At 36.3% G+C, this 57,671-nt stretch carries 56 protein-coding genes, 3 tRNA genes and 1 other annotated feature (1 of these 60 running past the window's edge); of the genes, 54 read left to right on the top strand and 5 right to left on the bottom strand.

Features of this window, described 5'->3' with window-relative positions:
• From BM305_RS00295 to BM305_RS00190, 22 genes are all read left to right on the top strand, one after another.
• Positions 1–164, top strand: the end of a protein-coding gene (locus tag BM305_RS00295; protein ID WP_092558696.1) for an ABC transporter ATP-binding protein. It extends 547 nt beyond the left edge of the window; 164 of the gene's 711 nt are visible here — the last part of the coding sequence; the start codon falls outside the window, past its left edge; it ends in the stop codon at positions 162–164.
• Between the two features lie 168 nt (positions 165–332).
• Positions 333–1,520 (top strand): pyridoxal phosphate-dependent aminotransferase, encoded by a 1,188-nt coding sequence (locus BM305_RS00290; RefSeq protein WP_092558695.1) that lies wholly within the window; start codon positions 333–335, stop codon positions 1,518–1,520.
• A 59-nt stretch (positions 1,521–1,579) separates the two neighbouring features.
• Positions 1,580–2,632, top strand: coding sequence for a histidinol-phosphate transaminase (gene hisC, locus BM305_RS00285; RefSeq protein ID WP_092558694.1), 1,053 nt, complete (start codon positions 1,580–1,582; stop codon positions 2,630–2,632).
• Positions 2,633–2,649: 17 nt separating this feature from the next.
• Positions 2,650–3,690 carry a [FeFe] hydrogenase H-cluster radical SAM maturase HydE gene (hydE, locus tag BM305_RS00280; protein ID WP_092558693.1) on the top strand — a complete coding sequence of 347 codons (1,041 nt, stop codon included), beginning with the start codon at positions 2,650–2,652 and terminating at the stop codon, positions 3,688–3,690.
• A gap of 39 nt (positions 3,691–3,729) precedes the next feature.
• Positions 3,730–4,584: a DUF368 domain-containing protein gene (locus BM305_RS00275; protein WP_092558692.1), complete on the top strand. Its 855-nt coding sequence runs from the start codon at positions 3,730–3,732 to the stop codon at positions 4,582–4,584.
• A 55-nt stretch (positions 4,585–4,639) separates the two neighbouring features.
• Positions 4,640–5,761 carry a sporulation integral membrane protein YtvI gene (gene ytvI, locus BM305_RS00270; RefSeq protein ID WP_092558691.1) on the top strand — a complete coding sequence of 374 codons (1,122 nt, stop codon included), beginning with the start codon at positions 4,640–4,642 and terminating at the stop codon, positions 5,759–5,761.
• 119 nt (positions 5,762–5,880) lie between these two features.
• Positions 5,881–5,953 (top strand) — tRNA-Val (locus tag BM305_RS00265).
• Positions 5,954–5,997: 44 nt separating this feature from the next.
• Positions 5,998–6,071, top strand: a tRNA-Met gene (locus BM305_RS00260).
• Between the two features lie 377 nt (positions 6,072–6,448).
• Positions 6,449–7,003 carry a 2-C-methyl-D-erythritol 2,4-cyclodiphosphate synthase gene (gene ispF / locus BM305_RS00255; RefSeq protein ID WP_092558690.1) on the top strand — a complete coding sequence of 185 codons (555 nt, stop codon included), beginning with the start codon at positions 6,449–6,451 and terminating at the stop codon, positions 7,001–7,003.
• A 54-nt stretch (positions 7,004–7,057) separates the two neighbouring features.
• On the top strand, positions 7,058–7,579 hold the full coding sequence (locus tag BM305_RS00250) for a hypothetical protein (protein WP_092558689.1): 522 nt from the start codon (positions 7,058–7,060) through the stop codon (positions 7,577–7,579).
• Positions 7,580–7,632: 53 nt separating this feature from the next.
• Positions 7,633–7,906: a binding site (T-box leader), on the top strand.
• Between the two features lie 96 nt (positions 7,907–8,002).
• Entirely contained in the window at positions 8,003–8,677 is a 675-nt protein-coding gene (gene epsC, locus BM305_RS00245) for a serine O-acetyltransferase EpsC (RefSeq protein ID WP_092558688.1), read from the top strand.
• A gap of 17 nt (positions 8,678–8,694) precedes the next feature.
• Positions 8,695–10,092, top strand: coding sequence for a cysteine--tRNA ligase (cysS, locus tag BM305_RS00240; protein ID WP_092558687.1), 1,398 nt, complete (start codon positions 8,695–8,697; stop codon positions 10,090–10,092).
• Positions 10,093–10,112: 20 nt separating this feature from the next.
• Positions 10,113–10,586, top strand: a complete 474-nt coding sequence (locus BM305_RS00235; RefSeq protein ID WP_092559027.1) for a Mini-ribonuclease 3 — start codon at positions 10,113–10,115, stop codon at positions 10,584–10,586.
• 8 nt (positions 10,587–10,594) lie between these two features.
• Positions 10,595–11,335, top strand: a complete 741-nt coding sequence (gene rlmB / locus BM305_RS00230) for a 23S rRNA (guanosine(2251)-2'-O)-methyltransferase RlmB (RefSeq protein WP_092558686.1) — start codon at positions 10,595–10,597, stop codon at positions 11,333–11,335.
• Between the two features lie 2 nt (positions 11,336–11,337).
• Positions 11,338–11,856 carry an NYN domain-containing protein gene (locus BM305_RS00225; protein ID WP_092558685.1) on the top strand — a complete coding sequence of 173 codons (519 nt, stop codon included), beginning with the start codon at positions 11,338–11,340 and terminating at the stop codon, positions 11,854–11,856.
• 25 nt (positions 11,857–11,881) lie between these two features.
• Complete coding sequence (sigH, locus tag BM305_RS00220; RefSeq protein WP_092558684.1) at positions 11,882–12,511, top strand: RNA polymerase sporulation sigma factor SigH; 630 nt, start codon at positions 11,882–11,884, stop codon at positions 12,509–12,511.
• Between the two features lie 5 nt (positions 12,512–12,516).
• Positions 12,517–12,589, top strand: a tRNA-Thr gene (locus BM305_RS00215).
• Between the two features lie 412 nt (positions 12,590–13,001).
• The gene (locus tag BM305_RS00210; RefSeq protein WP_092558683.1) at positions 13,002–15,326 is read left to right on the top strand and encodes an ABC transporter substrate-binding protein; all 2,325 of its coding nucleotides are present in this window, start codon (positions 13,002–13,004) and stop codon (positions 15,324–15,326) included.
• Between the two features lie 125 nt (positions 15,327–15,451).
• The gene (locus tag BM305_RS00205) at positions 15,452–16,126 is read left to right on the top strand and encodes a hypothetical protein (RefSeq protein WP_092558682.1); all 675 of its coding nucleotides are present in this window, start codon (positions 15,452–15,454) and stop codon (positions 16,124–16,126) included.
• Between the two features lie 102 nt (positions 16,127–16,228).
• Positions 16,229–16,387 carry a DUF1540 domain-containing protein gene (locus BM305_RS00200; RefSeq protein ID WP_092558681.1) on the top strand — a complete coding sequence of 53 codons (159 nt, stop codon included), beginning with the start codon at positions 16,229–16,231 and terminating at the stop codon, positions 16,385–16,387.
• 174 nt (positions 16,388–16,561) lie between these two features.
• Entirely contained in the window at positions 16,562–17,437 is an 876-nt protein-coding gene (locus tag BM305_RS00195; RefSeq protein ID WP_092558680.1) for an MBL fold metallo-hydrolase, read from the top strand.
• Positions 17,438–17,503: 66 nt separating this feature from the next.
• On the top strand, positions 17,504–18,433 hold the full coding sequence (locus BM305_RS00190) for an AraC family transcriptional regulator (RefSeq protein WP_092558679.1): 930 nt from the start codon (positions 17,504–17,506) through the stop codon (positions 18,431–18,433).
• A 34-nt stretch (positions 18,434–18,467) separates the two neighbouring features.
• Here the strand turns inward: BM305_RS00190 and BM305_RS00185 are convergent, their stop codons facing one another.
• The 3 genes from BM305_RS00185 to BM305_RS00175 are packed head-to-tail and all read right to left on the bottom strand — an operon-like array spanning position 18,468 to position 22,926.
• A complete protein-coding gene (locus BM305_RS00185) occupies positions 18,468–20,924 on the bottom strand; it encodes a transglutaminase-like domain-containing protein (protein WP_092558678.1) in 2,457 nt (818 codons plus the stop codon).
• Entirely contained in the window at positions 20,911–21,984 is a 1,074-nt protein-coding gene (locus tag BM305_RS00180) for a DUF58 domain-containing protein (RefSeq protein WP_092558677.1), read from the bottom strand. The genes BM305_RS00185 and BM305_RS00180 overlap by 14 nt, the downstream gene beginning before the upstream one ends.
• 15 nt (positions 21,985–21,999) lie before the next feature.
• Positions 22,000–22,926, bottom strand: coding sequence for an AAA family ATPase (locus tag BM305_RS00175; RefSeq protein ID WP_092558676.1), 927 nt, complete (start codon positions 22,924–22,926; stop codon positions 22,000–22,002).
• A gap of 214 nt (positions 22,927–23,140) precedes the next feature.
• Here BM305_RS00175 and BM305_RS00170 point away from each other — a divergent pair, with 214 nt between their 5' ends.
• Both BM305_RS00170 and BM305_RS00165 read left to right on the top strand, forming a co-directional pair.
• Complete coding sequence (locus tag BM305_RS00170; protein ID WP_092558675.1) at positions 23,141–24,562, top strand: alpha/beta fold hydrolase; 1,422 nt, start codon at positions 23,141–23,143, stop codon at positions 24,560–24,562.
• Between the two features lie 98 nt (positions 24,563–24,660).
• A complete protein-coding gene (locus tag BM305_RS00165) occupies positions 24,661–25,764 on the top strand; it encodes a GGDEF domain-containing protein (protein ID WP_092558674.1) in 1,104 nt (367 codons plus the stop codon).
• A gap of 22 nt (positions 25,765–25,786) precedes the next feature.
• Here BM305_RS00165 and BM305_RS00160 read toward each other — a convergent pair whose 3' ends face one another.
• Positions 25,787–26,611 carry a nitroreductase family protein gene (locus tag BM305_RS00160; protein WP_092558673.1) on the bottom strand — a complete coding sequence of 275 codons (825 nt, stop codon included), beginning with the start codon at positions 26,609–26,611 and terminating at the stop codon, positions 25,787–25,789.
• 204 nt (positions 26,612–26,815) lie between these two features.
• Between BM305_RS00160 and BM305_RS00155 the strand changes: the two genes are divergently transcribed.
• From BM305_RS00155 to trxA, 21 genes are all read left to right on the top strand, one after another.
• Positions 26,816–27,094 carry an ArsR/SmtB family transcription factor gene (locus BM305_RS00155; protein WP_092558672.1) on the top strand — a complete coding sequence of 93 codons (279 nt, stop codon included), beginning with the start codon at positions 26,816–26,818 and terminating at the stop codon, positions 27,092–27,094.
• Between the two features lie 15 nt (positions 27,095–27,109).
• The gene (locus BM305_RS00150; RefSeq protein WP_242940416.1) at positions 27,110–27,715 is read left to right on the top strand and encodes a polysaccharide deacetylase family protein; all 606 of its coding nucleotides are present in this window, start codon (positions 27,110–27,112) and stop codon (positions 27,713–27,715) included.
• A 90-nt stretch (positions 27,716–27,805) separates the two neighbouring features.
• On the top strand, positions 27,806–28,429 hold the full coding sequence (locus BM305_RS00145; protein ID WP_092558670.1) for a S8 family serine peptidase: 624 nt from the start codon (positions 27,806–27,808) through the stop codon (positions 28,427–28,429).
• Between the two features lie 77 nt (positions 28,430–28,506).
• Positions 28,507–29,775, top strand: coding sequence for a Y-family DNA polymerase (locus BM305_RS00140; RefSeq protein ID WP_092558669.1), 1,269 nt, complete (start codon positions 28,507–28,509; stop codon positions 29,773–29,775).
• Positions 29,775–30,086, top strand: coding sequence for a hypothetical protein (locus tag BM305_RS00135; RefSeq protein ID WP_092558668.1), 312 nt, complete (start codon positions 29,775–29,777; stop codon positions 30,084–30,086). Before BM305_RS00140 ends, BM305_RS00135 begins: the two co-directional genes overlap by 1 nt.
• A 270-nt stretch (positions 30,087–30,356) precedes the next feature.
• Positions 30,357–31,001, top strand: coding sequence for a CRISPR-associated endoribonuclease Cas6 (gene cas6, locus BM305_RS00130; protein ID WP_177214470.1), 645 nt, complete (start codon positions 30,357–30,359; stop codon positions 30,999–31,001).
• 617 nt (positions 31,002–31,618) lie between these two features.
• Complete coding sequence (locus BM305_RS00125; protein ID WP_092558666.1) at positions 31,619–32,044, top strand: hypothetical protein; 426 nt, start codon at positions 31,619–31,621, stop codon at positions 32,042–32,044.
• A 763-nt stretch (positions 32,045–32,807) separates the two neighbouring features.
• Positions 32,808–34,379, top strand: coding sequence for a recombinase family protein (locus BM305_RS00120; RefSeq protein WP_092558665.1), 1,572 nt, complete (start codon positions 32,808–32,810; stop codon positions 34,377–34,379).
• Between the two features lie 6 nt (positions 34,380–34,385).
• Complete coding sequence (locus BM305_RS00115; protein WP_092558664.1) at positions 34,386–35,435, top strand: S8 family peptidase; 1,050 nt, start codon at positions 34,386–34,388, stop codon at positions 35,433–35,435.
• Between the two features lie 243 nt (positions 35,436–35,678).
• A complete protein-coding gene (locus BM305_RS00110) occupies positions 35,679–38,210 on the top strand; it encodes an ABC transporter permease (RefSeq protein WP_177214469.1) in 2,532 nt (843 codons plus the stop codon).
• Positions 38,211–38,258: 48 nt separating this feature from the next.
• The gene (locus BM305_RS00105; protein WP_092558662.1) at positions 38,259–38,948 is read left to right on the top strand and encodes an ABC transporter ATP-binding protein; all 690 of its coding nucleotides are present in this window, start codon (positions 38,259–38,261) and stop codon (positions 38,946–38,948) included.
• Positions 38,949–39,005: 57 nt separating this feature from the next.
• On the top strand, positions 39,006–40,586 hold the full coding sequence (locus tag BM305_RS00100) for a recombinase family protein (RefSeq protein WP_092558661.1): 1,581 nt from the start codon (positions 39,006–39,008) through the stop codon (positions 40,584–40,586).
• Positions 40,587–40,603: 17 nt separating this feature from the next.
• A complete protein-coding gene (locus BM305_RS00095; RefSeq protein WP_092558660.1) occupies positions 40,604–42,199 on the top strand; it encodes a recombinase family protein in 1,596 nt (531 codons plus the stop codon).
• Positions 42,189–43,136: a recombinase family protein gene (locus BM305_RS00090; RefSeq protein ID WP_177214468.1), complete on the top strand. Its 948-nt coding sequence runs from the start codon at positions 42,189–42,191 to the stop codon at positions 43,134–43,136. Before BM305_RS00095 ends, BM305_RS00090 begins: the two co-directional genes overlap by 11 nt.
• A 130-nt stretch (positions 43,137–43,266) precedes the next feature.
• Complete coding sequence (locus BM305_RS00085) at positions 43,267–44,967, top strand: S8 family peptidase (RefSeq protein ID WP_092558658.1); 1,701 nt, start codon at positions 43,267–43,269, stop codon at positions 44,965–44,967.
• Positions 44,968–45,015: 48 nt separating this feature from the next.
• Positions 45,016–46,719, top strand: a complete 1,704-nt coding sequence (locus BM305_RS00080; protein WP_092558657.1) for a S8 family peptidase — start codon at positions 45,016–45,018, stop codon at positions 46,717–46,719.
• A gap of 92 nt (positions 46,720–46,811) precedes the next feature.
• On the top strand, positions 46,812–47,036 hold the full coding sequence (locus BM305_RS00075; protein ID WP_092558656.1) for a 4Fe-4S dicluster-binding protein: 225 nt from the start codon (positions 46,812–46,814) through the stop codon (positions 47,034–47,036).
• A gap of 1 nt (position 47,037) precedes the next feature.
• Positions 47,038–47,613 (top strand): 4Fe-4S binding protein, encoded by a 576-nt coding sequence (locus BM305_RS00070; protein WP_092558655.1) that lies wholly within the window; start codon positions 47,038–47,040, stop codon positions 47,611–47,613.
• A gap of 17 nt (positions 47,614–47,630) precedes the next feature.
• A complete protein-coding gene (locus BM305_RS00065; RefSeq protein WP_092558654.1) occupies positions 47,631–48,113 on the top strand; it encodes a permease in 483 nt (160 codons plus the stop codon).
• A complete protein-coding gene (locus tag BM305_RS00060) occupies positions 48,113–48,655 on the top strand; it encodes a permease (protein WP_092558653.1) in 543 nt (180 codons plus the stop codon). The genes BM305_RS00065 and BM305_RS00060 overlap by 1 nt, the downstream gene beginning before the upstream one ends.
• 25 nt (positions 48,656–48,680) lie before the next feature.
• A complete protein-coding gene (gene trxA / locus BM305_RS00055; protein ID WP_092558652.1) occupies positions 48,681–48,992 on the top strand; it encodes a thioredoxin in 312 nt (103 codons plus the stop codon).
• A 42-nt stretch (positions 48,993–49,034) separates the two neighbouring features.
• Here the strand turns inward: trxA and BM305_RS00050 are convergent, their stop codons facing one another.
• On the bottom strand, positions 49,035–49,712 hold the full coding sequence (locus BM305_RS00050; protein WP_092558651.1) for a Crp/Fnr family transcriptional regulator: 678 nt from the start codon (positions 49,710–49,712) through the stop codon (positions 49,035–49,037).
• A 114-nt stretch (positions 49,713–49,826) separates the two neighbouring features.
• On the opposite strand from BM305_RS00050, the gene BM305_RS00045 reads away from it, so the two are divergent.
• The 9 genes from BM305_RS00045 to BM305_RS00005 all read left to right on the top strand — a co-directional run.
• Entirely contained in the window at positions 49,827–50,492 is a 666-nt protein-coding gene (locus BM305_RS00045) for a cytochrome c biogenesis CcdA family protein (RefSeq protein ID WP_092558650.1), read from the top strand.
• Positions 50,493–50,501: 9 nt separating this feature from the next.
• Complete coding sequence (locus tag BM305_RS00040; RefSeq protein WP_092558649.1) at positions 50,502–51,107, top strand: TlpA family protein disulfide reductase; 606 nt, start codon at positions 50,502–50,504, stop codon at positions 51,105–51,107.
• 106 nt (positions 51,108–51,213) lie between these two features.
• Positions 51,214–53,385 carry a BTAD domain-containing putative transcriptional regulator gene (locus BM305_RS00035; RefSeq protein ID WP_177214467.1) on the top strand — a complete coding sequence of 724 codons (2,172 nt, stop codon included), beginning with the start codon at positions 51,214–51,216 and terminating at the stop codon, positions 53,383–53,385.
• Positions 53,386–53,505: 120 nt separating this feature from the next.
• Positions 53,506–55,242, top strand: a complete 1,737-nt coding sequence (locus tag BM305_RS00030; protein WP_092558647.1) for a phage tail sheath family protein — start codon at positions 53,506–53,508, stop codon at positions 55,240–55,242.
• 23 nt (positions 55,243–55,265) lie between these two features.
• Positions 55,266–55,688, top strand: a complete 423-nt coding sequence (locus BM305_RS00025; protein WP_092558646.1) for a phage tail protein — start codon at positions 55,266–55,268, stop codon at positions 55,686–55,688.
• 75 nt (positions 55,689–55,763) lie between these two features.
• Entirely contained in the window at positions 55,764–56,135 is a 372-nt protein-coding gene (locus BM305_RS00020) for a hypothetical protein (RefSeq protein ID WP_092558645.1), read from the top strand.
• Positions 56,136–56,188: 53 nt separating this feature from the next.
• Positions 56,189–56,311 carry a DUF6760 family protein gene (locus BM305_RS19585; RefSeq protein ID WP_272481934.1) on the top strand — a complete coding sequence of 41 codons (123 nt, stop codon included), beginning with the start codon at positions 56,189–56,191 and terminating at the stop codon, positions 56,309–56,311.
• A 23-nt stretch (positions 56,312–56,334) separates the two neighbouring features.
• Positions 56,335–56,748 carry a phage tail protein gene (locus tag BM305_RS00010; protein ID WP_092558643.1) on the top strand — a complete coding sequence of 138 codons (414 nt, stop codon included), beginning with the start codon at positions 56,335–56,337 and terminating at the stop codon, positions 56,746–56,748.
• Positions 56,749–56,783: 35 nt separating this feature from the next.
• A partial coding sequence (locus tag BM305_RS00005) for a hypothetical protein (protein WP_143099107.1) occupies positions 56,784–57,671 on the top strand: 888 nt, incomplete at its 3' end.

The following is a 57,671-nucleotide window of genomic DNA, read 5'->3' as shown; positions in this document are numbered from 1 at the left end:
GTTCCAGTGGAACAACGGTGCTGTTAGTAGAGCAGAATGCAAAGAAAGCATTAGGAATTGCAAACAGAGCATATGTTTTAGAAACAGGGAAGATTGTGCTGGAGGGAAATGCAGAAGAGTTATTGAAGGATGATTCAGTTAAAAAAGCATATTTAGGTGAATAAATTTAAATAAGACAGAGAAAGAGGTGTGTCTGAACCAACAGGTGGGCACATTTCTTTTTTTATGCAGACAGCGGATTTTAAAATTAGTATTGTATTTGCTTTAGCTGTATTTTATAATTAAGATTAAGTCAAATATGACAGAATGTAAAAAAGAGAAGGGGGATCATTATGATTTCTGAAAAAATGGTTGACTATGTAAAAGGAAGTTCTGTAATTCGAGCAATGTTTGAAGAGGGGCAGAAGCTGGCTAAAATATATGGGGAGGAAAATGTATATGATTTTAGTTTGGGAAATCCAAGCGTAGAACCTCCAGCAAAAGTAAAAGAAGCAATTGTGGATATCATAACTAATGAAAATGCTAAGCAGATACATGGTTATATGCTGAATGCTGGGTATGAAGATGTAAGAACGGTAATTGCAGATTCTCTAAACAAAAAGCATGGTACAAGCCTGAAGCAGGATAATATTATTATGACGGTAGGTGCAGCAGGTGGACTGAATGTTATACTAAAAACTTTATTGAACCCAGGAGATGAAGTAATTGTATTTGCACCATTCTTTGGTGAGTATAGAAGTTACGTGAAAAATTTTGAAGGTGAGTTAGTTATAATTTCACCAGATACGGATACTTTTTTACCAAATCTAAAAGAATTTTATGATAAAATTACTTCAAAAACCAAAGCTGTTATTGTAAATACTCCTAATAATCCAACTGGTGTGGTGTATTCTGAAAAGGTAATTATGGCTTTGGCAGAAGTGTTGAATAAAAAGCAAGATGAATATGGAACAGCTATTTATTTAATTGCTGACGAGCCGTATAGAGAAATAGTATATTCAAATCAAGAGGTTCCATTTATTCCGAAATATTATGATAATACAATAGTAGGTTATTCCTATAGTAAATCCTTATCATTGCCTGGTGAAAGAATTGGCTATCTTGTAATACCAGCTGAAGTAGATGATTTTGAAAATGTAGTTTCCGCAGCTGGTGTAGCAACTAGAATTCTAGGATTTGTTAATGCACCATCTTTGATGCAGAAGGTAATTGCCAGATGCATTGATGAGGAAGTAGATATTGAAGTGTATAATCGCAATAGAGAACTTTTATATAATACATTAACAGAGTATGGATTTGAATGTGTAAAACCAGATGGTGCATTTTATCTTTGGATGAAGATACTGGGGGATAATGAGGCAGAGTTTGTAAAAAAGGCAAAAGAATTTAATCTGCTTATTGTAGGCGGAAGTGCATTTGGTGGATCTGGTTATGTACGTATGGCATACTGTGTGGACTATGACATGATAGTGCGGGCACTTCCTGCATTTAAAAAGCTGGCAGAGGCGTATCAGGCATAGTTTCCTAGGTTACTAGAAATGAAAGAAATGAAGAAACCAAATAGGAGGGTTGTGTTCAGATGAAACTTTGGGAACAAAATATCCGAAAGGTAAAACCATATGTACCTGGGTTGCAGCCAAAGGAAGATAATATTATAAAACTAAATACTAATGAAAATCCATATCCCCCTGCACCGGGTGTGGAACGGGTTATGGAGCAAATGAAGCTGGATAAGCTTAGGCTATATCCAGATTACGATTCAACAGAATTGGTAAACGAGCTGGCAAAGGAGAAGAGAGTGGACCCTGAACAGATTTTTATTGGGGTTGGTTCGGATGATGTACTTGGAATGGCATTTTTAACTTACTTTAATTCAGATAAACCGGTGCTTTTTCCTGACATTACGTATTCCTTTTATGACGTTTGGTGTGAATTATATAAAATTCCATATGAAAGGCCAATGCTCGATGAAAATTTTCGAATAGTAAAACAGGATTACTACAAAGAGAATGGTGGTGTGGTAATTGCAAATCCCAATGCTCCTACTTCAATATGTGAAAGTACAGAGTTTATTCGGGATATTTTGGAGCACAATCAGGATGTAGTAGTAATCGTGGATGAAGCATATGTGGACTTTGGGGGTGCTTCCAGCATTGATTTGCTGAAGGAATATGATAATTTATTAGTTGTACAGACCTTTTCAAAATCACGTTCACTAGCAGGGTTACGAATTGGATATGCAATAGGAAATAAAGAACTAATCGAAGCATTGAATATTGTGAAATTTTCATACAATTCATATACCATGAATACTGCTTCCATTGTCCTTGGAGCAGAGGCAGTTCGTGATAAGGAATATTTTCAGAATACTGTGAACCAGATTATAGAGCAGAGAGAAAAGACGATTCAGGAACTGGATGAATTAGGATTTACTTGCTTAGATTCAAAAGCAAATTTTGTGTTTGCAACGCATAAATCTGTTCCAGCAGGGAAAATATATGAAGAACTTCAAAAGAAAAAAATATATGTACGGTATTTTAATAAACCGCGAATTAATAACTTCCTTCGCATTACAATTGGAACAGAGGAAGAAATGAATCAATTAATAATTGCATTAGGAGAGATTTTATAAGATTAGAAAGGCAGCAGATGTTAGTAAAAAAATTAATTGACCAGGGGTATTTAAGCAAAGAGGAATATATTTTGTTATTGGAACAATATACGCAGGAAGATAAGGAACAATTGCGAAAAAGGGCTTTGGAACTAAAAGAAAAATATTATGGGAAAAAGGTCTATACAAGAGGGTTGATTGAATTTACCAATTATTGCAAGAATAATTGTTTCTATTGTGGCATACAAGGTAAAAATAAGAATGTAGAACGGTATAGGCTTTCTATGGATGAAATTCTGGAATGCTGTCAAATCGGCTGGAATCTTGGATTTAGGACATTTGTTCTGCAAGGCGGTGAAGATCCGTATTTTACAGATGAACGTATCGTTGAGATAGTCAAAGCGATAAAGGGAACATATGAAAACTGTGCCATTACGTTATCAATTGGAGAGAAAAGTTATGAGGCATATAAGAAATTTCGGGAAGCTGGTGCCGATCGGTATTTGCTGCGACATGAAAGTGCAAATGAAGACCATTATAAGAAACTGCATCCAGAGGAAATGACTTTGCAGAATCGAAAGGAGTGTCTGTATCAGCTGAAGGAACTAGGGTTTGAGACAGGGGCAGGCTTTATGGTGGGTTCACCTTATCAAACCAATGAATGTCTGGCAGATGACCTGATTTTTCTAAAGGAACTGCAGCCTCATATGGTGGGAATAGGGCCGTTTATTCCACATCATGATACCATTTTTGCACAACAGGAAAAAGGGAGTCTGGATAAAACCTTGTTACTGATATCAGTACTTCGTATTATTTTACCAAAGATTAATCTTCCAGCTACAACTGCTCTCGGTACGTTAGATGCAAAAGGGAGAGAGAAAGGAATTCAGGCAGGAGCGAATGTTGTTATGCCTAATCTTTCTCCAACATCTGTCCGAAAAAAATATGAACTTTATGATAATAAAATATGTACTGGTGATGAGGCAGCAGAATGTAGGGGATGCTTACAAAGACGAATAGAATCCATAGGTTGTGAGATGGTTTCAGAACGTGGAGATTCTGCGGTGCTTCGTGAGTAAATTTTGTGATTTTAGAAAAAAGGGAAGGATTGGGTATAAATGAATTTTTTAAAGGATATTCTTCGTGGGGTTCTTATCGGAATTGCCAATGCAATTCCAGGGGTAAGTGGTGGAACTATGATGGTTTCTATGGGGATTTACGACAAAATTATTTCTGCCATCACTACTATTTCAAAACAATTAAAAAAAAGTATCATTACTTTGCTGCCATATGGAGTGGGAATGGTACTGGGAATAGTAGGGTTGTCTTTTGTAATTGAGTATTTGTTTGATCATTTTCCATTGCAGACAGCTTTGCTGTTTATTGGCTTAATATTAGGTGGAATACCCATGCTTTTAGGTCATTTTAAAGGAAAAGTCATATCAGGAACTAATATAATTGTTTTTCTTCTGTTTTTTGTATTTATGATATTTTTACAGTGGCTTGGTGAGGGAAACGGAGAGGAAGCAGTGCTTACGTTATCTTTTATCAGTTTGCTTCAGCTGTTCTTTATTGGAGTAGTTGCCTCTGCAACAATGGTAATTCCAGGTGTGAGTGGTTCTATGATGTTGATGCTGCTAGGATACTATAACCCAATTATTGAAATGATAACCGCTATTATCAGAGCACTGGTGAGTGGTGACTTTTCTACGCTGCTTACAAAAGTTGCAATTATGATTCCTTTTGGAATAGGCGTTATATTAGGCATTTATTTTATAGCAAAATTAATTGAATTGTTGCTGAAAAAGAAAGAAACACTAGCATACAGTGGAATTTTAGGTCTTGTGGCAGCCTCTCCATTTGTAGTGCTTATGCAGTGCGGTGTAAAGGAACTTAATGTAATGATTCTGTTATCAAGTGCTGTTACTTTTTGCATTGGCTTTGTGATTTCATTTTTTTTAGGAAGAGAGTAGAAAGAACTTATTACTTTATTGGTGAAATTATGTGTGAAATAAAGGAAGTGGTTGCTTGAGTAAAAAAACGTTATATTTAAAGATTGTTTTACATTTTGTTATGGCTGTAGCGGTGGCATGCATTTGTATTTTTGTACTTCCACGGATTATTCGCTTTTTTCTTCCATTTGTAATTGGATGGATAATTGCTATGATAGCAAATCCCATTGTGAAATGGATGGAAAAGAGAGTTAAGATTGTGAGAAAGCATAGCTCCGTCATTATAATTATAGCGGGATTGGGAATTGTTGTTGGAATCATTTATTTGGGTATTTCAGCGCTTGGAAGAGAAATCATTTCATTACTGACGGATTTGCCTGATATTTATAATAGCATGGAGCTGAAGCTGGCAGATATCTCGAAAAAAATGAATGGTATTTATAAAGTGATGCCAGAGAATGCGAAGAATGTAATGGATTCTTTTTGGTCTAATGCAAATAAATATGTGACAGACTTTATTTCAAATAATGATGTACCAAGTATTAGTTCGGCTGGAAACATTGCTAAAAATCTTGCTGATGGACTTTTTATGGCAGTAATCTCTCTTTTATCAGCATACTTTTTTATTGCAGAAAGAGAAAAAATGATGATTGTCTATCGAAAAATGACACCAAAGGTAATTACAGAGAAGATAGATATTATAATGGATAATTTTAAAAGGGCTTTTGGTGGATATTTTAAGGCTCAATTCAAAATTATGCTGGTAATTCTGCTTATACTTTTTGTTGGCTTTGAGTTATTAAGAGTTCCATATTCTTTTTTATTGGCATTGGTAGTTGCGATACTAGATCTCCTTCCTTTTTTTGGGACTGGAGCGGTGATATGGCCATGGGCAGTTTTTGAATTAATATCAGGTAATTATGTAAAAGCTATCTGTCTTATGGTCATATATCTAGTCTGTCAGGTTGTGAAGCAGGTGCTCCAGCCCAAAATGGTAGGAGACAGCATAGGACTTAGCCCGTTGGCTACTTTGATATTCATGTTTATAGGATATCGGTTTTCTGGCCTGTTAGGACTGATTATTGGTATTCCCGTTGGAATGATTGTAGTGAATTTCTACCGATCGGGGGTTTTTGATAATATAATACGTGGAGCGAAGATTATTGCACATGATTTGAGTGAATTTATGAAATTTTGAAAAAACTGCTTGACAAAACAGTTTTTATTGAATATAATGTCTATCGTAACGTAGTTACACCAGTTACCTAGTGATAGCAATTCAGTATTGATTTTGTTAAGCATAGGTTACTAATCAATGGGATCTTAGCTCAGCTGGGAGAGCATCTGCCTTACAAGCAGAGGGTCACAGGTTCGAGCCCTGTAGGTCCCATTTTTAAGCATAGAAAGCTTAAAAATGGACATAATAATGTATATGGCGGAATAGCTCAGTTGGCTAGAGCACACGGTTCATACCCGTGGTGTCGGGGGTTCAAATCCCTTTTCCGCTACTGTGATGTTGTATTGATTACAACATCTTTTTTTTATGTGCTAGGAAAATGCTTCGCATTTCCTAGCACATAAAAAAGCACCCTAAAAAACAGGGTTTTTGTTTTCTAAACTTGAAGATGGTGTAGATTCAGCAAAAAGTACTTGAAATGTCGGATGAAATGACTAAATAAAGTACAGACTGATAAGACATATCGAAGTGCTGTAATAGAAGAAATATAGGAAAAATGAGAAGCAGGACCTATTGACTAAACTAAGATGTAATAAAAGTGCGATATGACGTGATAAACGGACGTCTCAGGCATTAGACAATATAAGTTTAGTTTGGTATAATAAAGTCATAGACATAGTTAAAACAACTAGTTGGAAAGGAATTAAAATGAGAGTAGGAATGGGTTATGATGTTCATAAGTTAGTAGCAGACAGGGATTTAGTTATAGGTGGAGTAACAATACCTTATGAATATGGATTGCTAGGTCATTCAGATGCAGACGTATTACTACATGCCATAATGGATTCATTATTAGGCGCAGCCGCTCTTGGAGATATTGGGAGACATTTTCCTGATACAGACGAACGGTATAAAGGTATTTCCAGCATGGAACTTTTGAAGAAGGTAAAAGAAATGCTGGATCACAAATTTTACATTATTGAGAACATTGATGCTACGATTATTGCACAAAAGCCTAAAATGGCTCTATATATTCCGCAGATGATTGAGAATATAGCAAGAGTACTTAAAATAGATATTGAACGAATAAATATTAAAGCAACAACAGAGGAAGGACTGGGTTTTACAGGGAAAGGTGAAGGAATTTCTTCACAGGCAATTTGTTCTTTAACTGAAATTATGAATTATGCATACGATAATCCCAGGAAAGTTATTAATGAAGGATGCAGTGGGTGTAAGGGGTGCTCGAAGCATAATGATTAGTTGCTTTCATTGATTTGTAGCTTTAGTGTGCAGTTGGTTTAAGGGGGAATCTTAGTGGAGACAATTGGCAGAGGAGTATATGATTCAATTGAAGTAGAGAGGAAGATAGTAAGGGAAAGAGATAGGTTAGTACATGAAATTGCAGCAGCAAGAGAATTATTAGAAAATAATTTGAATGAATTGCAAAAAGCAGGTGAGATGATATATGAAAGTTATGCCATGTACCTTTCTGATCTTATCACATGTGTGACCGATGATAACCGAAGAGATTATTTAAGACATAATTACAATATTTTTAATGCCATTTGGATGCATTTTAAAGTAGATGTTCGGAACATGTTGCTTAGAAGTATGCATCATCATGCTGACTACTATACCCAGTTTGTTAAAGGACTGGTATATGTCAATGAACGAGGTGAGCTGACTAAGTTAATAGAGTTAAACTCAGAGCATACAGAAACATTTAGAGCATTGTTTTTTAAAACAATTTATACACAAAGAGTATATGAAGCTAAGATGGATGACTTTTGTGACTTGGATATGAAGATGTTTCGTTTGGTGCAAAGTGCAATTTAACAAAACACAAACTTGACAAACAGGGAATTATTGAATAGAATAACATATATAATTTAAAAGCTGTGAGCGGAAAGAGTAATCAGTTGGGTGATAAAAGAGAGGGGATGTTATAAGCTGAGAGCATTCCTTATACGAGAACTGATGAAGTGCCTCCGTGAGCTGATTAGATGAACTAATAGTAGTTTAATCCGGTAACTGCCGTTATAGGAATAAGATTTTTAATGACCTGTTTGTGAACCAATATTGTAAGTGATAATAGAACTATGTATAATATTGGAGTGTGTCATTTGAAAAATAGAGTGGAACCGCGAAAACTTCGCCTCTAGAGTTAGAGACGAAGTTTTTTTGCGTGCTAAGAACTTTCGATTTATTGTACCTGCAAACTATAGAATGTTGTGCAGAAAGTTAGTCAGGAGTGAGAAAATGGGACTTTTTAAATGGATTCATGAAGAAATCAAAATGATTCGTGACAGAGATCCGGCAATAAAATCAAATTGGGAAGTCTTTTTATACCCTAGTTTTAAAGCAGTTATGCGGTATCGCGTAGCGCATTTCTTATATATTAGAAAACATTATTTTCTTGCCCGCTGGATATCTCAGAAAACAGCTAGAAAAACAGGAATAGAGATTCATCCAGGGGCAACGATAGGAAAAGGACTATTTATTGATCATGGGCATGGAGTGGTCATTGGTGAAACAGCTGAGATTGGGAATAATGTAACGATGTACCAGGGTGTCACTCTTGGAGGAACTGGAAAGGAACATGGGAAAAGACATCCAACAATTGAGGATAATGTTATGATTAGTGCTGGAGCCAAGATACTAGGCTCGTTTCGAGTGGGTGCCAATTCAAAAATTGGTGCAGGCAGCGTGGTGCTTACAGAAGTACCGCCTAACTCAACGGTAGTAGGAGTTCCCGGGAGAGTTGTAAAGAGAGATAATGAAAAAATACCAACGGATGAGCTGGATCAAGTACACTTTCCGGATCCTGTAAGCAACGATATTGAAAATTTAAGAATTGAAAATCAGTCATTAGAAAAGCTATTAACGAAATTATTAAATGAATTAGAGCAGTGTCAGCGAAATCATGGAAAATAGAATTTAGGAGGTCATTTATGAAGCTGTATAATACGTTATCAAAGAAAAAGGAAGAATTTGTGCCAATTGAAGAGGGAAAGGTTCGTATGTACGTTTGTGGTCCTACCGTTTATAATGACATTCATATTGGGAATGCAAGACCTATGATCGTATTCGATATCGTGCGCAGATATTTAGAATACAAAGGGTATGAAGTGAATTATGTGTCGAATTTCACTGATGTAGATGATAAGATTATTAAGAAAGCAAATGAAGAGGGCGTTTCCTGTACTGAAATATCAGAACGCTATATTGCATCTGTAAAAGAGGATATGAAAGCATTAAATATTAAAACGGCAACAACACATCCAAAGGCAACAGAAGAAATTGAAGGTATGGTAGAGCTGATACAGACACTAATGGATAAGGGTTATGCTTATGAAAAAAATGGAACGGTGTATTTTCGAACAAGAAAGTTTGAAAGTTATGGAAAGCTGTCCAAGAGGAATTTGGATGATTTAGAAGCAGGAGCCCGAATTGCAGTCAATGAGGAAAAGGAAGATCCAATGGATTTTGTTTTGTGGAAACCAAAAAAGGAGGGGGAACCTGCTTGGCCATCCCCATGGTCGGAAGGACGTCCAGGCTGGCATATTGAATGTTCTGTAATGAGTAAAAAATATCTGGGCGATCAGATTGATATTCATGCTGGAGGAGAAGATTTGGTATTTCCACATCATGAAAATGAAATTGCCCAGAGTGAGGCAGCAAATGGAAAAGAGTTTTCAAAATACTGGCTGCATAATGCTTTCTTAAATGTTGACAATAAAAAGATGTCTAAATCTGAGGGGAACTTTTTTACCGTAAAAGAAATTGAAGAGAAATATTCTCTTGAGGTATTAAGATTTTTCATGTTAAGTGTACATTACCGTAATCCAATTAACTTTAGCCGTGAACTTGTTGAATCGGCAAAAACAAGTCTGGAACGAATTAAAACAGCTGTATTTAATTTGAAGCATCTTATAGAGGCAGCAGAGGATAAACTAGTATCAGAAGAGGAAAGTGCTGTTTTAGCAGAATTTGAGGAATTGCGAAATAAATATGTAGCAGCTATGGATGATGATTTTAATACGGCAGATGCTATTTCTGTAATATTTGAAATGGTGAAACTGGCTAATACAAAAATTACAAGTGTTAATGGGAAAAGTGTGATTCAAAAAATTATTGATGAAATTACAAGATTATGTGATATACTAGGTATAGTGACGGAGCAGGAAGAACAGCTGTTAGATGATGAAATTGAAAATCTTATAAAAGAACGTCAGGAAGCACGTAAAAACAAAGATTTTAAAAGAGCAGATGAAGTGAGAGATTTATTGACACAAAAAGGAATTATTTTAGAGGATACCAGAGAAGGGGTAAGATGGAAGAGAGCTTAAAAAAGCGGGAAGCAGATGTGATGAAAGCGGCCGAAAACGCCGATTTAGTAGAACAGATAGCACAGAAGTTTTCTTTGCATAATCTGGAGGCTGGTCAGTTTTCACCTTTAACATTAGCATTTATAGGGGATAGTGTATATGATTTTATAATCAGAACTATCGTTGTGGAGCAGGGGAATGCGCCTGTAAACAGACTTCATAAGAGGTGTTCAGCTTTGGTTAAGGCGCCAGCTCAGATGAAAATACTTCATTTAATTGAAAATGAGTTAACAGAGGAAGAGCTGGCTATTTATAAAAGAGGAAGAAATGCAAAATCATATACTTCAGCAAAAAATGCGACTATTTCTGAATATAGGATTGCAACTGGATTAGAAGCATTGATTGGCTATTTGTATTTGAACAAACAATTTGACAGAGTATTAGAGCTTGTCAGACTGGGATTAGAAAGATACATGGACGAAAATGAATTTATGGGCCCGGGAAGTGGCAGATAGGAGTATTTGTGAGATACGAAGAATTTACAATAGAAGGAAGAAATGCAGTGTTAGAAGCATTTCGTTCTGGAAAAACAATTGACCGTTTGTTCATACTGGACGGTTGTCAGGATGGACCAATTCAATCAATTTTGAGGGAAGCAAAAAAGCAGGATTCAATTATCCATTTTGTGAAAAAGGAACGTCTGAGTCAGATGTCAGAAACTGGGAAGCATCAGGGAGTTGTGGCGTATATTGCTGCTTATGAATATAGTGAATTGGAAGATGTTTTTAAGATTGCAGAAGAAAAGGGTGAGGCGCCGTTTATTGTTTTGCTGGATAATATAGAAGATCCGCATAATTTGGGAGCTATTATTCGTACAGCCAATCTTGCGGGAGCTCATGGAGTTATTATCCCAAAGCGAAGGGCAGCAGGTTTGACTGCTACAGTAGTAAAGGCGTCTGCGGGAGCCATTAACTATACACCAGTGGTAAAGGTTACAAATCTGGTAAAAACCATGGAAGAGTTAAAGGAACGTGGAATATGGTTTGTCTGCGCAGATATGTCTGGTGAAGTTATGTACAAAATGGATTTAAAAGGTCCTATCGGAATTGTGATTGGAAACGAGGGAGAAGGAGTTGGCAGATTAGTAAAGGAAAATTGTGATTTTGTGGCTAAAATACCGATGAAAGGTGATATTGATTCTTTAAATGCTTCTGTTGCTATGGGAGTTCTGGCGTATGAAATTGTAAGACAGAGGATGAGTTAGCCTTGTTAAAAGAATATTTATTAGTGGATGGATACAATATTATCTTTTCATGGCCTGAATTACATGAATTAGCAATGGAAAATATGGAAGCAGCACGGTATACTCTGGCAGATCGGTTATGCAATTTTCAGGGATTTAAAAAGAATGAAGTGATTTTAGTTTTTGATGGACATAAGTCTAAGGGGAATATAGGGAGTATCTTGCATTATAATAATATTGATATTGTATTTACGAAGGAAGCAGAAACAGCAGATCAGTTTATTGAAATGGTAACGCAGCAGATTGGAAATAAATATTCCATTCGCGTTGCCACTTCTGATGCAACAGAACAGATTATTATTTTAGGGAGAGGGGCAACACGTTTATCAGCCCGGGAACTAAAAAATGAGCTGGAAATGTCAGAAGAAGCAATTCGTCAGACTTATTTGGAAAAGTGTGCAAAGAAGAGGAATGGCTTATTTGACAGTGTTTCTCCAGAAATGGCTGCTATGCTTGAGAAAATGCGGTTAAAAGAGGATTAGTTTTCTTTCTATTAAGGAGGTTTGTATGCAAGAGAAGAAGTACAAGGGCCTAAAGGATGAAGAGATAATTAAGCTTATTCGTGGACAGGACAATTGTGCCATGGATTATCTTCTGGATAAGTATAAGTATTTAATCCGGCAAAAGGCTACAACGCTTTTTTTAATAGGAGGAGATAAGGATGATTTAATTCAGGAAGGTATGATTGGGCTATATAAGGCTATCCGAGATTTTAATGACACAAAGGATAACAGTTTCTTTTCATTTGCTGAGTTATGTATTTCACGTCAGATGTATACGGCAATTAAGCAGTCAAACCGAAAAAAGAATATGCCTCTTAATACATATGTTTCGTTATATACACCTGCATTTGGAGGTAATTCGGAAGAAGACGAGCATACTTCTCTTTTGGATATTATGTTTTCAAATAATTTAAATCCAGAGGAAATGGTTATTGACAAAGAGAGTACAAGTGTGATAGAATATGAACTCGGAAGACGTTTAAGTGCATTTGAGCAGGAGGTACTTATGTTATACCTTGGTGGGCTGAAATATTTGGACATTGCTGGGAAGCTTGGTAAGGAACCAAAGTCAGTTGATAATGCATTACAGCGGATTAAGAGTAAGTTAAGTCAGATTCTTGATGAACTGAAGTAATATTTGCTGCTATAGCACAGTCGGTAGTGCGCAACATTGGTAGTGTTGAGGTCACCGGTTCGATTCCGGTTAGCAGCTTAAAGGAACCCTTTGAATATTCAAGGGTTTCTTTTTTTGAAAATTTTAAAATTGTCTACTAGGATTAAATTGTCTACTACACATAGGATTTCTCTTATAACATAAAGTGGTTACTTTTTAAAATCTTCTATTTTGGAAATAATCTTATTAGTACATATTCCTAAATAGAAAATAGACAGAATAAAAAGTATCAGTATTTCTTCAAAACCACTTCCACTAAAATGTTTCATTATGCTAGATAATCTGATAAATCAAATATTTGAATAGGAGAAATTAAATGAGAGTACCTCTTTTGGAACTGTTGTGCAAAATCAATGTTTGACAAATATCTGACACATAATTATAATGTTTGAGGAAGCAAAGAATTATCAGCAGGAGATTGTTAGAGGCTGATATCTAGGAGGAATTATTTATGAAAAAAGTACTGGCATTTTTTCTCCTGACAGTGATGTTGATTAGCACATTATCTGGATGCAGGCAAGAAAAAGTGAAAGAAGCGTTGTCTAATGCGGCGAAAGGTTCAGAAGAGGTTAATAGTACTGAAATTGAAGAAAAGGAACAGCTGCCATTAGTGGTGGGATATGGTGAATTTGATGAAAGGTTTCATCCTTTTTTTGCAGAAAGCCAAGAGGACATAGAGGCAGAAGGTTTTACTCAGGAAAAGCTTTTGACGATAGATCGGGCAGGCAGTGTAATCTACCATGGAATTGAAGGAGAAACAAAAAGTTTTTGTGGTAAAGAGTATACATATAAAGGAATTGCAGATTTTGATGTGAATTATGACCAGGCAGCAGATTTTACAACCTATCATATTAAGATAAGAGATGATGTTAAATTTAGTGATGGGAAGCCATTGACAACAGATGATATTATTTTCTCACTTTATGTATTGTCAGATTCTAGTTATGAGGGTGCAAGGGATGTTCAACTGGACGCTGTTGTTGGAATGAAGAATTATCGTTATAACAGTACACTTGCTGAAGAAATTACAGACAAAGAAATTTCAGAATACATTGAGAAGATGAGTCCTGAGTTTGCAGCTGTGATTAGTGAAGAACTAATCGCACCTAAATTGCGGGAGGTGTTTGAATGGTGCGCCAGTCTTTATGAAAAGGTGGAATGGAGTGAATATACGCAGCTTTATCCAGAAACAAAAGATTTATTTGCATACTTTTATTCTATAGATGAAGCTTATGATTCCAAGAATGTGGAGGATGAGGAACAAGTCATTACCGATATCATTAGCATGTATGAAGAAGATTATAAAACACTAGGTACAAAATATGCAGATGATGAAGAGTATTTTAAAGCAGAGGTGAGGGAATTAGCTCAAAACTGTATTTTGCAGGAAAAAAATGCAGAAGGTGTGGGACAAGAGGTTTCTAACATTGAAGGAATCACAAGAATAAGTGATACAGAGCTTGAAGTAAAGACAAGAGGATATGATGACACAACAATCTATCAATTTAATTTTGAAATAGCGCCTCTTCATTACTATGGGAATAAATCGTCATATAATTATGAAAAAAATCAGTTTGGTTTTAAAAGAGGCGATTTGTCAGCTGTGAAAAAGAAAATGAGTCAGCCAATGGGAGCAGGACCATATAAGTTCGTTAAATATGAGAATAATACCGTTTATTTGGAGAGAAATGAAACCTATTACAAGGGGCAGCCGAAAATTAGTAAGGTAGAGCTAAAAGAAACCATAGAGGAAGAAAGAATTGGGAGTGTGGAACAGGGAAGTCTTGATATAGCTAGTATTGATCCAGACAAGGATAAGTTTGAGTGGGTTGAAACAATGGACAAGATTGTTACAGAGAAGGTAGATTGTCTTGGTTATGGATATATCGGCATTAATGCACAGAAGGTTAATGTAGGAAACGATGCAGATTCGGATGCTTCAAAGAATCTACGTAAGGCACTGGCAACTATTTTAAGTGTATACAGAGAAAACGCTGTGGATATGTATTTTGGCGAGGCAGCTAGAATTATACAATATCCTATGCCTTCATGGTCGGTTCCAGAAGAAACAGAAACAGAATATAAAGAAGCTTATGGGATTGATTCAGAGGGAAATGAGATATATTCAAAAAGTATGACTTTGGCAACAAGATATAGAGTGGCGTTAGAGGCGGCGCTAGGATATTTTGAAGCAGCAGGCTATACGGTTCAGGACGGGAAATTACTAGCAGCACCATGGGGTGCCAGCCTTCAATATGAAGTAATGGTTACAGGAAATGGAAAACAGGAGCATCCAGTTTACAATGTTCTTGCAGATGCTGCTAAAGCATTAGAGGAGATAGGATTTTATTTGAAAATTAATGACGTAGAAACGGGAAGCCAGATGTGGAATGCTTTGGAGTTAGGCGAACAGGAGCTGTGGGTGGCAGCATGGGAAACGGAGGCTGTGCCAGAATTGTATAAGGCTTATCACAGTGATAATCTGCCTGGAGAGGGTGGACTGAACACAAATTATTACGGGTTAGAGGATGGGTCACTAGATGAATTAATGATATCAGCTAAGCATACTACTGATGATAGTGAAAGAAAATTGCTTTACCGGCAATGCTATGAGGCTATTTTGGATTGGGCAGTAGAAGTACCTGTGTATCAAAAACAGAAGGAGATTCTGTTCAATGCAACCCATATCAATATAGCAACTTTGTTACCAGATAGTACAATATACTATCCATGGATGAGTGAAATAGAAGCAATGGAATTGAATGAAAGTGTTTGATATATTTTATGGTTTACCTGTATTAAATTTCGTGATAAAATAAAAAGAAAATAGGCTGCTGTTTTATTGAATCGAATGAAAGTTTAGAATGTTGCTTGTATGCACGGTGGAGGAAGTTGGTTCAAATGGAAGAGAATTTTAAAACAGAAATAGAAGATGAAAAGAGATATATTTATATTGTACTTTCATCAACCAATACCAGTATGGGAAAATTAATACGTGGTGTAACCAGATATGAATATAATCATGTATCACTGTCCTTTGAGGAGGATTTGCATAAAATGTTTTCATTTGCAAGATATCATGTGAATTCGCCACTTGTAGGAGGATTTGTTGAAGAATCTGCATTAAGGTATCATTTAAATATGTCACACCCTACTAAAATAAAAGTTTTTAAAATAGTAGTAGAACCAGACAGCTATAACGAACTGAAACAATATATCCGAAAGTTGCAGGAGGAGCGGGAACAGTATATTTACAATACTTTTTCAGCAATGGTTTTTCCAATACACAAAAGTATAAGGATAGAAAGAGCCTATACGTGTGCGGAATTTATTATAACCGTTTTAAAACAGTGCAGGATTATAGACGATACGGATAAAATGTATACACTAAAAGAGTTAGAATTAGAATTGGAAAAATATTACTTTTACGAAGGGGATATGTTTCAGATTGTAAAATTTAAAGGTTGGGAGAATGATCAATATTTATATCGGAAAAGCCATTTAGAAATTATTCTTGATACAATGAATCATTTCCGAAAGCAATTCAGCCGGGTATTAGATGGAATTTTTGGATAATGATATTTTGAATAAAATGTGCTTGTTGAGAAATACTATCATTAGTTACTTTCAAGTCATTAGTGGAGAAAGTACTAATATATCCTATGGAGGAATACGACTATGGAAAAGAATACAAGCATTGAATGTTCAATTAGTAACTGTGCCTATCATGCACAGGCTGTCGATTATTGTACTTTGGACAAAATCAAGGTGGGAACACATGAAAGCAACCCAACTAAGAAGGAATGTACAGATTGTGAATCATTTTCAATGAAATAATGTATAAGCAGTGGTGAGGAGCATTTGTAAAATAGAGCATGACTCTATGGAGCAAAGGCTCCTTACCTTTTTATTCGTTTTTATTAAAGTACAAATTTTATTGCAGATTTTTCATTTCAAGAAAAGCCTATTTCAATTATAGTTAAGATAGGAAAAAAATCAGGAGGGAATACTATGAAGAGAGTAAAATTATTAATTTTGTTAATCAGTGTTTTGATGGTTTCAGGTTGTTCTGGCAAGTCTGAAGGAGCAAAGCAGTCAAATCAGACGTCAGAGCTGGAGCAGATCCAAGAGCCTGTAGCAACTAAAGAGGATGAAAATAATACCGTGGCAGACCAGGAGGAAGCACTTATACTTCCTGAAACAGACAATACAACAGGTAAAGTAATGATTCAGACGGTATCAGACAGCTATGCTTATCCATTAAACTCTTACATAATTACATCTGCTAACGGAGAAGTTGTTATTGTGGATCCGACACAAATGCCTAGTAAGGAAGTAGTTGATTTGAATCCAGCAGCAATTGTTAATACCCATGGTCATGATGATCATGTAGATAAGAAATTTAATGATTCCTATCCAGAAAGCCAGACAATTAAATATGTAAAAGATGATATTAATACAAAGGATTTTCATATCTATACCATTCTATCTTCTCATAGCGGAGACACCATTGAAGAGGCAAATAATAATGTAATCGCAGTGTTTGAGGTAGATGGTCTTCGCATTGTACATATGGGTGATATCGGACAAACAGCATTAACAGAAGAGCAGTTAGAGGCATTAGGGGAAGTTGATGTTGCATTTATGCAGTTTGAAAACTCATATTCAGATATGACACTTAAAAATGAAAAAGGATTTAAAATAATAGAGCAGCTTAATCCAAAAATTGTTATTCCTACTCACTACACAGATAAGGCATTGCCGGTGCTTGAAGAAAAGTATGGGGCAATTCAAGTGTTTGAAAACAAATTAACGATAGCAAAGAATGAGTTACCAGATACTACATTAAATGTATATCAAATACAAAATGAACATAAATACAAGTAGAATACAAGTACATGATTTACAATTGACCTATAATCGATTATAATTAGACAGTATGATTTTAATTAGATGGTAGGTGATTGTTTGGATTTTGTTACAATCGGGAAAAATTATTATTGCGGTTATAGAATGGAATTATGTGTTAGAAATGATGCAGGTGCATTGGCAGAAAAGGCTGCAAATGAATATTTTAAAATCATATATATAGAATCAGAAACACTACATATCGCGCTCAATAAAAATTTCTATATATTAACGGGGGCAAATGTAATCTGTCTAAATGAACAAGATCAGATTTCATTTAAAGAGGAACCAAAAGACAATATTATGATTTTATTTTTTAAACCCTTTGTGATTAATAATAAATTTTGTTCAGAGTCTTTTTATAATCAGGAAAAGCTGTCCCTATCAGAGAGACAGGATTTGGAGTTTTTGAATCAGTTTCAACACAATTGTTCGGATTCTCTTAAAATCAGACAGCTTTATACTTCAATTGCATCTGTAATAAAGCAAAAATTTGAACTATTAAGCCAACAACTAGTATTACAAAATAGTTCGTATTGGCCATGCAGGAGCCGCTCTTATTTGTTAGAACTGCTATTTGTACTAAACCGGTTTGAGGAGGAATCACCTGTTTTAGTTCCACAGCAACAGAAATTGAAATATACAAAGCTTACGGAAGAGTTGATTGATTATCTTCAAACATGCTACAATCAAAAATTTACTATCGAATCGTTGGCTAAGATGTTTCATACAAACAGAACAACACTTTTAAAGGAGTTTAAGCAAAGTACAGGTCAGTCTATTACAAATTATGTTATAGAATTTCGGATATTTGTGGCAGCCTCTTTATTAAGAAACACAGAACTGGCCGTTTCAGAAATCTGTGAGCGTACTGGATTTCATGACATGAGCTATTTTAGCAGAGTATTCAAGAAGAAAATAAAATTAACACCTTCCAAATACCGTAATCTAATCAAAAATAACACCTGCCAATAGTTGACAGGTGTTATTTTGATGATGGGGTCACACCTCAGATTTTAAGGAAAACATAAAAGCGTTTCCAAACAGAAAGCTTTTTATGCAGTCCAGATTGAATGAGGAGGTAGCATTCAGCGCATTTTTCCAGTTCGTCAGAAGTCAGTGGTTCTTGACTAAAGCTTACTTTTTCCACAAGTTGAATCCAATTACCGATGATTTCATATGGAACAGAAAGTTGTTCTTTTAGAAGGATTTCGTTAAAGGAATGAAGGTTAGTAGGTTGTTCTGTAAATTTTGCAAGTTTCAAATAATGGTTAATAAAATCGTACTGATTCATAATACGAGTCCTGTATTCACGTTCAGTCAGTTTTTTTCTCCAATGTAGTTTTTGCAGCATTATTTTAACAAAAAGTACAAGTAATGGAAGAAAGGTAAAACCAATTATCAGGACAATCAAAAATGCTTTTGTGCCTGGCCGCATTGTTGTCAAGGACTGACTGGAGGAATCAAAATCAGAAACCTGACTACTGGAATCATTTCTAAATAGACTGGAAAAGAAACTCCAAAAGCTTCCAGATTCATTGTTAATTCCCTCTCCTGGTGGCGTAAAATCAACAGGAACCCATCCAAAATCTTCTTGAAAAACTTCAACCCATGCATGAGCATAAGAGTCATTTACATCGACCTCCACGACAGCAGTTTTCCCCAGCTCCGTATTGCCGCTAAACCAGTCTTCATATTTTTCTCCTGCAACAAGGTCACTATCTAATACTTTACTGTAGGGAATAGTATAGCCTTCTACGTAGCGTGCTGGAATTCCCATGGCACGTAGTAAAAGGGTGGCACTTGAGGCAAAATGCACGCAAAATCCCTTTCTGCTTTTGGTAAGAAAATAGATAACCGCGTCTGATTTTTGAGGTGTAAGACCAGGGCTCATCGTATATTTGTAATTATCAAGAAAATAATTCTGCATTTGTTGGATTATTTCCTCCTGGGTTCCATGAAATCCAGCCTCAGTGCAGATTGTTCCCAGCACAGAATTTAGTTCATCAGGAACAGAGGTGTATTGCCACAAATTTTCTTCTTCATACATTTTTACGGCAGAGAAAGCTTCTTTTGAGGCATGTACAGGTTGTACATAAGGAAAATAAGTAATCTCATATGGTATGTTGAAAGAAGATTTCCCCACTAAAATATCAGAGGATAATGCCCATTGCTGAAAATCATTTTTTAAGTATGGATAGTAAGGAAGATAGAGATAGATTCCAACTGCCCCCACATTTGTGATTTCCATTTTGCCAGACAATCCATTGCTGCCTTTTTTTTTGTTTTCTTCTAATACCGTTTTTTCCTTATAAAAGAAAGTTTTATCTCTATGAAAATCAGCACTGTCATAATATTTTTGTGCATCTTCGTTGTATTGTTTTTGCACTGACTTTAACGTAGCACCAGTATTTATCCATTGGTTTCTTGTATACTCAATTCCAGTATATGCTTTTAAGTAAAGGGGCTCCGAACTATAGGGGGTAAAGCGGACTTTTAAATCTGTTTCAAAATCAGGGCGTACGGAGCTGATTCCCCCAAGCTGTCCGCCGCTAATTCCCCCAGCACTGTCATATTTATTAAAGAAACTGGAGAAACCAACGATCATATAATTGCGGATGTATTGATCGGTTTTCTGTTTCCAGGTATTCCATGCGTCAGGCGTATGAAAAATGCCCTTAGGCGTAACCAGCATAACTAAAAGGCTTATAACAATAACAAAAGAAGCAGCTATGCCGCTGTTTTGCAAAAGTCCTTTTGCATTCAGTTTTGCAGTTCCTTTTGTCCGGTAGGCATTGCTTTTCTTCAAAACCAATAGAGTAAGCCAGCATACAGCAATAAGAGCAAACCAAATCATTCCGGGAGTCTGGTCAAAATATAGGGGAATTTGAATGAGTGGAAAGGTAATGAAAAAAGCAAAAAGAAAACTCATATACCCTGAAATCATGCAGTTTAGAAGCATGCACAAGAAAGCCCCCAGAAAGCAGGTACATATAGTAATGGCTAAGGTTCTGTCAGGTACATATTCCGCGTAATGACGAATACTTGGCAAAATATATATTTCATCAATTACATCATATGTAATATTTCTGATAGCAGCAAATCCACTGCTGATATAAGTTTTTAAAGCTAAAGCTGGAAACAGAAAAAGCAGCAATAAAATAATATATCCAATATTCATAGTCCACTTATTATAATAGAGCAGACCACAGTATAAAGAAGTCAGAAAAAGCACAATGCCTAATATAAAATAATTACAGGGAATTTGAAAACCAGCCAGATAAAAGCCAACTGTTCCAAAAGCACCTAAAAAAACAAGGAAAGCTCTGACGAGACAAAGTAAAAGTATGGAATGGCTGGTTTCACCTTTCTGGGTTCCCAAAGTAATGCCAGTCTTATAAGAAGAACTGGCATCAAGCTGATTATATGCATTGTCATTTACTTGATTTTTTTTATGAAATTTCAACTATTACCACCCTACTCCTATCATTATAAATTTCTTTATATTTTTGATGACTTGGGGAATGATATCCCGTAATATATAAAGCCTGTCCCATTTTATAGTCCAATTTGAAATAGCTTTCCAATGTTAAATCAGTTATGCAGCTAGTCTGTTCATAAAACAAGTTTTGTATGACCACATCTAGAACGGCTGCATTGTGAATGTGTTCCAGGGTTAACTGAAAATCTTTCTCACTATACCAGCCAATACAAAAGGAAAGCTGTTGTTCCAAAAGCTGTATGGAAAAGGAATAGAGAAGATCCAAAGAAGCATCTAATAGATTTTGTTCATTCTGATAAAGCTCTAGCAGGAGAAGAATGTCATAAGAAGACATACTTTCGAATTCCTTGACTATAAGAGTATCTTGTTTGGCGGATAATTTCCAGTGAATGTGCTGGAGACGATCCCCAGGAATATATTCTCGGAAATCAGAAATCCCGCTGGAAACAGAGCCTTTTACCTCAAAGTTTTCTAGATCTTCTTCACCTATTCCACTATTTGTCTGTATGTCCTGATAAAGTGTTCTTAATTCTGGCATAACAAAATATTCACTTTTATGGCCAATTTTCTTGTTAAGAGTAAAAAAATGAAGTAAATCCGTTGCCCGAAGGCTTTGAATGGTAATAATCAGGCAGCCGCAGTATTTTGAAGTAACAGGCAGCTCCGTTGTATTTGCCTGCAAGGCCAAAGCAGGAAGGTTAAGAGTTATATCCATAGTGTCTGTTAAAAAATGATTTTGAATACTTACCTGCATGGTACAATTTAACAAGGGAAATATAGTGGGGTTTTCTATTAAAAACACCACGGGTACAGTGTTATTCTTACCAACCTTAATAGCTGGAAGTTGGGCGTATACCTTCAGTCGTTTTAAAGTATAAAAAAAGCTGCCAAGTGAAAAAGCTGGAAGTATACATATCAATACCAGAAACAAAAAAATGTAATAATTATGATAAAATACAAGCAGGATTATGGTAAGACAAAGTAGTAAAAAATAACTTACAATACTAAAAATATTTTTTCTCACTTACAATGTTCCTCTCTAAATTCTGGTGACTGGCACTCGAAGTATCAAATTACTAAGTGTCTGTCTTATGGTAAGCCCCTGTGCCCGCGCTTTACCGCTAAGCAGAACCCGGTGGCAGGAAACATCAAAAAACACAGAAATAACGTCGTTTGCTGTAACATAATTGCGAAGATTAAGAAAGGCAGATGCCTTTGCCATTTTCAAAAGTGCAATACTTCCTCTGGGGCTTAAGCCTAAAGAAAATTCCTCAGGGTTCCGTGTTGCTTCTGTCAAAGTTATAATGTATTCATAAATGGAATCATCAACAAATATTTTACCAACGGTATCCTGCAATTCCAAAATGGTGTCTGGATAGCCACAAACAGACAGGGAAGAAAGAGCATCGTAGGCATTTCCTTTCAAGATCTGAATGGCATTCTCGTGATCTGGATAACCCATGGAAAGCCGAATCATAAAACGGTCCAATTGAGATTCCGGAAGCCTCTGGGTACCAGAAGAACCAATGGGATTCTGTGTGGCAATTACAATAAAAGGCTTTGGCAGCTGCTTTGTAATACCATCTACAGAAACGTTGCCCTCTTCCATTACTTCTAAAAGGGCAGACTGGGTCTTGGGAGAGGTACGGTTAATTTCATCTGCTAAAAAAAGGTTGCAGAAAACGGCGCCTGGTTTAAACTCAAATTCTTTTGTAATGCTGTTTGGCATGGAAAAGCCAATTAAATCACTAGGCAGCACATCGGGTGTAAATTGAACACGCTTGTAATTTAAAGCCATTGACTTAGAAATGGCAGTTGCCAGTGTTGTCTTTCCCACTCCGGGAATGTCTTCTAATAAAATGTGACCTCCAGCTAAGATGGCACATATGGTTTTATCAATAATCTCGTCTTTTCCCTTGATTACTTTCTTAATTTCATTTTTCAGGTATGTAACTGTAGAATCCAAAATGTCACCTCTTTATTCTCTAATTGAATAAATGATATCATTTAAACAAGGAAATTACAAGAAATATTCAGCAGTTTATATGAAAACCGTGCAAGATTTTCGCTTAAAAAGTTACTTGATTTGCATATGAAACTAAGGTAAAATAATACATAAAATGGTGGTTTGTATAGTAATTATTTAGTGACAGACTGTCTATGTAAAAGGAGGTTATATTTTGGATAAAATATGTATGAATTTTGGTAAGACGGAAAATGTAAGAGGTATATTGAAAGGAATAGCTGGCTTTGAGCGGGAGGCATTTCACGCAGCACTAAAGGAAGGTCATATAGAAGGAGCAGAGGCTGGAAGTGTTAAGCCAAGTCTATTTGGTATTGAAATTGATTTTTATGATTTTGCAAAAATGGTACATACATTTGCAGTTGGATTGGAAGAGGTAAAGAAGGAATATGGAACCAGTCCAACAGAAGCAGAATTAAAGGATGACTGGATTGCAGATATTCACTTTGAGAAAACCCAGGCAGCTTATGGAGAACGTACCTTGAGTGGATTAGTAATTAATCCTTATCCACAGAAGAAAAAACCACTTTTTCTTTATACACATGCTACCCAGCTAAAAAAGTCACTGGTGCCATCTAGCTTTTTTGATATTATAGTGGAGTTAAAGGAAGATATTGAAAATTTAATAAAAGAACTTATGGAATTTGAGTGGAATATTTTCGAATATATTAAGCATCTGGAGAAGGCATGGAAGAAGTTACAGGAGACACAATTAGCGGATCATCTGGAGGTGATTTTTTTAATATTTTTTGCAATGGAAAAGGGATATAGTGTAGTGATGCCAGATTATCCTGGAATGGGTATGGATTCTAAAGCAGAACATCCTTATGTGGTTGCAGAGAATCTGACGGATACAATATGCAGATTTGCTGAAAGTGTCATTGTGGAGCAAAAGAAGGTGGAAAACTGGAATAATGAGCTGTATGTAGGAGGGTATTCACAAGGTGGATACGTTGCTATGGTTGTCACAGAAGGAATCAGTAAAAGTACATTACTTAAGGACAGTCTAAAAAAGTCCTGGCCAGCAGGAGGACCATACAGTCTTTCGGAAGCAATGAGAAAATTAATGATTGCAGATGCAGATTATTTTTGTCTATTCTTTTTACCTTTGACCATTCGGGCCTTTTATTATTGCTGCGGAGAAAATAAGCTTTTTTCACCAGAGAGTGCATTTGGGGAAAATGGAGAGGCTGTATTTAAATATGTAGATGGAAGCGTAATTGGCAGTGAGGCAGATAAGGGCTTGCTGGCATTTACAGATGGTAAGAAAATTCCAAGTAAACTGCTGACTCCAGAATTAAAAGAACTTTTGAGTGACCCAAATGGTGATAATGATGTAATTCGTGTTTTAATAGAAAATAATGGATTTGCTACGTATCCAAAGGAATTATCAAAGATAACAACATTATTTCATCACCAGAAGGATCCAGTAGTTCCTTATGAAAATGCAGTAATAGCCCAAGAGCACCTGAACGTTAAGATTGAAGGATTGGAGCATTTACTGGAACCAAAGAATATGAATAAACATATTTTGGGCTTTGTGCATTACATGCTGTACATAGCAGCAAAAAAATATTAAGATTATTTAATGGAAATACAGGAAAAAATGTGTTACTATTAATTTAATTTTGACTCTACAAATGTTATACATAAAAACACTTTAATGAGGTGTAGGAAATGGATTCAACAATATGTATTGATATACTGGCAATTGTAGTAACACTATTTACGATGGTATTAGCACATAAAAATGTAGTAATTGATCGGAATAAAACCAAGTATTTTATTCACGCTTCTGTACTTACAGCAGCTATGCTTGTTTTGGAGATTGTTACAATCTGGTGCCAGAGTACATCCAATACGAATATAATTTGGCTGCATATTGCAGCCAATGCGTTAGGGTTTGCTCTGGGGCCAGCGGTAATTATAATGGTTTCTATTTTAGTATGGAACAGGATTGACAGATTTAAATTACCTTTTTTTATTCCCTTTATTTTAAACGGAATTGCTTCGTTGATTAGTATAAAAACAGGATGGATTTTTTATGTATCGCCAGATAATGTTTATAGCAGAGGTGATTTTTTCTTTATTAATACAGTCTGCTGTTCCTTTTATCTGATTATTTTAGTTTATTGCAATCTGATAGAAACAAAAAAATATAATAAAAGTGAACGGCGTTTCTTAATGGCAATTTATCTGATGGTAGTAGCAGGCGGCACGGCACAGGCAGTTAACAGGAAATATCTTTTTATTTGGGGTTGTGTGGCAGTGTCCCTTTTGCTATATTATGTTTTTATACGTGAATTGCAATTTCGATACGATCCTTTAACTAATATTTATAATCGTGCCATGTTTGAAAAAGAGATGGAGCGGCTTAGTGAGGCGGATAAAGTAACGATTATTGCAATGGATTTAAATAATCTGAAGAAAGCCAATGACAGATATGGTCATGTACAGGGGGATCAGATTTTACAGTCGGCAGCTTCTATTATTTACGAAGCGTTTGATGAGTATGGAATGGTTTTTCGGATTGGTGGAGATGAGTTTTGTGTTTTATGCCAGGACCTGGATGGAATCCGTTTAAAACAGGGAATCAGAACAATGGAGGAACTGGAAAAATTACATAATCAAAATAAAAAGAGTGTAATACCTGTTGAAATAGCGTATGGCTGTTATAATTACAGAAAGCAGGTAGATGGAACATTACATGATGCTTATGTGATGGCAGATAAGGAAATGTATAAAAATAAAAAAAAGTTAAAAGAAAGAATAGTTTTTTGACTATTCTTTCTTTTGGAAAAACTTATAACCAGGTAATGTCTGCGGCCTTTCGAGGTACAGTTCTCAGATAATCCACATCTTTATAACCAACCATTAAACAAGTAATAATAAACTTACCAGTTGGAATATTCAGAGTATTCAGCAGTGCAGGGTTTCCTTCAGTTGCAAATACAAAGAATCCATTAAAGAAACCGCCAAGACCACATGCGTGGATCATCAATTCCATGTTAGAGGAAGCTAATGCAGCGTTAACAGGATTGGAAGCAGTCACAATAATAGCGGCAGGCGCATGGTTAAAAAGAGGATCGTTATGCTCAGGATCATTTTTGTATGCCTGATAAAATTTGGAAAGCATATCTGCGTATCTTCTTGCACCATCATTATCCTCGGTAGTAGTTGCATATATGTAATCACTTTTCTGAAGAAGACCAGCATATGCCATATCCTTAATCTCAGCAAGCTTGTCTGTTATAACCGTATAGGAAACGTCCTGACTGTTTGTTCCAGAAGCTGTAAAACGGCCTGCTTCAATAATTTTTTCTAATTTTTCTTTTTCTACAGGCTGATTCTTAAAATGTCTGACACTTCGTCTGGATTTAATAAAATCCAATAAGTGTTCTGGAGAAATAGAAAAGTCCTCCTCATGATAAGTTTTCACTTCATTCATATCATAATCATCTGTTGAGATTGCTTCTGACGGACATACAGCAAGACAATGTCCACATTTCATACAAGTTTCGTTTATAATGGAAGCCTTTTTATTTTCTGCTATTGTAATTAATTGAAGTGGACAGTCACTGACGCACACACCACAGCCTATACATTTTTCCTCGTTTACATAAAACATTGGTAATGCCCTCCTTAATTTTTTGTCTTAAGATTTATTCTTTGTATAAAAGGTCTAGATGTAAATAATAAATTTTATTAAGAGCTAATCTTATTATACTATATCAGAAACAAATAGAAAACAAAAAAATAATAGATTGACAGGTATCAATATAAAATATATAATTAAATGTATAGATAATGTTCAATATAAGGTGGGGGAAATGTGAGTAACGAAGAGAAGGTAAAAATTTTTAAAGCTTTTTGTGATGAAAGAAGAATAGAAATATTAGAGCTGCTGAGGGAGGGAGAAAAGTGTGCATGCAGGCTGCTGGAGGAATTAAATATCAGCCAGCCGACGCTTTCCCATCATATGAAAATTCTTTGTGATTCCAAGATAGTTGTCAGCCGAAAGGAAGGAAAACGGATTTATTACATAATTAATCAGGAAGGCAGCAAAAAAGCAAAGGAGTTAATAGAAGAATTAACGGATAAAAATAAATAAACGGAGGCAATAAAAGTGATTGCATTAACATTTGATGATGGACCTACAGAAATAACACCGCTAGTACTGGATAAACTGGAAAAATATAATGTAACGGCATCGTTTTTTTTAATAGGAGAAAATATTACAGAAGAAACAAAACCTACTCTACAAAGAGAGCTGGATTTGAGATGTGAGATAAACAATCATTCGTGGAGTCATCCTAATATGACTACATTGACCAAAGAAGAAGTTCAAATGGAAATCCAAAAAACAAATGAGAAAATCTATGAAATGACAGGAATTCTCCCAGCGTTTTTCAGACCCCCTTATATCGAGGTCAATGATATGATGTATGAAACCATTGCTTTTCCTTTTATTTGTGGAATTGGATGTCAGGACTGGGATTCTTCCGTTGGTGTACAAAAAAGGGTGGAAACTATTTTAAATACAGTTCAGGACGGAGACATTATTCTGCTTCATGATTGCCGGGAAAATATTTTTACTGTGGAAGCACTGGATATTCTCATTCCAGAACTATTAAAGAGAGGATATACTTTTGCTACAGTAAGCCAGCTTTTTGCAGAAAAGGGAGTCTGTCCGGATGTTACATATAAGTTATGGACAAATGTAGGAAAATAGAATCGTAGTTATTTTTATAGACTCTCAATATGTGGTAGAGAGTCTTTTCTTTTTTCATATATTAATGTAAAAGCATGTGAGGTATTTTTTATGGACAGTGAAAAGCTGGATAACCAATTGAAACTTGCCTTAGACAGTACCAACCGGCAAAGACAAAAAACGTCGGATTTAGAAATTGGATATGATGAGGAAGAAAGTACATGGGAATTAATTATTAAGTATATTGGGGATATTGAAAGAATTCAGGAGGAGCTGGATATGCAGTTGACGGTTTTATTTGCAGGATATGCAGTCATTATTATTAAACAGAGACTGATTTCCAGACTTTCGGAATATGATGAAATTGAATTTATTGAAATGCCAAAAAAGCTGCAATTTGCCGTAAATGATGGGAGGGCAGCATCGTGTATTAACCCTGTCCAAAGAACAGAAACAGGTTTGTTTGGAGAAGGTGTTATTGTAGCAATTATTGATTCTGGCATTGACTATTCACATCCGGATTTCCGTAATCCAGACAATACAACCCGAATTATTGCAATATGGGATCAGACTATTGCACCATCGGGAGACCTGGCTCCACCAGAAGGTTTTTCTACAGGCACTCTTTACACGAGAGAACGAATTAACATGGCACTTCGCAAGCGGACGGTTCCTGAACAATTGGAACTGGTTCCTAGCACAGATTTATCAGGACACGGAACTCATGTTGCGTAATCGAAAAACAACCAGTTTCATCCTCTTTACACAGAACAAACGTTCTGATATAATACTTATTAAGAGAGGTGACAAAATTGAGTACAAGGGTTATTTTTCATATAGATGTGAACAGTGCATTTTTAAGCTGGGAGGCGGTGTACCGCTTGAAACACCTGGGGGGAACGGTAGATTTGAGAGATATTGTTTCGGCTGTTGGCGGGGACATGTCGAAGCGCCATGGTATTATTCTGGCAAAGTCCGTCCCTGCCAAAAAATACAAGATTCAGACGGGAGAATCCATTACAGAGGCATTGAAAAAGTGTCCTAATCTTTTGCTGGTACCCCCGAATTATTCTTTATATGAAAAGAATTCCAAGGCATTTATGGAGATTTTACGAGAGTATTCGCCTCAGGTAGAGCAGTATAGCATAGATGAGGCATTTGTAGATATGACAGGGATGGAGAATTTATTTGGAAAGCCCGTTGTGGCTGCCCATGTAATTAAGGACAGAATTTATAAGGAACTTGGATTTACGGTAAATGTAGGAGTATCCAGTAATAAAATACTTGCCAAGATGGCAGGAGATTTTCAAAAGCCTAATCTGGTGCATACACTTTTTCCAGAAGAAATACAGCAGAAGATGTGGCCGCTTCCAGTAAGAGAACTTTTTTGTGTAGGCAGGGCAACGGAGAAGAGGTTAACCAGCCTGGGAATCAGGACAATTGGAGAACTGGCTAATACCAATATGGAGATAGTAAAGCATCATTTGAAAAAACATGGGGAAGTGATCTGGAATTTTGCCAATGGAAGAGACACTTCTATTGTGGAGTCACAGCCAGCAGCAAATAAGGGGTATGGAAACAGCACTACCATTTCATTTGATGTGTGCGATCCAGCCACAGCTAAGATGGTTTTATTATCTTTGGCAGAAACTATTGGGAAGAGAGTTCGGAAGGATCAGGTGAGGGTTCAAGTGATATCAGTGGGAATTAAAAATTTTGATTTGATATCGGCTTCGCATCAGTGTGTATTGTGTGAGCCGACAGATATAACCAGTGAGATTTATCAGGCAGCAGCTCAGCTATTCGATGAGTTATGGGACGGGACTCCCATCCGGCAGTTAGGAATTCAAACCAGCAGAGTAGTAAATGCAGAGCCAGCCAGGCAGCTTACTTTATTTGATCAGTTTGATTATGAAAAATTGGAAAAACTGGATCGGGTAGTGGACAGCATCCGGGAACGGTATGGGACAGATTCCGTTATGAGAGCGGCGTTTATTCAAAATGACAGAATTGATCATATGAATGGCGGCATATCAAAAGAGAAGAGAACGGTAGATTATAAGAATGAAAAGGTAGAATAATGGGATTTTATCTGGGAGAAATCATTCAGGAAACCAATGCTGGACGGTTAAAAGGCATTCAAAGGGAAGTTGCCTGTTATTGCTGGTTTACAAGTCAGGGGGAAATGACACCGCGTATGATTAAGATTATGGATGAGGAAGGCCGGATTCATACTATACAGGAAATACGAGTATTGTGTTCAGAACCGAAAAATTATTCTGGAATTGCAACAGTGGAGTACATTTGTAAGATACGGTACAGAGGGATGGAAGAAACAGTAAAGTTGGTGTATACGAAGGAAAACTGCAAATGGGCGATTATAAGAGTATGAAGGAAGAAAAACTAGAAATATAAAAAATAATGTTGTAATAAAATGAAATTAATGGTATACTTATACAATAAAATGAATAAATACAGTAAAGTTAAATAGTGACACAAATGAAAAGGCAGAAGCACATAATTATGAAGGAATTTTCATGATGTGTGCTTTTATTGTGCGGTGTCGCTGATGTCACGAAAAAATAAGCTTGAAGGTGGGAGGAAAGACAAAATGGTAGTGTTTCAAATTTCATTGGAAATATATCTTCAGGAGAATTTACCAATGGAAAAGACAATGGAAGTACTCTGTAAGTTTTTAGACAACGTATTGTGCCAGAAGGAAGAACTAATAGGTCTGCACAATGCAAAAAAATATAAGAATTATTGTTTTAACTCATTGTATCCAACCAGCAGTGACAAAGTATATCACAAGAATAAGAGGTATCAGCTTCAAATTCGTACAACAGATAGGGAGCTTGCCCAACATTTTGCCAATCAAGCAGTACGGGTAAAGGACAGAATTATAAAGGTAATAGAGACATCGGTACAGATGCTTCCGAAGCGGACAATTTATAAGTTATATTCCATTTCGCCCTGTATGCTGAAAACGGATTATGGATATTGGAGGAGTTATTTGCCTGAAGCAAATTTTTTGGAAGCAGTTAAAAGCAATCTAATCAAAAAGTATAAGGATTTTACAGGACAGCTGGTAGATGAAGACTTTTCGTTTTTTGAGAGGATAGAGTTCATTAATAGAAAACCAATTCTTTGTGCCTATAAAAATGTTAGTCTGCTCGGAGATAAGCTGGACTTGTATATATCAGAGCATCCCATGGCGCAGGAGCTGGCGTATTTTGCTCTTGGGGTTGGAATACTGGAAGGAAATGCACGGGGATTTGGATTTGTAAATGATAAGTGGAAGAAGTAAAAGTGTGAGTCATTAAAGAGCATTTCTTGCCTAAAAGTATACGAACTAGTCGGAAAACATAGAGCGAATGAGGAAAAGCTTGAATATAATAACATTTTATATGGGATTAATGTAAAATGTAAGAGTTGAGTTGTTGGAATAGAGGTTATGGTGTAATATATAAGCATACCAAGTAGAACCAATCTCACTACAAAAGATAAGGGAATGACTTAAAAATGAGACAGCGTGACGTTTAAGGAATCAGCATAACTGAATTATGAGACAGAGAAAAGCTGACAGACAGAATACTAAGGAGAGACTTGGTTGCAAAAAAAGATATTGGACATAATTTTTGAGACTGGATATGGATATCTTTTTACAGAGGGTGGCTGCCTGCTAGTTTTTGCAGCCACCAGACTATAATGAAAAGATATTGTGATAAAGTGAAAAAAATGCAATAAGGTTAACTGGTCGCACGAAATAGGAAAACTATTGAGTGCGTTTTTTGTGATTATGTGGCAGTTGGTGCTAGAAAGTCCAACTGATTTTATAGATAAGCTTGCAAAATCCAAATTTTTTGAGTATTATGGAAAGAAACGATAAAGAAAGATTTCTTTATTGCAGAAAAGGGGAGAAATATGGATAAGAAAAGAATTATGAACAAGAAAAAGGTATTGGTTGTAATATTTGGTGTGCTGGGGATGGCTATCATTGTTTTAAGCGTCATATTAGCGAGGAAGGACTTTGCTAATATACAAATCGGTTTTTCAGGAAATAATATTGGGAATGAGCTAAGTGCTTCATTCAAATATTTTAGTGGTTCAAAGAAAAAGCAAGTAGTATTTCAGGAAAGTAAAACGGCTATCATTAAATATTCATTAACAGAAGAGTCAGGAAGTCTTATGTTAAAAGTTTTGGATGAAAATGGAAATCTTATTGATAGTAAAGAAGGAACGGTAGATGGAGAAATAAGTTTTGTGGTACCCAAAGACCAAAAATATACAATTCAAATTAATGCAAAGCAGGCAAAAGGTAAATATAAATTGAGTTGGTCAGAGGAATAGCAGAAGTGATGTTTCAAGAATAGAGGGTTTACTGAATTATAAGAGCATACCGAGGAGAACCCCTAGTTTATTGGAAAAGATAAGAGAACGGCTTAAAAATAAGACGGCATGACCTTTGAGTTGATCAGCATAACAGAATTATCAGAAGAGGAAAGCTGACGGACAAAATATTACGAAGAGAATGGGGTAAAAAAATATTGTGATAAAGTAATAAAAATACAATATGATTAGTTGAGTGTACATAAATAGGAAAACTAGTGGGTGTGTTTTTGAGATTAAGTGACAATTGATGCTGAAAAGTCCAACTGATTTTTTTGTCGAAAGTTTGCAAAATCTGAATTTTGTGGTATTATAGAAAAAAAGGATTGGCGTATTTACGTCTGTTGAACCGTAACATGAGATGTATTGAAACTTTTCATAGTGTCATGTACTTCGTAAATTTTGATATTGTATATTGGTGCTTATATGAAAGAAGGATTGTATGGGAAATATAATGATAACAAAAAATTGTAATTTAAATAAATGCCCATGATGATTACGTAACAGCCCAGTCATCCATGGGCCTTTTTCTTTTCCCATAAGCATGAAAAACAGTCAAAAAACATAAAATGAAAGGAAAGAAATAAGGAGCTGGTTGTTATCGACAATCTAATCATACATAATCATTTTAAGGAAAAGGATAAAAAAAAGCGGGAAGAAAAGATAATTCAAATATTGATAAAAATAATAAGCCGGCAGAACAATAAATAGAGAGGGCTGTGTTATGGATAAAGTAGCTATTTATTGCAGACTGTCAAAGGAAGATGAAATCAAAATAAAGCAAGGGGATGACAGCGAAAGCATTCAAAACCAGAAAACGCTTTTAAGAGAGTATGCCATGGAGCATAATATGCAGATTTATAAAATCTATAGCGATGATGACTTCAGCGGAGCAGATAAAAACAGACCAGAATGGAGCAAAATGCTGCACGATGCAGAAAACAGAAGATTTAGTGTGGTTTTATGCAAGACACAGTCCCGATTTACAAGGGAGCTGGAAATCGTAGAAAAGTATATTCATGGTCTCTTCTTAGAGTGGGGAATACGATTTATTGGAGTTGTGGATCACGTAGATACCAACGTAAAAGGAAACAAAAAAGCAAGGCAGATTAGCGGCCTTGTCAATGAGTGGTATTTAGAAGATACTTCAGAAAATATAAAAAGCGTATTTCGCCAGAAGATGAAGGAAGGCAAATTTTTAGGAAGCTTTAGCTGTTACGGCTACAAGCGGCAGGAAAAATATAAGCTGGCAATTGATGAAGAGGCGGCAAAGGTGGTACGCAAAATATTTGACCTCTATCTCCAAGGATACAGCATAAGGCAAATCTCTGGGATTCTCACAGAAGAAAAAATTCTGACACCCACGCAATATAAGCAGTCTATTGGATTAGCCTATCAAAACAGCAATTCAGATTTCTCAACAACTTATGGGATATGGAGTACCAATACAATAAAACGAATATTAAAAAATAAAGTTTACATTGGGTATCTCATTCAGGGACGGGAAAAAAAAATCAGCTACAAAAGCAAAAAAATCGTTCTGGCACCAGAAGAAGAATGGATTGTGATAAAAAACAGCCATGAGCCAATTGTAGAGGAAACGATTTTTTTTCAGGTTCAAAACTTAATGAAGGCAAAAAGAACCGTTTGCTATTACAAAGGTAAGCGGAAGGCACATTGTCTGGCAGGAAAGGTAAAATGCAGGGATTGTGGGGCTGCCATGATAAAAAGCGGAGGAGGAGAAAAGGGATACTTGCGGTGCCAATTGGCAAATAAGACAAGAGGAGCGGAATGTACCACCCATAGCATACGGTTGGATTTGCTAATAGAACAGGTTGGTTTGGAAATAAAGCAGCTTATAGATGACATACCACCCAGGGACTGGCGAACAGAGGTGGTACAGAATGAAAGCATAGAGCTGCAAAGACGAACAACGGGAATAAATCAGAGCAGAAAAAACATAGAAATCCAAATGCAGGATGTAAAGAAGGCAATGTCCACGTTATACATTGATAAAACCAAGGGGCTGTTCAGTGAAGAGGAATTTCTTGACATGAAACAGAGTCTTAAGCAGGAATTGATACAATTAGAAAAGGAATGGAAAGAAACAGAAGAAAAAATTAAAAATTTTTCTTTGGAAGTGAACCAAAAGGGGAATGAAAAAGAAGGAATAGAAACATATATAGATTTTAAGAATCTGTCAAATGAAATAGTGGCAGATTTTATTGATCATATTGAGGTGGGGGAAAAGGACTGCTATGGAAACAGGGAAATCGAGATATACTGGAATATCTAGCAGTTTTTGAAGTACGGGACTCATGTTGCAGGCATTGCAGCAGGAAATGGAAGATCCAGTGACGGGGTATATAGAGGGGTTGCTCCAAAAAGCGATTTGCTTATTGTAAAGTTAGGTTCCTCTATTAGCGGAAGCTTTCCAAAAACAACCCAGCTTATGTCAGCCATTGATTATGCCATACGGACGGCAGCATGGCTGAACCAACCACTGGCAATAAACATCAGCTTTGGAAATAATTACGGTGCCCATGCCAACAATTCATTATTAGAGCAGTACATCAATGATGTGTCAAATATATGGAAAACATCCATATGTATTGGCAGTGGAAATAACGGCTCATTAGGATATCATGCCTCAGGGATTGTAAATAAAAATACAAATACAATAGTAGAATTTTCGGTGTCAGAGGCAGAAGCAAATTTGAATCTGCAAATATGGAAAAATTTCTTTGATGATTTTGACATTATTGTACGTGCCCCAGGACTGACACGCTCTGGCACTATTACTAAAGTGGCAGGAAAACAACAATTTATAATAGAAGGAACAGAGTTGCTTATTTATTATGGCGAGCCTACACCATACAGTGTGGATCAGGAGATATACATTGAATTTATACCAAGTGGAGCCAATCGGTATATAGCCAGTGGAGTATGGGTGCTGGAATTTATACCAAAGGATATAGTAGTTGGCAATTATGATATCTGGTTCCCAACTTCAGGAGTACTAAATTCTTCCACACGCTTTTTGCGTCCGTCTGTAGAAACAACACTGACCATTCCATCCACTGCGGCTAAAGCAATCACAGTAGGTGCATACAATGGAAGAAATGACAGCTTGGCAGTCTTTTCAGGAAGAGGCTACACGAAAAATGGAATGGTAAAACCAGATATCGTTGCACCAGGGGTAGAAATCATGTCTACCTCTAGTGGCGGCGGATATACAATGAAATCCGGAACCTCAATGGCAACGCCATTTGTTACAGGAGCAGCGGCATTACTCATGGAGTGGGGGGATGGAGTCTTTTTAATGACAAGTGGAGATTCTGCTAGCAAATAATAGAAGCATGCCATATAATTAAATTGCTACTAGATACATACTTAAAAGAGATAGGTAAAGGAGACTAGCAGGATGGAATGTAAAAAAAGAGTAATGGACTTAGAGGAAGCAAAAATCAATTCTAAAATAAAAGTTTATTACATTTGTCATGCTTTTAAGTGACGAAATACACTTATGCAAATCCTTAAGATACACTATACTATGAAAAAATACATAATAAAGCGTATGGAAAAGGAGTTTAGTATGAGGATATTTTTTAAATATGTACTTAAGAGCATGACAGAGAAAAAAGGTCGTTTTTTGCTGCTTATCGTAGCAATTTCTATTAGTACAGCATTGCTGGTAGCAAGTACAGGAATGATTGACATCATTATGGATTCTCTAATCAAACCACAACTAGAAACCTTTGAGGGGAAAGATATGGTCATTTCATCCAAGGATCAAACCTCATATTTTTATTCGGATGAAAATATGAAATTGGCTGGGGTGGAAGAAGAAAGTCTTTTAAAGGAACTTTATATTACAGGCAATATAGTGGATAAACCAGATACAGATGACGAAGCCATGTTAAATATTACGGTTCTGGGAAGGGACACGAAGTATATTGATAATGAAATGATTACCCAAGGTGACATAGAAGCTTTCACAGGTGCTGTCTGTATGATTTCAGAAAGAACAGCAGAAGAAAAGAAGACTGGGATAGGGGATACTCTGGATATTATAATAGGCGGTGTTACAAAAAGCCTGAAGGTAGCAGCGATTTCTGCACCAGCCGGAGTTTTCTATAATGACAGCAGTACATCCTTTTCTGTAATGGTACCTTACGATTACTTAAGCAGTGATTTGGGAGCAGAGGGAAAATACAACTTAATTATAGGCAGTTCTGCGGAAAAAACGGTACAAGAGGGAATTGACCAGTTTAATGAAAACAATGAATGGTTTACAGCAGAAGAGTTATTTGATGAAGATACAATAAAAGAACAGGCGTCCAGTTTTACCTCTATTTTATATATGATGCTTATCATAGTGGTAGCAATGAGTTCTATTATTATTTACAGTTCGTTCAAGCTGATTATTACAGAACGCTTAAAAACAATAGGGACATTTTTAAGCCAGGGTGCCACTGTAGGAAAGGTAAGGACTATTTTGTATCTGGAAAGCTGTACCTATGGTTTGTTTGGTGCAGTGATAGGAATTACCCTGGGAGTAATCGGGCTTCATGTAATTAACAGACTGGTATCACCACTAAAGGATTACGGCATTTATGGTGAAGTGGTAATAGAGCCACATTATGTGATTTCAGGAATTATATTTGCGGTAGTACTATCTATTTTATCCTCTTATCTACCAGTGCGGAAAATTTCAAAGCTACAGGTGAAGGACATTATTTTAAATGACGTAAGAATAACAAAAACAATTGGGTGGAAAAAATGTATAGCTGGAACTGTAATAACGGCAGGGTCCGTGGCAGCCTATGTATTTGCTGAAAATAAACTTGGAGTATACTCCGCATTGCTGATTATTTCATCCCTGATAGGAGTCATTCTTGCGTACCCTAAGTTGATTGATTTACTGTCTGGATTACTTTACCACATATTCCGGGGAAGAAGTAAAAATGTGATTTACGCAATCAATAATCTGCGTACCTCTAAGGTATTGTTGGGAAATATATCGCTGATTATTATTTCACTGACATCTATTATAGCCATTCAGTCGGTAGGTGCCAGTATGATTGATATTGTCACAGAAGCCTACACAAAATTACAGTTTGACGTAGAAATTAGTGGAATCTCTACCATAAGAGAGAATTCTCAGGAAACTACAGAAGAATATCTGGTAAAGAAATTAGAAAGCTTTGGAGTAAAAGAAAACCAGATTAATAAGATAAATTACTTTACTAGTTTGCTTTCTGTCCCTGACACTGATACGGAAATGGGATTATATGCCATGGGAGTTAATCCGGATACCTATTTGTCTTACAATCAGTATCTGGAACTTGATAAACCTGAGTATAGCCAGTATTTGGAGGATTTTAAAGAACAGGAATCAGGAGTCATTATTTCTACAGTGGTAAGTAAAAATCTAGGCAGTAAACTAGGGGATACCATTGAGGTTACCTGCATGGGAGTGAAAAAACCACTAAAAGTTGTGGGTATTATTAACGGAAAGCTATTTAACGGTGGATTTTTCATACTGATTCAAAATAGTACACTGGATAAAGTATTTGGAGTTTCATCTGTCAATCGAATTACTTTTGTAACGGATCAGGACGCAGATTTGATGATGGATAAATTAAAGCCTGTCCTAAGGGAAATTGGTGCGACCGCCGTAACAAAAGCGGAAATGGAGAAAGTGAATTTAAAGCAAAATCAAATGGTTGTAAATGGTTTAAGTATATTTTCGTACATGGCAATTATTATTGCAGCCTTAGGAATTGTAAATAATGTTGCAATCAGCTTCCTGCAAAGAAAAAGTGAGTTTGCTGTATTGGCATCCATTGGAATGGAGGATAGCGGAAGAACAAAAATTCTGTTTTTCGAGTCTATAGCTTCCGTTACATGGGCAATGGGTATTACTATATTATATAGTATGTTTGCTGTCCGGGTAGTAAGCAGTTTAACAAAGGCAGCTGGTTTGAGTATGGATATAAAGCTGGATTATCAATCTCTTCCGTTTGTATATCTGATTTCCCTAGCTATTGTATTATGTGCAACCATACCAACCTACTGGAAAAGCAGAAAGTTTTCGATTGTGCAAGAATTAAAATATGAATAGCATATGGTCGGTATCAGAAAAAATAATTCTAAATTGGAGGATAGAAATATGAAGGCAATTGAGGTAATTAATCTAAACAAATCATTTATGACAGGGAAAGAAGAAACGACTGTACTAAAGGGGCTAGATTTTAGTGTGGAAAAGGGAGAGTTTGTATCCATTATGGGGCCATCAGGAAGTGGAAAATCAACGCTGCTCTATTTGCTGGGGGGATTAGATAAGCCTACCAGCGGGACGGTTCAGTTAGATGGAAAGGATTTGGCTCAGGTAAGTAAAAAGGCAATGAGCAAGCTGCGAAGAAGTAAAATTGGATTTGTATTTCAGTTTTATAATCTGGTTCAAAATCTGAATGTAGAAGATAATATTTTACTTCCTATTATTTTGGATGGCAAAAATCCTAAAAAATATGAAGAAAAATTAACGGAAATTCTAGATGTAATTGGATTATCCGATAAGCGTAAGGCAACACCTAGAGAATTATCTGGGGGTCAGCAGCAGAGAGTTGCTATAGCCAGAGCATTGATTTCAGAACCCGATATCATCTTTTTAGATGAGCCAATTGGAAATCTAGATTCAAAAACGGGAAAGGAAATCATGGAGTTATTTCGAAGCATCAATAGAAAATATGGAAAAACGCTGATTCAGGTAACACATTCCCAAAGTGCTGCCCAATATGGAACTTCAATTATTCGTCTGGTTGACGGGGAAATTGTGGAACACAGTAAAATAACAGCATAGGAAACAAACGAAAGGAATATATTTTTAAAGTATAGTTTTTCGTTTGGAGTGAAGTGCATGAGTGAAGCAATTTACTATGCTGGTGCATATCTTCGGTTATCTAGGGAAGATGCAGTGAAAGATGGAAGAAGTAAAGCAGAGAGCAATAGTATTGGAAGCCAGCGGGAACTGATAGCAGACTATTTGGTGGATAAGCCAGAAATACGACTGGTGGAAGTGTACGTGGATGATGGATTTTCAGGAAGTAATTTTGAACGTCCAGAATTTAAGAGAATGATGGAGGATGTCCATTTAGGAAAGATAAATCTGATTATCGTAAAAGATCTTTCTCGTTTTGGACGAGATTATATTGAAGCTGGGAGATGGATTCAAAGAATTCTCCCAGCTTTTTCTGTGCGCTTTATTGCTATTTCGGATCGATATGACAGTTTGACTGCCAATAAAGCAGAAAGTGCCTTCTTACTACCAATAAAAAATTTTATCAACGATTCCTATTGCAGAGACATTTCTCAAAAGGTTAGAAGTCAACAGGAAATAAAAAGAAAACAGGGAGAATTCACAGGTTCCTTTGCAGCCTATGGATATGTGAAAAATCCAAAAAACAAAAACCAGTTACTGATAGACGCCTATCCCGCTCAAATTGTAAAACAGATATTTTCATGGAAATTAGAAGGCTGGAGTGAAAAAAACATTGCAGATAAACTAAATGATAAGGGGGTTTTATCACCTCTTGAATACAAAAAGCTTTGTGGGCTTAAGTACTACTCAGGATTCGAGAAATGCACAAGTGCAAGATGGTCCAGAGAAACAGTCAAAAGAATTTTAGAAAATCAGCTATATATTGGAACATTAGCTCAGGGAAAGAGAGAAAAGATTAACTACAAAATAAATAAAAGAGTATATCGGCCAAAATCTCAGTGGATTATAGTGGAGAATACTCATGAAGCTGTTATTAACAGGGAGGATTTTTATTTAGTTCAGAAAATACTTCAGTGGGATACCAGAGTGACAGGACATGAAAATGTAGCTGATATATTTTCAGGACTTCTTAGATGTGGGGATTGTGAACAAAATATGGTACGAAAAACAGTCTCTTATCAAGAGAAAAAAAACAAGTACTATATTTGTGCTACCTATAATAAAAACACAAAGCAATGCTCTAGACACAGTATAGAAGCAGTTGTACTGGAGGAAACGGTACGACAGCTTTTAAGATGGCAGTTTGCTGTGTTTTTTGGTTCGGAAAGGCTGCTTGGCTGGAGGAACGATTTGAATCCAAAAAGTCCATGTAGTGAAGCAGAAAGACAACACCAGCAGACAATTGTTAGAGAGTGCAGACGAATAAGTAGGCTGATGGAAGCTGTAGAGGAAAAGGGGAGAAACAAAGAAATTTCAAAAGAAGAACAGGATACATTATATCAGATTTATAAAAACCAGTATGAAGAGTTAAAAGAAGTTTTAAGAAAGCAGAAGGCGGACCAGGAAGAGTGGAAAAAGCAAAGTCAGGAAGAGGAGGTAAATTATTTTGAAAAACTAAACCGTTCCCTTGTTTTGCGGGTTATTGACCAGATACAAATTATTGATGCAAAAACAATACAGGTAGTGCTTTGCTGCCAAAGTAGTCTTATAACGACGTAGAAAAGAAAGGAAAATCAATGAGTGGACAGAAAGCAGAGAGAATATATACTGCTGGAGTATATGCCAGATTATCGGTTGATTCCAGGGATCGGAAAACAGAGTCTATTGAGACACAAATAGATCTTGCCAAAAAATACGTGGAGCAGGCAGCAGATATTGAAATTGGAGCGGTGTATCAGGATTGTGGGAGAACAGGTACTGATTTTGAAAGAAGTGGATTTCAAAGGATGATGGCAGATGTAAAAGCAGGCAGAATCAACTGTATCGTGGTGAAGGATTTTTCCCGATTTGGAAGAGACCATATTGAAACAGGAAATTATGTAGATAGAATATTTCCTTTTTTAAAGGTACGTTTTATTGCGATAGCAGACGGGTATGACAGCCTGGCGGAGGATGTTGAAAACCAGAAAATGGTGGTAAACATAAAAAACCTTGTAAATGAACTGTATGCAAAGGATATATCAAAGCGTGTCAGCGACACAAAATGGATGCTTCAGGAAAAAGGAAGTTTTATGGGGAGCATAGCACCTTATGGGTATTGTGTCGTATGGAAAGAGGGAAAGCGTTTATTAGAAATGGAACTTGAAGCGGCGATTATTGTGCGATGGATTTTCCAGCAGTATCTTACAGGAATGGGGTGTAAAGAAATAGCAGGACAATTATATCAGAAACATGTTCATCGAATCAGTGAGTACAGGAAATATGGACATGTAAGAAGAAAGGAGGGGGAAAAGCTGTTTGCCTGGAAAACAGATGTGATAAAAGAACTTTTACAAAATTCAGTTTATATAGGTCAACTGGTTCAAAGGAAATCCAGCAGCAGACTTTATGAAAATCATAAAGCTAGAAAAACAGTTGTGGAAGATCAATTTATTGTAAAAAACGCTCATATGCCAATTGTAGAAGATGAGGTGTTCCAACAGGTCAGCAAACTTCTTTTAAATAATCAAAGGACTAGAACAAAGAGCGGTGCTGATGGGGCAGGAGGGTTGTTGGGAGAAGTGGTTTTCTGTGGAGAGTGTCAAAAAAAATTAAGAAAGGCATATTATAGAGCAAGGGGGACAGAGATAAGAAGGATTTCTTACTATTGTGGAAACAGTCAGTATCAGGACGAAAGAAAATGCAGCAGAAAAACCATACAAGAAAGAGAACTTTTACTTATTATAGAAGCTAGTATGCAAAGAGAGTTTTTAATGAGCAGGCTGGAGCAGCAAGGTTTTTTAAAATTAAACGAAAAAGCAAAAAAAACGGCAGTATTCAGCGTGAAAAATGAACTGATACAAATAAAAGAAAGGAAGGGGTACGCAGAAAAAATGTTTAGCCGTGACTTCCAGCATTATATAGAAGGGAACATGGAAGAAAAGGAATTTTTAAAGAGGCAGAGGGAAGTCCGGCAGAACCGCTTATTTTTAGAAAGACGGGAAAAAGAGGTGAAGAACAGAATAGAAGAAATAGAAAGAAAAGGAGTAGAAAATAGACGACTATTGAATGCGTTGACAGATGATTTCTTATGTGGCATGGTGAACAAAATAGTACTCTATTCAGAAAAGAGAATGGAACTTGTATTAGAGTTTCGACAGACCATAGAAGGAGAGTATGAAAATGAGCGGTAAGCAGTATGTGGCAGTTTATATGCGAATATCCGTAGAGGATAAAGGCTTTTTTGAGGAAAGTAACAGCATTACCAACCAAAGGGTAATGATACAAGCTTTTATCAGGTCAAAGAAAGAATTTGAGAGTGAAGAAGTAATTGAGTTTTACGATGATGGATATAGTGGAAGTAATTTTCTGCGGCCAGCCATTCAGCAGCTTTTTAAAGCTTTAAAGAAGGGGGAGGTTCATACGGTGATAGTAAAGGACTTCTCCAGATTCTCAAGAGATTACATTGAATTGGGAAGTTATTTGGAACAGATTTTTCCTTTTATGGGAGTCCGTTTTATTTCCATTAGTGACGGGTATGACAGCAGCTGCCTAAAAGAAAACATGGCTGGTCTGGATGTGGCATTTAAAAGTATTCTTGCAGATTTTTACTGCAAAGATATTTCGGAAAAGGTAAAAGCATCTTTGGAGGTGAAGAAGAGCAGCGGGCAGTATGCCAATGGCAGTGAACCGTTTGGTTATTATAAGGACTCTGGGAATAGAAACCAGCTTCTAGTTCAAAAGGAGGAGGCAGAGGTTGTGCGGGATATCTTTCTTTGGACAGAGGAAGGCAAGAGGCCGGGAGAGATAGCAGGGATGTTAAATCAAAAGCAGGTACCAACACCAGCTATGTTTAAACAGAAAAGAAAGACACCAGATGCTCCAGTTAAAACCTATGTGTGGAGTATTCAGGTGGTCCAGTCTATACTGAAGAATGAAGTTTATATTGGAACGTTTATTTACAGCAAATACAAGGTGAAAGAAATAGGAAGCAAGAAGTCCAGGTTAATTGAGAAAGAAAAGTGGAAGAGAATAGAAAATCATCACCAGGCCATTATTGACCCAAAGGTTTTCCAAAAAGTGAATTCTTATCATTTAGAATACACCAGAGGGAATTGTCAGGAAGTTTGATTCTTATATGTATGGTGATGCTGGTGATATAATAGGACCAAACGCGATATATGGAAATTGTGTTTTAATTTGTACCATGCGTTCATATACTTATACGAAAGATTAGATTTGGGAAAGGGCAGGCTGTGATATGAAGCAAGAAGACAGAAAAAGAATATATAGTCAGGAATATGCAGATTTGATTATAGAATATAATGTTAGCGGCGAAGAGTTATTGACATTTGAAAAAGATCCAAGAAATTTTATAGATGAAAAATATGCGGTAATATATTTTCCAAATTCAAAAATCTCAGAACCACTTGTTAATCAAAGTGGTTATTACGTCATTCCCAAATTGTTTGGACTGGTGGAGACCAGCAGCTTAGAAGAAATAGGTGTTACTAAGATTCAGAATATTCCTTATCTGTCTCTTCGGGGGCAGGATGTGTTATTGGGATTTATTGATACGGGTATTGAATACACCAATCCATTATTTCAATACAGCGATAATACCACACGTATTGTATCCATCTGGGATCAGTCTATACCAAACTTGCAGGCAACAGACAGAACCTTTTATTATGGAACAGAATATACGAGAGAACAAATTAATGAGGCGCTGCAAAGTGATGACCCATTGTCCATAGTTCCAAGTACAGATGAGATAGGACATGGAACTGCATTAGCAGGGCTTGCAGGTGGATCGCGATTAGAGAATGAAAATTTCGCAGGTGTTGCCCCAGCAGCAGAATATGTAATTGTAAAGTTAAAGCCTGCTAAGGAGACTTTAAGAAATTTTTTTTTAATTCCAGAAGATGCCATCTGTTATCAGGAAAATGATATTATGTTTGGGCTGCAATACTTGTTTAATATGGCAAGAAGGTTGAAAAAACCAATTGCAATTTGTATTGGACTTGGCACCAATCAAGGCAGCCATGGTGGAACTGGAGTACTAAGTGATATGATAAATACCCTTTCGGATCAGGTTGGAATAGCTATCACCATTGCAGGAGGGAATGAAGGGAACAGCGGTCACCATTTCTATGGAGAAGTAGATAAAAGTAAAGGCTATACGACAGTGGAATTAAAGGTTGGAGAAAATGAACAGGGATTTTCCATGGAACTGTGGGGTGGAGTACCGGGGACTTATTCCATTGACATGTTATCCCCAACTGGACAATATGTTCCACGGATACCAGCGACTTTTAATGAACATCGAGTGATAAGTTTTCTATTTGAAAATACAACGGTTATTGTGGATTATTTATTGCTGGAAACACAATCGGGAGATCAGTTGATTTTATTGCGGTTTAAGAATTCAGCACCAGGAATCTGGCGGTTCAATGTATATAGCGGACCTATTTCTTCAGGGTTTCATATATGGCTTCCCATGCGGGGATTTATATCAGACCAGACTTTTTTTGTTAATCCCAATCCAGATACCACCATAACAAATCCAGGAAATGCAATGTTTGCAATTACGGTGGTTCCTTATGACCACACAAATAAAAGTATATACATATATTCCAGCAGAGGGTATTCTAGAACAGGAGTTGTAAAACCTGAGTTGGCAGCCCCAGGTGTAAATGTATATACGCCAGCTCTGAATAATCAGTTTCAGCCTCAGTCAGGTTCCAGCATAGCAGCTGCATTTACAGCAGGTGTTACCGCAATGCTGCTGGAATGGGGAATTGTTAAAGGAAACGACAGGGGAATGGACACGGTACAGACAAAAAAATATTTAATCCGGGGAGTAAAAAGAATGCCTAATGTGGTGTATCCTAACAAGGAATGGGGATATGGAATGTTAGATGTATACGGAATTTTTATCAGTCTGCGGGGAGAAGGATAAAGTTTTTAGTTTCCAGCAGCATATATAATATAGAAAGGATGAAGCATTATGCTGGAGGAGGACAGAATAAAGATTTATAGTGAAGAGTATGTAGACGGTATCATTGAATATAACATAAGCAGCGAAGAAATCGAGCAGTTTGATACGACAGCAATGAATATTATTGATAATAAGTATGCAGTTATTTATTATTCAGCAGAAAAGGTAAAGAAAGAAATTACAAGTCTAATTGGATATTCAATTATTCCTAAATTATTTGGTCTTGTGGATATGACCAGTCTAGATGAACTTGGTGTTGTAAAGATTCAGAATATTCCATATCTAGGTCTGCGGGGACAGGATATCCTATTGGGATTTGTGGATACAGGAATTGATTATACAAATCCATTGTTTCGAAACAGTGATAACTCTACGCGAATTGTTTCCATTTGGGATCAGTCCATTCCCAATACCAAGGCAACGGAAGATACCTTTTTTTATGGAACAGAATATAGTAGAAAGCAAATAAATGAGGCACTAAAAATGAAAAATCCATATTCAATAGTTCCCAGCAAAGATGAGATAGGGCATGGTACTACATTAGCAGGACTTGCAGGAGGAAACCGCATGACGGAGAGCGATTTTTCAGGTGTATTGCCAGCGGCAGAATTTGTGGTTGTAAAGCTAAAACCAGCCAAAAGAGCATTAAAGGAATATTTTCGTGTACCGGAAGAGGCAATAGCTTACCAGGAGAATGACATAATGTTTGGACTGCGTTACTTATTTAATGCCGCCCGAAAACTGAAAAAACCCATTGCAATCTGTATCGGTCTGGGAAGCAATCAGGGCAGCCATGACGGACGGGAGGCACTGGCAGACAGTATTGCCCGTTTATCCAATCAGGTAGGGACTTGTATTACGGCTGCGGGAGGTAATGAAGGGAACAGTGGTCATCACTATTATGGAGAAATCGATAAGACAAAGGGGTTTAATACCGTTGAATTGAAAGTAGGGGAAAAGGATACTGGTTTTACAATGGAACTTTGGGGAAATACACCAGGGACGTATTCCATTGATATATTGTCACCAACAGGACAGTACATTCCCCGAATACCAGCACGGTTAAATGAACACAGGGAAGTTAAATTTCTATTTGAGAATACAATCATAAATATTGATTTCTTATTAGTAGAATCTCAGTCAGGAGATCAGCTTATCTTAATGCGCTTTAAAAATGTTGCTCCAGGTATCTGGAGATTTAATGTATATAGTGGAATTATTTCATCGGGTTTTCACATCTGGCTTCCTATGAGAAATTTTATTTCAGATGAAACCTTTTTCTTAAATCCTAATACCTATACAACAATTACCAATCCAGGCAATGCGTTGTATGCAATCACAGTTACTCCGTATGACCCTGTTAATCAAAGTTTGTATAATTTTGCCAGCCGCGGGTATTCCAGAACTGATTACGTGAAACCAGAGATGGCAGCGCCAGGTGTAAATGTATATAGCCCGCAGCCAGGAAATACATTTGCGCCACAATCTGGATCTAGTATTGCAGCGGCTCTGACCACAGGAGTAACTGGTATGCTGTTAGAGTGGGGGATCGTGAGAGGGAATGACAGAGGTATGGACACCTCTCAGGCAAAAAAATATTTAGTAAGAGGGGTAAAACGAAATCCCAACCTGACGTACCCGAATCGGGAATGGGGATATGGCATACTAGATATTTACGGCACGTTTATGAGTTTACGAGGGGAAGATATTTAATTTAAAAAAAAGAGAATAGATATGTGATTTAGTCACAGAATAAAAAAAAAGTATGTGATAGAATAGGGCAAAAGTTGAATGGAGGTTCATTTATGGCAGTGCAGAGACGTAAAAGATATGCGGAGGTTTTAGAAAGTAAGTGTGTAGCTTGTGGAAGCTGCGCAGGAGTTTGTCCAAGAACTGCAATATCTGTGCCAAAAGGTGTTACTGCAAAAGTAGATAAGGATTTATGTGTGGGATGTGGGCTTTGTGAAAAAATCTGTCCAGCATGCGTAATTGAAATGATAACAGAAGCAAGTCAGCAGGAGGAGAATTAGTATGAAGAAAAGACATAAAAAATGGTATGAATATTTATGGATTGCTTCTGCGCTTTATCTGGTTTTAGGCTTTGTAAATATTTTATTTGCATGGCTGGGAATGCTTTGTTTTCTTATTCCGTTACTTATTTCTATCACAAAAGGAAATAAGGCATATTGTAACCGTTATTGTGGCAGGGGGCAGCTGTTCCATCTGCTGGGAGGTAAATTCAAACTATCCAGAAATAAACCATTGCCTAAGTTTATTCGAAGTAAATGGTTCCGATACGGATTTTTAATTTTCTTTTTAACAATGTTTGCTAATATGGTATTCTATACGTATCTGGTTTTTTCAGAAGTAAGTGGTTTAAAGCAGGTTGTAACCTTGCTGTGGACGTTTAAAATGCCGTGGACGTGGGCATATCATGGGACAATTGCAGCTCCTTGGGTTGCGCAGTTTGCATTTGGATTTTATAGTCTTATGCTAACTTCAACCTTACTTGGATTAGTTACAATGCTTCTCTTCAAGCCGCGTTCCTGGTGTGTGTATTGTCCAATGGGTACCATGACACAGATGATTTGTAAAATAAAGGAGTAATCCAAAGGAGGAAAATAGTGTTTACTTATGTATTATACGGAACCATGAGTGTATTGCTGATTGCATCATGGAGTAAGGATAAGAAAAAGACAAAAATGGCATTAAAGAAGGCATGGAAGTCATTTGAAAATATTTTACCCCAGTTGTTTACTGTGTTGCTAATTATTGGAATGATGCTTTCCGTACTAGATAAAGAAATGATTTCTTCTTTATTAGGAAGTGAGTCAGGAGTACTGGGGATGGCACTGGCAGCCATCATTGGTTCCATTACACTAATACCTGGATTTGTTGCATTTCCGCTGGCTGCTTCCCTGTTAAAGGCAGGAGCCGGCTATGGACAGATTACCATGTTTATCACAACGCTGATGATGGTAGGGATTGTAACCATGCCAGTAGAAATACAATATTTTGGAAGAAGCACAACAATTAAAAGAAATTTATTTGCATTTTTCTATGCCGTTGTGATTTCCGTACTATTAGGAGGGATTATTTACAAATAATGCAGAACTGGAAGAAGATAATAAAAAGATATCGTTTTTTTGGAGTATTCTTAGTTATTAATTTAATTGTTTTATTTATATATCCTGAACTAGGAAAAGAATCCTTCATCATTACAGCAAAAAACCTTAAGGAAATGCTCATGGTAATTCCACCAATATTTGTCCTGCTTGGTCTGCTTGATGTCTGGGTGGAAAAAGAAACTATGATGAAATTTATGGGTGCCGATTCAGGAATAAAAGGTGCGCTGCTTGCCTTTCTATTAGGGTCAGCCGCCGCAGGACCACTATATGCCGCTTTTCCGGTGGCTGGAATTTTGTTAAAAAAAGGAGTCCGCCTGTTTAACGTATTTTTATTTATTGGAGCGTGGGCTACAACAAAGCTTCCGCTAATACTATTTGAAGTAAGCAGTCTTGGCTTTTCTTACATGTTTCTTCGATTTATCTGCAATCTGATAGGAATTGTTCTAATTGCATTCCTGCTGGAAAAAGCAACCAGACAAGAGGAACGTGAGAAAATATATGAAATGAGTCAACAATTATAAAAATGAAAATAAAGGAGAGATTCATATGGCAGCAATAAAAATAACAAAGGGAAATTTTGAGAGTGAAGTGTTGAAATCAGACAAGCCGGTTTTACTAGATTTTTGGGCTCCATGGTGTGGACCATGTCAAATGCTCCTTCCAATTGTAGAGGAACTTGCAGGAGAAGTGACAGAAGCTAAAATAGGTAAAGTGAATGTAGATGAACAGCCAGAACTGGCTTCTAAATTCAAGGTAATGACGATTCCGACCCTTATTGTAATAAAGGATGGAAGGGTTGTTAGTAATTCTGTTGGAGCAAAACCAAAGAAAGCAATCCTTGATATGTTAAATGTTTAAAAAGCTTCTAGAAGGAAACACGCTTTGCGTGTTTCCTTCTAGCTATGAAATAATAGAACGAAGTTTTTGCTTATTGATTATTTCTATTCCGCCACGGGACAGGGTCACCAGTTCTTCCCTGACGAAATATTTCAGCATTCTAGATACCACTTCTCTGGCACTACCCACATAACGGGCAATTTGCTCATGAGTCATATGAATGGTGTCGGAATTGTTTTTTACAGTTTCATCAAGTAAAAAAGCGGCTAAACGTTTGTCAAAGCTGGTAAATAAAATCTGCTGCATTGCCCACATAACGTCTGAAAAGCGTTCAGTAGCCAATTTGTAAGAAAATAGTTCTGCATAAACATTTTCAGAAGAGATTTTCTGAAAGGAATGAGAATTAATTTGAATAATATCACAATCTGTTTCTGCATCTACGTGAACATCAAATGTAATGGTTTCTAATACACAAGATGCTGATAGTACACAAATATCATTTCTTTCCAGGCGATAAAGAGTGATTTCTCGTCCTTCTTCTGATAAAATATAAGTCCGGATTGTTCCAGATTTTACGACTAAGAGACCAATACAATCGTTACTGCCTGAGTGAAGGGAGCTGCCTTTTTCATAGTGATATATAGTGGCATGGGAAATAAGAAAATCTTGCTGATCCTTTGAGAGGTTTTCCCAAAAGTCTAAGCTTTGGCTTAAAATATCAACTTCATTTTGTGTTATCATTGCTCTACCCCTTTCCTTTATCTGAGTATTATAATACAATTAAATGCAGTAAAAGGCAAGATTAGAACGTATTGAACAGACATATTTTGTAATCATAGAGAAAGGAGGAGGCTGATGCAGTATATTATTTCATTTTTAGAGGGCATCATCACCTTTATATCCCCTTGTTTATTACCCATGCTTCCCATTTATATTTCTTATTTTGCAGGGGGAAGTCAGGATAAAAGAAAAGTAATTACCAATGCACTGGGATTTATACTGGGTTTTACCGTTGTTTTTGTGTCACTAGGGGCTTTTGCAGGAAGTCTTGGACATTTACTGAAGGAGCAAAAATTACTGGTAAATATAGTTACAGGAGGTATTGTTATTCTATTTGGCTTGAATTTTACAGGTATTTTTAAAATAGGATTTCTAAACAGTACACGAAAACTGCAATATAGCAGGAACAAACTTGGTTTTGGCGCAGCCGTTATATTTGGCATTATTTTTTCCATTGGATGGACCCCTTGTGTGGGAGCCTTCTTAGGATCTGCACTTATGCTGGCATCTGAGAGAGGTTCCATGGTTCAAGGAATTTTTATGCTGATTGCTTATTCGGTTGGTTTAGGTATTCCATTTTTAATGAGCGCTATTTTAATTGATAAGCTAAAAGGAACTTTTCAATTTATTAAAACACATTATCAGGTAATCAATATAATATCTGGAATATTTCTTATATTGGTAGGAATTGCAATGATGACAGGATACATGGGGTATCTGTTATCTTTATTAAGTTTCTAAGGAGGTCGTATGAAAAAATATAGTAAAATATTAATATGGATTGGTGCATTTATTCTTCTTGTGGGCGGCAGCTCAATTGGATACCAGGTGCTGAAGGAACGGTATGGAAATCAGGAAAGACTTCAGGTTGTTGAAGACGAAGGAACAGCAGCTACTGAAGGAACAGAAGAGGAAACAGATGAGTTTGCTGCACCAGATTTTAAAGTTTATGATAAGGATGGACAAGAGGTAACTTTAAAATCTAAAGTAGGAAAGCCTATTGTTCTCAATTTCTGGGCAAGCTGGTGTGGACCGTGTAAAAGTGAAATGCCTGATTTTCAGAAGGTATATGAGGAACTGGATGTGGATGTTGAGTTTATGATGGTGAATTTAACAGATGGTTCCAGAGAAACGAAGGAAAGTGCTTTGCAGCATATTGAGGACAACGAATATACATTTCCAGTTTATTTTGATATAGATCAGAATGCGGCATATATGTATAATGTTTCGTCTATTCCAACAACCTATTTTATTGATGCTTCAGGTAATCTTATCACATATGCACAAGGGATGATAGAGGAAGAGGATTTGTTAAAGGGAATTGACCTCATAACAGAAAAAAGTGAAATAAATTAATTAAATAATTAGTTTTTTAAAATGTATATAAAAATGTGTAGAATATGGTGTATAATTGAAAGCATGAGAAAGAATGGTACAAAAAAATAGAATAGGAGTTGTAGAAATGAAACAACAGAATTTTATTTTAAGAGAAAACATGTTGAAAGTACTTGCTGATGTAAAAGAACCTTGCATTTTAATTAATGCAAATGCAGGATATGGAAAAACGGTACTTGCCCTACAATATTGCAAAACCAGAGAAATTATGGATGTATGGTATACCTTTATAAAAGCAGATAACAGAAAAAAAGTTTTTATGAAAAATCTAGTGGATGCATGGAAAAAGAAATGTTTGGATTTGGATTTTGAAGTAACTGAGGAAGAGAATTATGAATGGTATATTAAAAGAATGCTGGAAAAATTAAATGAAAATTTAGAAGGAAAACAACTGAGACTGGTATTTGATGATTTTCATTTAATTGATAATTCCGAAATACATAATTTGATGAAGTATTTGATTACTAATATACCACAAAATGCAAAAGTACTTATTTTAGGAAGAAGCTCCATGGCAGATGGGCTTTCAAAATTGATTATGGAAGGCTTCTGTTATTGTGTAGCACAGGAAAGTCTAGCGTTTAGTCTGGAAGAAACAGATTCCTTCGTTAAACTGTTCTCTGATTATAAAGATAAAAAACAAATGGGAAAGATTTTATTTGAGAAATTCAATGGATGGCAGGCAGGAATAAAAGCCGCACTTATTTATTTTGAAAATCAGAAGCCCATAAATTATGAAAAGATAAATTGGGAAGAGCTGATTAGCATTTCATTGCTAACGCAGTACATAGAAGAAGAAATTTATAACTATCTGCCAGAGGAAATCAGGCATTTTCTGAAAATTACTGCTGTATTAGATGAGTTTAATCTGGAATTGTGCAACTATATTTTTCTAAATCAAGAATCAGAACGATTAATATCTATTTTGTTAAGAGAAAATCTATTTATAGAAAAGGTTGGGGAAGATTGTAATACCTGGTATTATAATACTATATTCCGGACTTTTCTTTGCAACCAGCTGCTGCCGAAAGAGAAGGAAGAAATCATAAAGAAGGCGTCATACTATTGCTGTTCCATAGGTAAATATGAAATGGCAATTGATTATGCGATGAGAATACATGACGTCCAGCATCTGAAAAAGGTGTTAGCGCTATATCAGAGTGATTTAGTACAGCATCTGGATGATGGGCTAGTGAAAAAATGTATTTTATATTTTTTGAATGTGGGAAACTGTCTTGGCTCGGATATTTTGGAACAAATAGGAGAATATTTTATTTATAGAAATAAAATGAAAAAATCAGAATATGATTTAAGCAGGGATAGTTTTATTCCAACTAATCAAGAGTGCAGCTATCAAGATTTTTATAAGCTTTTGATACGATATAATGAAAATCAGCCGTATTATAGCAAAAAAATAAAGGATGCACTTTTTGGTTCTGTGCAAAACGTGGAAAAAGCGGACAATCCTGCTGTGAACAAAAAAATAATAGTAAAATCATTTGGCAGGTTTGAAGTGATATTTTCAGAGGATGAAAAAGAAATACCATGGAGAACAAAAAAAGGATGTGAATTATTTGCATATTTGCATGAATTGCAGGGTAAGCCAGTATCAAGGCAAAAAATACTGGAAAAGCTCTGGAATCATTATGTGCCAGATAATGCAGTGGCAATGCTACATAATATGCTGTATAACATCAGAAAGGAACTAGCGGCACATCATTTGGATAACCTGATTCAATATAAGAATAAAATGTATAGTCTGAATATGGAGTATATTCAGTCTGATTTGTCCGAAATGATTTTATTTTGTGAAAGAATTCAGAAAAACGATATGGCTGCTTTACGAAAAAATCAGGATTACTTTTTGGTGTATCCTGGTACATATTTAGGTGATTTTGATTGTGAATGGGGGAGAGAAGGGAAAGAGTATTACGAAACAATGTACATAAAAGGCTGTGTTCTGCTGGCTCAGGAATACATAAAGGAAAAATCCTATGAAAATAGTATTGCTTTTTTAAAAAAAGCACTGGAAATTGACAGCTATTCGGAAAAAATAGTAGGCATGCTTATTTTCTGCTATGGACAACTAGGAAATTACAAACTAGTAAGAAAAAAATACGAAGATTTTTGTATTTTATTAAAGAAAGAACTAGAAATAGAGCCTAGCGATAAATTAAATGAAATATATAGGCATAGTTTTATTGAGGAAAATATAAAAAATGAAAGAGTTTATGTATAGTTTTGTATATAAAAGAGTATATAAAGAAAATGTACAATAGGTGCAACAACTTTTTTGTTAAGAAGGGAGGTATCTGGTTTACTATGCAATAATAGTGATTGCAATAGAAACTGGAATAATATGGCGGAATACTTATCACCAGGTGTGTATGTGGAAGAGTTTGCTTCGGGTGGAAAACCTATGGAAGGTGTTGGTACAAGTACAGCAGGTTTTATAGGGTTAGCAGAAAAAGGTCCTATTGAAGGAGTGCCACAGCTTGTTACAAATTTTTCGGATTTTAAAAGAACATATGGAGGCTATTTGTCAGAAAATGAATACGGAGAGTATCGGTTTTTGGCATATGCAGTAGAACATTTTTTTGTAAATGGTGGTTCTCGCTGCTTTGTTATGCGTGTGGCACCAGCGGATGCAAAATGCTCTGTAGGATTTGCTCCATCCAAAGATGCGCCTGTATTGTCGGTGACAGCAAAAAACCCAGGTATGTGGGGGGATCGAATTGGTATTACGATTTATCCAGCTAGTAAGGCAAAAACTCAGGTGTTGGAGATTATAGAAGCAGCAGAAGGAAAAAAATACCGTGTAAAAAGTGGTGCAGGCTTTAACGTAGGAGATATTGTTGCCTATCGTGAAGAGGAGAAGGTTACATACAATAAGGTCATAAAGAATCAGGATAATATTATTACGTTTGCTAGTGCTTTTGAGGACAGCATTGTAGATACCGATTTATTACCAGCCAGAGTAATTACAACCTGTGAATTTACTTTAGAAGCCAGGTATGAAGATATCGTTGAGATTTATGAAAATGTTTCCTTTAACATTGAGGCATCTAATTTTATTGTAAAAAAGACATCTAAATCAGATTTAATCGCTGTTGAGTATGTTGGAAAGGAAGCAGAAGAAGTAAAATCTCCTTTTGACGAGCTGGCTGAAGAAGGTGCTGTCAGCGTTTCCATTACTTTGGCAGAAGGCAGCAACGGCGCCATATCAGGTGTTACTGCGGCAGAGTTTATTGGTGTAGATAATGGGGCCGGAAAACGAACAGGAATACAGGCATTTGTGGATAATGATGCAGTTTCCATTATGGCAGTCCCAGGGGTAACCGATCCAAATGTTCAGCTTACTTTAGTAGCGCATTGTGAAAACCTGGCAAGTCGTTTTGCTGTATTAGATATACCAAAGGATTCAAAAAAGGTACAAGATGTGATTGCCCATAGAGATATTTTTGATTCTAATTATGCAGCATTATACCACCCATGGCTTCAGGTATTTGATCCGCTAGATAAGAAAAATATTGCAATACCTCCATCGGGTTCTGTTATTGGAATTTATGCAAGAAGTGACAATACAAGAGGTGTTCATAAGGCACCGGCAAATGAGGTAGTAAGAGCCTGTGTTGGACTGGATTGCCAATTTAATAAAGGTGAGCAGGATATTCTGAATCCAAAGGGAGTTAATTTAATTCGTTCCTTTCCTGGACAGGGAATTCGTGTCTGGGGTGCTAGAACAGCTAGCAGTGATGGAAGCTGGAAATATGTGAACGTGCGTCGTTTATTCATTTTTATAGAAGAAACAATTAAGGCAAACACCAGCTGGGCTGTATTTGAACCAAATGATGAAACTCTTTGGGTGCGGGTTCAAAGAACAATTAGTGTATTTTTGACAAATTTATGGAGAGAGGGTTCTCTTGCGGGAACATCTCCAGAGGAAGCTTTCTTTGTGAATATTGGTAGAAATACAATGAGCCAGGATGACATTGATAATGGTAGATTGATATGCGTAATCGGTGTTGCACCTGTAAAACCTGCTGAATTTGTAATCTTTAGAATTACACAGAAAACTAGTGATTCAGCAGAATAAAAATAGGAGAGGAGTGAGCACGGATGGCATATCCACATGGTAGATATAGATATAAGGTTGAAATAGACGGTTTACAGGCAGGAGGATTTTCAGAAGTAACCGGATTTGATGCATCAATTGATGTGATTGAATATAGAGAAGGTGACATGGTACAAACTCCGATGAAAGTGCCTGGATTAAAAAAATATGGAAATATTACTTTGAAAAAAGGTCTTGCTGATTCTAAGGTTTTGTATGACTGGATGATAGCAGGGGTAAATGGTGCAGTTCAAAGAAAAACCATTACCATTACATTGTTGGACGAAACAGAAGCAGCGGTTGCTTCCTGGCAGGTAATTAATGCGTGGCCATCAAAGTATACAGCACCTGATTTTAATGCAACTTCTTCAGAAATTGCAGTAGAGAGTTTGGAAATAGCACATGAAGGAATGACTCGGACAAAATAGTATAAAAAGTGAATAGCCTGCCTTGAGTTAAACTATGTACTTAAGGCGGGTTTTCAAGGATATGGAGGAAATTATATGTCAATGCAGATAGAATATCCATTTACATTACCAAGAGGTTATAGGGATTTACATGGAGAAATACATACTAAGGGAGTAATGCGCTTAGCCTGTGCGGCAGATGAAATTTTACCATTGCGTGATCCAAGGGTTCAACAAAATCCAGGCTATCTGACTATTATTTTATTGTCAAGAGTGATAACAAACCTGGGTACCCTTCCTGTAGTTGATACTACAATTGTAGAAGGGTTGTTTACAATGGATTTGGCTTTTCTACAGGATTTATATCAAAGGATTAATGAGGCTGAGGTGCCTTCTTATAAAGGGATTTGTCCACATTGCCATAAGGAGCTTGATATTCCTATAAATTTTATGGAAGCCGGTCAATAAGTGTTTATCCGGCAGAACAAATATATGAGGAAGCGGCATTTATTGGATATTATATGCATTGGGGGCATGAGGAGATTATGAACCTTCCCCATGGAGAGCGAATTCGATGGTGCAAAGAAATTTCAAAAATTAATAGTAAAATGAACCAGGAGCCTGAAAATATATTTCAGATTTAAGAAGAAAGTACAGGAGGAAAATCATGAACACAAGCAGAGATTATATAACGGGTTGTGAATTTGAGGTTTATTTTGATGATGTAGTACTGAGCTTCACCAAAGTTAGCAATATTGAGACAGGAGTGGAAGTGGACGCTATTATGGAAGGGGGAAATCCCAATCCCGTTTTAATTAGAAATCCCAAAAAGCAGGCAGACAGAATGATTTTTGAAAAAGGTGTTTTGGTGAAGGATGCAAGTACGGATAAATTTTCTGCTGGAAAAAGAGTTTCCAATGTTCTTATTTTTATAAAGATGAACGGAGAAATTATTAAAAAATTTTGCTTTGATTCAGGCATGATTGTGTCAAAAAAGTATGATGAACTGGATGCGTTATCCAACAGAGTTTATATTGAAAAGCTAGAGATTGCACATTCTGGACTGCAATCTATTTTGTAATATCGCAGAGTAAATGAAGTAATGGGAATGATACTATGAACAATAAGAAAATATGGAATATGCAATCAATACTGTTTGCAAAGAATATCATAGAAAAATATTCAAAACTTGAGGAGTATGATTTTGATGCTGGTATACTGGTGTATTTGCAGAAAACAGACCAGGAATCGGAACAAAAAAATGGGAAAGGTATTACTCAGGTTGTAAAGAAAATTACAAACACATATGTAGATAATCGACAATTTCATAGTATTTCAGGTGGGTTGAGAAAATATATTAATATTCGGTATGACAGGTTATATCCTCAAATTTCTTTGACAAGTAAAATGGAGGTGAAACCATACTCGTTATCTCAATCTTTTTTTCATATCCTAAATCAGGCTTTGCAGGGAAATAAACTTCCCAACAGCAAAGAATTATTTCAACGGACAGTAAGAAGGCAGCAGCTGAATTTTCAGAAAGAGCTGTTGGAAAATTCAATTGTAGACATGGCTGCTCAGCTTTTTTCCAAGAATATATCTATGTCCCAGGAGGAAATAACGTTACTAAAAACAGATTTGTTATGTGTATTAAGGGAAAAAAGTCAAGAGGGCAATTATTCTGTTGTGCAGGTTTTGCATGAAATGATTCAAAGAAAAGAAAGCCAAATGCAGAAAAGTTATAAAATAAAAAGGATGGAAACAGCAGAAGAAAATGTTCTGAAAGTAATACAGGAAATTCCAGAAATGGTATGGAACCAGGTAGCAGAAAAGACAGAGTTTTGGAAAGGCTTCGCAAGCCAGGCAGAAGGGGAAGAGAACTGGAGAAGTATCACAAATCGAATAGAACGGGAAGAGAACTGGAGAAGTATTACAAACCAGACAGAGTTAGTAAACCTGTTGAAGGAGAAGAACCAGGAAGAAAAGTATGTGCTGTTACAGAGA

It is taken from the genome of Anaeromicropila populeti, from assembly GCF_900112775.1.
GTDB classification, from domain to species: Bacteria; Bacillota; Clostridia; order Lachnospirales; family Lachnospiraceae; genus Anaeromicropila_A; species Anaeromicropila_A populeti.
The sequence above is the reverse complement of the archived record's forward strand: the minus strand, read 5'-3'. Positions and strand labels throughout refer to the sequence as shown.

Bases quoted from the DNA above. Each gene is read 5' to 3' on its own strand.
- BM305_RS00035 (WP_177214467.1), top strand. From the start codon at position 51,214: ATGAAACAACAGAATTTTATTTTAAGAGAAAACATGTTGAAAGTACTT.
- BM305_RS00120 (WP_092558665.1), top strand. From the start codon at position 32,808: ATGGATAAAGTAGCTATTTATTGCAGACTGTCAAAGGAAGATGAAATC.
- BM305_RS00050 (WP_092558651.1), bottom strand. From the start codon at position 49,712: ATGATAACACAAAATGAAGTTGATATTTTAAGCCAAAGCTTAGACTTT.
- BM305_RS00040 (WP_092558649.1), top strand. From the start codon at position 50,502: ATGAAAAAATATAGTAAAATATTAATATGGATTGGTGCATTTATTCTT.
- hydE (WP_092558693.1), top strand. From the start codon at position 2,650: ATGTTAGTAAAAAAATTAATTGACCAGGGGTATTTAAGCAAAGAGGAA.
- BM305_RS00190 (WP_092558679.1), top strand. From the start codon at position 17,504: ATGGTAGGTGATTGTTTGGATTTTGTTACAATCGGGAAAAATTATTAT.
- epsC (WP_092558688.1), top strand. From the start codon at position 8,003: ATGGGACTTTTTAAATGGATTCATGAAGAAATCAAAATGATTCGTGAC.
- BM305_RS00060 (WP_092558653.1), top strand. From the start codon at position 48,113: ATGCAGAACTGGAAGAAGATAATAAAAAGATATCGTTTTTTTGGAGTA.
- BM305_RS00195 (WP_092558680.1), top strand. From the start codon at position 16,562: ATGAAGAGAGTAAAATTATTAATTTTGTTAATCAGTGTTTTGATGGTT.
- ispF (WP_092558690.1), top strand. From the start codon at position 6,449: ATGAGAGTAGGAATGGGTTATGATGTTCATAAGTTAGTAGCAGACAGG.
- BM305_RS00205 (WP_092558682.1), top strand. From the start codon at position 15,452: ATGGAAGAGAATTTTAAAACAGAAATAGAAGATGAAAAGAGATATATT.
- BM305_RS00105 (WP_092558662.1), top strand. From the start codon at position 38,259: ATGAAGGCAATTGAGGTAATTAATCTAAACAAATCATTTATGACAGGG.
- BM305_RS00085 (WP_092558658.1), top strand. From the start codon at position 43,267: ATGAAGCAAGAAGACAGAAAAAGAATATATAGTCAGGAATATGCAGAT.
- trxA (WP_092558652.1), top strand. From the start codon at position 48,681: ATGGCAGCAATAAAAATAACAAAGGGAAATTTTGAGAGTGAAGTGTTG.
- BM305_RS00075 (WP_092558656.1), top strand. From the start codon at position 46,812: ATGGCAGTGCAGAGACGTAAAAGATATGCGGAGGTTTTAGAAAGTAAG.
- BM305_RS00275 (WP_092558692.1), top strand. From the start codon at position 3,730: ATGAATTTTTTAAAGGATATTCTTCGTGGGGTTCTTATCGGAATTGCC.
- BM305_RS00025 (WP_092558646.1), top strand. From the start codon at position 55,266: ATGGCATATCCACATGGTAGATATAGATATAAGGTTGAAATAGACGGT.
- sigH (WP_092558684.1), top strand. From the start codon at position 11,882: ATGCAAGAGAAGAAGTACAAGGGCCTAAAGGATGAAGAGATAATTAAG.
- BM305_RS00210 (WP_092558683.1), top strand. From the start codon at position 13,002: ATGAAAAAAGTACTGGCATTTTTTCTCCTGACAGTGATGTTGATTAGC.
- BM305_RS19585 (WP_272481934.1), top strand. From the start codon at position 56,189: ATGCATTGGGGGCATGAGGAGATTATGAACCTTCCCCATGGAGAGCGA.
- BM305_RS00290 (WP_092558695.1), top strand. From the start codon at position 333: ATGATTTCTGAAAAAATGGTTGACTATGTAAAAGGAAGTTCTGTAATT.
- BM305_RS00090 (WP_177214468.1), top strand. From the start codon at position 42,189: ATGAGCGGTAAGCAGTATGTGGCAGTTTATATGCGAATATCCGTAGAG.
- BM305_RS00070 (WP_092558655.1), top strand. From the start codon at position 47,038: ATGAAGAAAAGACATAAAAAATGGTATGAATATTTATGGATTGCTTCT.
- BM305_RS00110 (WP_177214469.1), top strand. From the start codon at position 35,679: ATGAGGATATTTTTTAAATATGTACTTAAGAGCATGACAGAGAAAAAA.
- BM305_RS00030 (WP_092558647.1), top strand. From the start codon at position 53,506: ATGGCGGAATACTTATCACCAGGTGTGTATGTGGAAGAGTTTGCTTCG.
- BM305_RS00135 (WP_092558668.1), top strand. From the start codon at position 29,775: ATGGGATTTTATCTGGGAGAAATCATTCAGGAAACCAATGCTGGACGG.
- BM305_RS00160 (WP_092558673.1), bottom strand. From the start codon at position 26,611: ATGTTTTATGTAAACGAGGAAAAATGTATAGGCTGTGGTGTGTGCGTC.
- BM305_RS00235 (WP_092559027.1), top strand. From the start codon at position 10,113: ATGAAAGCGGCCGAAAACGCCGATTTAGTAGAACAGATAGCACAGAAG.
- BM305_RS00125 (WP_092558666.1), top strand. From the start codon at position 31,619: ATGGATAAGAAAAGAATTATGAACAAGAAAAAGGTATTGGTTGTAATA.
- BM305_RS00020 (WP_092558645.1), top strand. From the start codon at position 55,764: ATGTCAATGCAGATAGAATATCCATTTACATTACCAAGAGGTTATAGG.
- cysS (WP_092558687.1), top strand. From the start codon at position 8,695: ATGAAGCTGTATAATACGTTATCAAAGAAAAAGGAAGAATTTGTGCCA.
- BM305_RS00010 (WP_092558643.1), top strand. From the start codon at position 56,335: ATGAACACAAGCAGAGATTATATAACGGGTTGTGAATTTGAGGTTTAT.
- BM305_RS00200 (WP_092558681.1), top strand. From the start codon at position 16,229: ATGGAAAAGAATACAAGCATTGAATGTTCAATTAGTAACTGTGCCTAT.
- BM305_RS00145 (WP_092558670.1), top strand. From the start codon at position 27,806: ATGGACAGTGAAAAGCTGGATAACCAATTGAAACTTGCCTTAGACAGT.
- BM305_RS00095 (WP_092558660.1), top strand. From the start codon at position 40,604: ATGAGTGGACAGAAAGCAGAGAGAATATATACTGCTGGAGTATATGCC.
- BM305_RS00045 (WP_092558650.1), top strand. From the start codon at position 49,827: ATGCAGTATATTATTTCATTTTTAGAGGGCATCATCACCTTTATATCC.
- cas6 (WP_177214470.1), top strand. From the start codon at position 30,357: ATGGAAAAGACAATGGAAGTACTCTGTAAGTTTTTAGACAACGTATTG.
- BM305_RS00165 (WP_092558674.1), top strand. From the start codon at position 24,661: ATGGATTCAACAATATGTATTGATATACTGGCAATTGTAGTAACACTA.
- hisC (WP_092558694.1), top strand. From the start codon at position 1,580: ATGAAACTTTGGGAACAAAATATCCGAAAGGTAAAACCATATGTACCT.
- BM305_RS00100 (WP_092558661.1), top strand. From the start codon at position 39,006: ATGAGTGAAGCAATTTACTATGCTGGTGCATATCTTCGGTTATCTAGG.
- BM305_RS00080 (WP_092558657.1), top strand. From the start codon at position 45,016: ATGCTGGAGGAGGACAGAATAAAGATTTATAGTGAAGAGTATGTAGAC.